This window comes from Priestia koreensis, from assembly GCF_001274935.1.
Lineage (GTDB): Bacteria > Bacillota > Bacilli > Bacillales > Bacillaceae_H > Bacillus_AG > Bacillus_AG koreensis.
In genome coordinates, this window is record NZ_LILC01000030.1 from 57,672 (window position 1) to 115,342 (window position 57,671).

General features: G+C 39.9%; 54 protein-coding genes and 1 riboswitch (2 of these 55 cut by a window edge). Of the genes, 13 read left to right on the top strand and 41 right to left on the bottom strand.

Annotation, left to right across the window (positions count from 1 at the left end; all coding sequences use genetic code 11):
- Positions 1-104: the 5' end (the start) of a low molecular weight protein-tyrosine-phosphatase gene (locus AMD01_RS19205; protein ID WP_053403066.1), read on the bottom strand. The gene continues 382 nt to the left of window position 1, outside the view; 104 of the gene's 486 nt are visible here — the first part of the coding sequence; the start codon lies at positions 102-104; its stop codon lies beyond the left edge, outside the window.
- A 227-nt stretch (positions 105-331) separates the two neighbouring features.
- On the opposite strand from AMD01_RS19205, the gene AMD01_RS19210 reads away from it, so the two are divergent.
- Positions 332-562 carry a DUF1128 domain-containing protein gene (locus AMD01_RS19210; protein ID WP_053403067.1) on the top strand — a complete coding sequence of 77 codons (231 nt, stop codon included), beginning with the start codon at positions 332-334 and terminating at the stop codon, positions 560-562.
- 749 nt (positions 563-1,311) lie between these two features.
- On the opposite strand, the gene AMD01_RS24975 is transcribed toward AMD01_RS19210, so the two are convergent.
- The gene (locus AMD01_RS24975) at positions 1,312-1,440 is read right to left on the bottom strand and encodes a hypothetical protein (protein WP_281176903.1); all 129 of its coding nucleotides are present in this window, start codon (positions 1,438-1,440) and stop codon (positions 1,312-1,314) included.
- Between the two features lie 97 nt (positions 1,441-1,537).
- Positions 1,538-1,639: riboswitch (purine riboswitch) on the top strand.
- A gap of 57 nt (positions 1,640-1,696) precedes the next feature.
- On the opposite strand from AMD01_RS24975, the gene ade reads away from it, so the two are divergent.
- Positions 1,697-3,442 (top strand): adenine deaminase, encoded by a 1,746-nt coding sequence (gene ade, locus AMD01_RS19215; protein WP_083446643.1) that lies wholly within the window; start codon positions 1,697-1,699, stop codon positions 3,440-3,442.
- Between the two features lie 52 nt (positions 3,443-3,494).
- Here the strand turns inward: ade and AMD01_RS24980 are convergent, their stop codons facing one another.
- The 7 genes from AMD01_RS24980 to hmpA form a co-directional block, all read right to left on the bottom strand.
- On the bottom strand, positions 3,495-3,620 hold the full coding sequence (locus AMD01_RS24980) for a hypothetical protein (protein WP_277933935.1): 126 nt from the start codon (positions 3,618-3,620) through the stop codon (positions 3,495-3,497).
- Between the two features lie 160 nt (positions 3,621-3,780).
- Positions 3,781-4,533 (bottom strand): CAP domain-containing protein, encoded by a 753-nt coding sequence (locus AMD01_RS19220; RefSeq protein ID WP_053403069.1) that lies wholly within the window; start codon positions 4,531-4,533, stop codon positions 3,781-3,783.
- A 508-nt stretch (positions 4,534-5,041) separates the two neighbouring features.
- Positions 5,042-5,557, bottom strand: a complete 516-nt coding sequence (locus tag AMD01_RS19225; protein ID WP_053403070.1) for a type 1 glutamine amidotransferase domain-containing protein — start codon at positions 5,555-5,557, stop codon at positions 5,042-5,044.
- Between the two features lie 99 nt (positions 5,558-5,656).
- Positions 5,657-6,658 (bottom strand): LLM class flavin-dependent oxidoreductase, encoded by a 1,002-nt coding sequence (locus tag AMD01_RS19230; protein ID WP_053403071.1) that lies wholly within the window; start codon positions 6,656-6,658, stop codon positions 5,657-5,659.
- A gap of 152 nt (positions 6,659-6,810) precedes the next feature.
- Positions 6,811-8,103, bottom strand: a complete 1,293-nt coding sequence (locus AMD01_RS19235; RefSeq protein WP_053403236.1) for a lysine N(6)-hydroxylase/L-ornithine N(5)-oxygenase family protein — start codon at positions 8,101-8,103, stop codon at positions 6,811-6,813.
- Between the two features lie 105 nt (positions 8,104-8,208).
- Positions 8,209-9,441, bottom strand: coding sequence for a molybdopterin-dependent oxidoreductase (locus AMD01_RS19240; RefSeq protein ID WP_053403072.1), 1,233 nt, complete (start codon positions 9,439-9,441; stop codon positions 8,209-8,211).
- A gap of 147 nt (positions 9,442-9,588) precedes the next feature.
- Complete coding sequence (hmpA, locus tag AMD01_RS19245) at positions 9,589-10,770, bottom strand: NO-inducible flavohemoprotein (protein WP_053403073.1); 1,182 nt, start codon at positions 10,768-10,770, stop codon at positions 9,589-9,591.
- 187 nt (positions 10,771-10,957) lie between these two features.
- On the opposite strand from hmpA, the gene AMD01_RS19250 reads away from it, so the two are divergent.
- On the top strand, positions 10,958-11,407 hold the full coding sequence (locus AMD01_RS19250; protein ID WP_053403074.1) for an RrF2 family transcriptional regulator: 450 nt from the start codon (positions 10,958-10,960) through the stop codon (positions 11,405-11,407).
- Positions 11,408-11,424: 17 nt separating this feature from the next.
- On the opposite strand, the gene AMD01_RS19255 is transcribed toward AMD01_RS19250, so the two are convergent.
- Positions 11,425-12,186 carry an SDR family oxidoreductase gene (locus tag AMD01_RS19255; RefSeq protein WP_053403075.1) on the bottom strand — a complete coding sequence of 254 codons (762 nt, stop codon included), beginning with the start codon at positions 12,184-12,186 and terminating at the stop codon, positions 11,425-11,427.
- 252 nt (positions 12,187-12,438) lie between these two features.
- Here AMD01_RS19255 and AMD01_RS19260 point away from each other — a divergent pair, with 252 nt between their 5' ends.
- Positions 12,439-12,993 carry a thioredoxin family protein gene (locus tag AMD01_RS19260; RefSeq protein WP_053403076.1) on the top strand — a complete coding sequence of 185 codons (555 nt, stop codon included), beginning with the start codon at positions 12,439-12,441 and terminating at the stop codon, positions 12,991-12,993.
- 34 nt (positions 12,994-13,027) lie between these two features.
- Here the strand turns inward: AMD01_RS19260 and rbsB are convergent, their stop codons facing one another.
- The 6 genes from rbsB to AMD01_RS19290 are packed head-to-tail and all read right to left on the bottom strand — an operon-like array spanning position 13,028 to position 18,676.
- Complete coding sequence (gene rbsB / locus AMD01_RS19265; RefSeq protein WP_053403077.1) at positions 13,028-13,945, bottom strand: ribose ABC transporter substrate-binding protein RbsB; 918 nt, start codon at positions 13,943-13,945, stop codon at positions 13,028-13,030.
- A gap of 13 nt (positions 13,946-13,958) precedes the next feature.
- Entirely contained in the window at positions 13,959-14,924 is a 966-nt protein-coding gene (gene rbsC / locus AMD01_RS19270) for a ribose ABC transporter permease RbsC (protein WP_157052795.1), read from the bottom strand.
- A gap of 1 nt (position 14,925) precedes the next feature.
- Complete coding sequence (locus AMD01_RS19275; RefSeq protein WP_053403078.1) at positions 14,926-16,407, bottom strand: sugar ABC transporter ATP-binding protein; 1,482 nt, start codon at positions 16,405-16,407, stop codon at positions 14,926-14,928.
- Between the two features lie 16 nt (positions 16,408-16,423).
- Positions 16,424-16,813: a D-ribose pyranase gene (gene rbsD, locus AMD01_RS19280; protein ID WP_053403079.1), complete on the bottom strand. Its 390-nt coding sequence runs from the start codon at positions 16,811-16,813 to the stop codon at positions 16,424-16,426.
- A 2-nt stretch (positions 16,814-16,815) separates the two neighbouring features.
- A complete protein-coding gene (gene rbsK, locus AMD01_RS19285) occupies positions 16,816-17,694 on the bottom strand; it encodes a ribokinase (protein ID WP_053403080.1) in 879 nt (292 codons plus the stop codon).
- A 1-nt stretch (position 17,695) separates the two neighbouring features.
- Entirely contained in the window at positions 17,696-18,676 is a 981-nt protein-coding gene (locus AMD01_RS19290; protein WP_053403081.1) for a LacI family DNA-binding transcriptional regulator, read from the bottom strand.
- A gap of 140 nt (positions 18,677-18,816) precedes the next feature.
- Between AMD01_RS19290 and AMD01_RS19295 the strand changes: the two genes are divergently transcribed.
- Positions 18,817-19,086 (top strand): hypothetical protein, encoded by a 270-nt coding sequence (locus AMD01_RS19295; protein ID WP_053403082.1) that lies wholly within the window; start codon positions 18,817-18,819, stop codon positions 19,084-19,086.
- A gap of 21 nt (positions 19,087-19,107) precedes the next feature.
- On the opposite strand, the gene AMD01_RS19300 is transcribed toward AMD01_RS19295, so the two are convergent.
- The 3 genes from AMD01_RS19300 to AMD01_RS19310 all read right to left on the bottom strand — a co-directional run bounded on the left by AMD01_RS19300 (position 19,108) and on the right by AMD01_RS19310 (position 21,852).
- Positions 19,108-19,812 carry a YqjF family protein gene (locus AMD01_RS19300; RefSeq protein WP_053403083.1) on the bottom strand — a complete coding sequence of 235 codons (705 nt, stop codon included), beginning with the start codon at positions 19,810-19,812 and terminating at the stop codon, positions 19,108-19,110.
- A 12-nt stretch (positions 19,813-19,824) separates the two neighbouring features.
- Complete coding sequence (locus AMD01_RS19305; protein WP_053403084.1) at positions 19,825-20,781, bottom strand: NAD(P)/FAD-dependent oxidoreductase; 957 nt, start codon at positions 20,779-20,781, stop codon at positions 19,825-19,827.
- A 183-nt stretch (positions 20,782-20,964) separates the two neighbouring features.
- Positions 20,965-21,852 (bottom strand): ankyrin repeat domain-containing protein, encoded by an 888-nt coding sequence (locus tag AMD01_RS19310; protein ID WP_169775992.1) that lies wholly within the window; start codon positions 21,850-21,852, stop codon positions 20,965-20,967.
- Between the two features lie 199 nt (positions 21,853-22,051).
- Here AMD01_RS19310 and AMD01_RS19315 point away from each other — a divergent pair, with 199 nt between their 5' ends.
- Positions 22,052-22,597 (top strand): hypothetical protein, encoded by a 546-nt coding sequence (locus AMD01_RS19315; protein WP_053403086.1) that lies wholly within the window; start codon positions 22,052-22,054, stop codon positions 22,595-22,597.
- 186 nt (positions 22,598-22,783) lie between these two features.
- The gene (locus tag AMD01_RS24285; protein ID WP_157052796.1) at positions 22,784-22,966 is read left to right on the top strand and encodes a hypothetical protein; all 183 of its coding nucleotides are present in this window, start codon (positions 22,784-22,786) and stop codon (positions 22,964-22,966) included.
- Between the two features lie 13 nt (positions 22,967-22,979).
- On the opposite strand, the gene AMD01_RS19320 is transcribed toward AMD01_RS24285, so the two are convergent.
- Positions 22,980-23,654 carry an NAD(P)H-dependent oxidoreductase gene (locus AMD01_RS19320; protein WP_053403087.1) on the bottom strand — a complete coding sequence of 225 codons (675 nt, stop codon included), beginning with the start codon at positions 23,652-23,654 and terminating at the stop codon, positions 22,980-22,982.
- Between the two features lie 147 nt (positions 23,655-23,801).
- On the opposite strand from AMD01_RS19320, the gene AMD01_RS19325 reads away from it, so the two are divergent.
- Positions 23,802-24,176: a winged helix-turn-helix transcriptional regulator gene (locus tag AMD01_RS19325; RefSeq protein ID WP_053403088.1), complete on the top strand. Its 375-nt coding sequence runs from the start codon at positions 23,802-23,804 to the stop codon at positions 24,174-24,176.
- 31 nt (positions 24,177-24,207) lie between these two features.
- On the opposite strand, the gene AMD01_RS19330 is transcribed toward AMD01_RS19325, so the two are convergent.
- The 4 genes from AMD01_RS19330 to AMD01_RS19345 all read right to left on the bottom strand — a co-directional run bounded on the left by AMD01_RS19330 (position 24,208) and on the right by AMD01_RS19345 (position 29,843).
- A complete protein-coding gene (locus AMD01_RS19330; protein WP_211263414.1) occupies positions 24,208-25,293 on the bottom strand; it encodes a nitric oxide synthase oxygenase in 1,086 nt (361 codons plus the stop codon).
- A 161-nt stretch (positions 25,294-25,454) separates the two neighbouring features.
- The gene (locus AMD01_RS19335; RefSeq protein WP_053403089.1) at positions 25,455-26,810 is read right to left on the bottom strand and encodes a sodium-dependent transporter; all 1,356 of its coding nucleotides are present in this window, start codon (positions 26,808-26,810) and stop codon (positions 25,455-25,457) included.
- A gap of 200 nt (positions 26,811-27,010) precedes the next feature.
- Entirely contained in the window at positions 27,011-27,943 is a 933-nt protein-coding gene (locus tag AMD01_RS19340) for a D-2-hydroxyacid dehydrogenase (RefSeq protein ID WP_053403090.1), read from the bottom strand.
- A gap of 76 nt (positions 27,944-28,019) precedes the next feature.
- Positions 28,020-29,843, bottom strand: a complete 1,824-nt coding sequence (locus AMD01_RS19345) for a cation:proton antiporter (RefSeq protein ID WP_053403091.1) — start codon at positions 29,841-29,843, stop codon at positions 28,020-28,022.
- Positions 29,844-30,149: 306 nt separating this feature from the next.
- Here AMD01_RS19345 and AMD01_RS19350 point away from each other — a divergent pair, with 306 nt between their 5' ends.
- Complete coding sequence (locus AMD01_RS19350) at positions 30,150-30,512, top strand: hypothetical protein (RefSeq protein ID WP_169775993.1); 363 nt, start codon at positions 30,150-30,152, stop codon at positions 30,510-30,512.
- A 95-nt stretch (positions 30,513-30,607) separates the two neighbouring features.
- Complete coding sequence (locus tag AMD01_RS24290; protein WP_157052798.1) at positions 30,608-30,808, top strand: hypothetical protein; 201 nt, start codon at positions 30,608-30,610, stop codon at positions 30,806-30,808.
- 25 nt (positions 30,809-30,833) lie between these two features.
- Here AMD01_RS24290 and megL read toward each other — a convergent pair whose 3' ends face one another.
- The 3 genes from megL to AMD01_RS19365 form a co-directional block, all read right to left on the bottom strand.
- Complete coding sequence (gene megL / locus AMD01_RS19355; protein ID WP_053403093.1) at positions 30,834-32,021, bottom strand: methionine gamma-lyase; 1,188 nt, start codon at positions 32,019-32,021, stop codon at positions 30,834-30,836.
- A 166-nt stretch (positions 32,022-32,187) separates the two neighbouring features.
- Complete coding sequence (locus AMD01_RS19360; protein WP_169775994.1) at positions 32,188-32,886, bottom strand: STAS domain-containing protein; 699 nt, start codon at positions 32,884-32,886, stop codon at positions 32,188-32,190.
- A 46-nt stretch (positions 32,887-32,932) separates the two neighbouring features.
- The gene (locus AMD01_RS19365) at positions 32,933-33,610 is read right to left on the bottom strand and encodes a cobalamin B12-binding domain-containing protein (protein ID WP_053403095.1); all 678 of its coding nucleotides are present in this window, start codon (positions 33,608-33,610) and stop codon (positions 32,933-32,935) included.
- A 293-nt stretch (positions 33,611-33,903) separates the two neighbouring features.
- On the opposite strand from AMD01_RS19365, the gene AMD01_RS19370 reads away from it, so the two are divergent.
- Positions 33,904-35,460 carry an ABC-F family ATP-binding cassette domain-containing protein gene (locus tag AMD01_RS19370; protein ID WP_053403096.1) on the top strand — a complete coding sequence of 519 codons (1,557 nt, stop codon included), beginning with the start codon at positions 33,904-33,906 and terminating at the stop codon, positions 35,458-35,460.
- A 154-nt stretch (positions 35,461-35,614) separates the two neighbouring features.
- On the opposite strand, the gene AMD01_RS19375 is transcribed toward AMD01_RS19370, so the two are convergent.
- The 3 genes from AMD01_RS19375 to AMD01_RS19385 all read right to left on the bottom strand — a co-directional run bounded on the left by AMD01_RS19375 (position 35,615) and on the right by AMD01_RS19385 (position 40,300).
- The gene (locus AMD01_RS19375; protein ID WP_083446633.1) at positions 35,615-36,952 is read right to left on the bottom strand and encodes an ATP-binding protein; all 1,338 of its coding nucleotides are present in this window, start codon (positions 36,950-36,952) and stop codon (positions 35,615-35,617) included.
- 188 nt (positions 36,953-37,140) lie between these two features.
- Complete coding sequence (locus AMD01_RS19380; protein ID WP_083446644.1) at positions 37,141-38,955, bottom strand: WG repeat-containing protein; 1,815 nt, start codon at positions 38,953-38,955, stop codon at positions 37,141-37,143.
- Positions 38,956-39,067: 112 nt separating this feature from the next.
- Entirely contained in the window at positions 39,068-40,300 is a 1,233-nt protein-coding gene (locus AMD01_RS19385; protein WP_083446634.1) for a DEAD/DEAH box helicase, read from the bottom strand.
- A 339-nt stretch (positions 40,301-40,639) separates the two neighbouring features.
- Between AMD01_RS19385 and AMD01_RS19390 the strand changes: the two genes are divergently transcribed.
- Together AMD01_RS19390 and AMD01_RS19395 are read left to right on the top strand one after the other, a co-directional pair.
- The gene (locus tag AMD01_RS19390) at positions 40,640-41,017 is read left to right on the top strand and encodes a hypothetical protein (protein ID WP_053403097.1); all 378 of its coding nucleotides are present in this window, start codon (positions 40,640-40,642) and stop codon (positions 41,015-41,017) included.
- Positions 41,018-41,205: 188 nt separating this feature from the next.
- Positions 41,206-41,757 (top strand): 3D domain-containing protein, encoded by a 552-nt coding sequence (locus tag AMD01_RS19395; RefSeq protein WP_053403098.1) that lies wholly within the window; start codon positions 41,206-41,208, stop codon positions 41,755-41,757.
- A 193-nt stretch (positions 41,758-41,950) separates the two neighbouring features.
- Here the strand turns inward: AMD01_RS19395 and AMD01_RS19400 are convergent, their stop codons facing one another.
- The 11 genes from AMD01_RS19400 to AMD01_RS19445 all read right to left on the bottom strand — a co-directional run.
- Positions 41,951-44,119, bottom strand: coding sequence for a 5'-nucleotidase C-terminal domain-containing protein (locus AMD01_RS19400; protein WP_053403099.1), 2,169 nt, complete (start codon positions 44,117-44,119; stop codon positions 41,951-41,953).
- A gap of 177 nt (positions 44,120-44,296) precedes the next feature.
- Positions 44,297-46,168 (bottom strand): ribosomal protection-like ABC-F family protein, encoded by a 1,872-nt coding sequence (abc-f, locus tag AMD01_RS19405; protein WP_053403100.1) that lies wholly within the window; start codon positions 46,166-46,168, stop codon positions 44,297-44,299.
- A 203-nt stretch (positions 46,169-46,371) separates the two neighbouring features.
- Positions 46,372-46,506, bottom strand: coding sequence for an RAxF-45 family protein (locus AMD01_RS24985; protein ID WP_281176906.1), 135 nt, complete (start codon positions 46,504-46,506; stop codon positions 46,372-46,374).
- Between the two features lie 133 nt (positions 46,507-46,639).
- Positions 46,640-47,629: a LacI family DNA-binding transcriptional regulator gene (locus AMD01_RS19410; protein WP_053403101.1), complete on the bottom strand. Its 990-nt coding sequence runs from the start codon at positions 47,627-47,629 to the stop codon at positions 46,640-46,642.
- Between the two features lie 110 nt (positions 47,630-47,739).
- Complete coding sequence (locus AMD01_RS19415) at positions 47,740-48,783, bottom strand: aldose epimerase family protein (protein ID WP_053403102.1); 1,044 nt, start codon at positions 48,781-48,783, stop codon at positions 47,740-47,742.
- A 61-nt stretch (positions 48,784-48,844) separates the two neighbouring features.
- Complete coding sequence (gene galT, locus AMD01_RS19420) at positions 48,845-50,344, bottom strand: UDP-glucose--hexose-1-phosphate uridylyltransferase (RefSeq protein WP_053403103.1); 1,500 nt, start codon at positions 50,342-50,344, stop codon at positions 48,845-48,847.
- A gap of 12 nt (positions 50,345-50,356) precedes the next feature.
- Complete coding sequence (gene galE, locus AMD01_RS19425; RefSeq protein ID WP_053403104.1) at positions 50,357-51,346, bottom strand: UDP-glucose 4-epimerase GalE; 990 nt, start codon at positions 51,344-51,346, stop codon at positions 50,357-50,359.
- Positions 51,346-52,530 (bottom strand): galactokinase, encoded by a 1,185-nt coding sequence (locus tag AMD01_RS19430; RefSeq protein WP_053403105.1) that lies wholly within the window; start codon positions 52,528-52,530, stop codon positions 51,346-51,348. The genes galE and AMD01_RS19430 overlap by 1 nt, the downstream gene beginning before the upstream one ends.
- The gene (locus AMD01_RS19435; protein ID WP_053403106.1) at positions 52,517-54,487 is read right to left on the bottom strand and encodes a beta-galactosidase; all 1,971 of its coding nucleotides are present in this window, start codon (positions 54,485-54,487) and stop codon (positions 52,517-52,519) included. The genes AMD01_RS19430 and AMD01_RS19435 overlap by 14 nt, the downstream gene beginning before the upstream one ends.
- A 15-nt stretch (positions 54,488-54,502) precedes the next feature.
- Positions 54,503-56,731 carry an alpha-galactosidase gene (locus tag AMD01_RS19440; RefSeq protein WP_053403241.1) on the bottom strand — a complete coding sequence of 743 codons (2,229 nt, stop codon included), beginning with the start codon at positions 56,729-56,731 and terminating at the stop codon, positions 54,503-54,505.
- Between the two features lie 240 nt (positions 56,732-56,971).
- Positions 56,972-57,671, bottom strand: the 3' portion of a protein-coding gene (locus tag AMD01_RS19445; RefSeq protein ID WP_053403242.1) for a carbohydrate ABC transporter permease. 83 nt of this gene lie beyond the right edge of the window; 700 of the gene's 783 nt are visible here — the last part of the coding sequence; its start codon lies off the right edge, out of view; its stop codon occupies positions 56,972-56,974.

The window sequence follows — 57,671 nt, forward strand, 5'->3', positions numbered from 1 at the left end:
ATTTTATCTTCGAGTCCTTTTTCACGAACTAGGTGACGAAATACGGCTTCAGCCATTGGGGATCTACAAATGTTGCCTAGGCAAACAAATAAGACTTTTACCATAAAGTTTCTCTCCTTTTTGGCGTTCTATAAATATAGAACGGGGGTTATTTACTTTTAACATGTAGCGATTTTTCAAAAACATCTTTACTGAAAACAGGTTTTCTTTATGAACAACATTATATACAATCATTTGAAAAAGGGAAAATAACAGGTGGTTAAAAGAAAGGTGATTAAAAAAATCGGACGTGTTACAATAAGAAAAACTGTTCCGTGGAAGGATGAAAAATTTGGACTTAACACAAAAATCGAGTGAAAATGTTGAATATATGGTAGAGGCAATCAAAGAAAAGCTTCGCATTCTAAATTTTGGTGCTGTTAAAGCTTCGCATTTTGATGAAGAAATGTATGAAGATCTTAAGTATCTTTACGATATGGTAATGCGTAAAACATCTTTCAGTCCAAGTGAAATGCAAGCAATTGCTGAAGAGTTAGGATCACTTCGTAAACAAACACAATGATAAAAGAACCGTTACTTCTGTTGTGATTAGCAGAGTAGCGGTTTTTATTTTGGCTTCTTTTCTAAAAGGATGATCTACATATGGTTGCTCTCACATCAAAAACTCTTACTCGTTCGGATCTCCGCTTCAGATTGCTTCGCTTTCCTCGGGGCGAGCGCTGAGCTTCCTCGTCGTTTCTCTCCTGCGGGATCTCAGCTGACTCACTAGTCCCGTAGGAGTCTCGCATCTTCCGTTCCTATCCTCTTGTGTGGAGATTAGGGACTTATTTATTGGGCTTTTCTTCTAAAGGACTTATACACATGTAGTTCACCTCAGATCAAAAATTATTACTCGTTCGGATTTCCGCTTCAGATTGCTTCGCTTTCCTCGGGGCGAGCGCTGAGCTTCCTCGTCGTTTCTCTCCTGCGGGATCTCAGCTGGCTCACTAGTCCCGTAGGAGTCTTCGCATCTTCCGCTCCTATCCTCTTGTGTGAAGAGTAGGGACTTATATACTTGCCTTACTTTCTAAAGGAATAATCCACATATGGTTCATCTCACATCAAAAAAGCTTACTCGTTCGGATCTCCGCTTCAGATTGCTTCGCTTTCCTCGGGGCGAGCGCTGAGCTTCCTCGTCGTTTCTCTCCTGCGGGATCTCAGCTGACTCGCTAGTCCCGTAGGAGTCTTCGCATCTTTCGCTCCTATCCTCTTGTGTGAAGAGTAGGGACTTATTTATTGGGCTTTTTTTCTAAAGGAATAATCAACGTATGGTTAGACAAGCTTCTCGTCGTGATTAACCAAGGTGCTGTAGTGTTCTTTTTCTCGGCTCATTTTTTTCTGTCCATTCGCTCCTTTTAGCTGATTAGGAATGAAGTTGGTGATCTGTTTGAATAGTAACACTCGACTTGGTATGAATAGCGCTTACTTTTTACATATACTAAATAAAAGCTGAACTACGTATTGACGAGTGAAAAAAAGGTGCGTACAATGGAGCGAAATACCTATCAAATATTTTTCTCGTATAATCTTGGAAATATGGTCCAAGAGTTTCTACCAAACTGCCGTAAATAGTTGGACTACGAGGAGAGAACTGGTATGTTTTCTTTCCATTTCTCCTCTTTTTAGTCCTCTCTTTTATGTAAAAATGAAGGGAGCAATTACAATGAATAAACACTTCTTACAACAACAGCTCGCAGCAGCTGATCACCGAATAAAAGCCGATCTCGTAATTAAAAATGCAAAAATTATTGATGTTTTTACTTTAAGCATCTTATCTGGTGACGTCGCGATACATGACGGAAAGTTCGTCGGTATTGGGGAATATCAGGGGATAAACGAAATTGATGCGAATGGCCGCTATGTAAGTCCTTCCTTTATCGACAGCCACGTTCATATTGAATCATCTATGCTTATTCCAAGTGAGTTTGCAAAAGTTGTGGTGCCACATGGTGTAACAACTGTCATTACGGATCCTCATGAAATTGCGAATGTTTCTGGAACAGCTGGCATTGAGTTTATGATTCAAAACTCCAAAGACCTTCCTTTAGAAGTATTAGTAGGCCTTCCATCTAGCGTTCCGTCCACGCCTTTTGAAAATGCTGGGGCCGTTCTTAACGCTGAACACTTAGAACCATTTTTAGCTGAAAAAAGTGTGATCGGTTTAGCAGAAGTAATGGATTATCCATCTGTGCAAAAAGGAGCAGACTCCATGCTTGATAAGCTATTAATGGCGAAAAAACATCATGCCATTATGGACGGGCACGGTGCCGGTCTTGATGCACACGGTGTAAACATTTACGCCACAGCCGGTATCAAAACAGACCATGAATGTGTCAATGCGCAGGAAGCGATGGATCGGTTGCAGCGCGGCATGTACGTTTCCATTCGCCAAGGTTCTGTAGCAAAAGACTTGCTTAATTTGCTTCCAGTCGTGAATGAACGCACAGCTCGTCGTTGTTTGTTTTGCACGGACGATAAGCATCTTGATGATTTACTAACTGAAGGATCAGTTGATTATAACGTTCGTTTAGCTATTGAACATGGCTTAGATCCGCTTCTTTCCATTCAGTTAGCTTCTTTAAATGTGGCAGAATGCTATCAATTACAAGGGCGTGGTGCGATAGCCCCTGGTTATGAGGCAGATTTTTTATTACTTGATGACCTAGAAACCATCTCTATTCATCAAGTATATAAGTCAGGAGAACTTGTAGCCGAAAAAGGTGTACTTACATCGTTAAACGATCAACCTGTATTAGAAAATCCAGTATTGACTGATACGGTACATGTGAAAAATCTTACATTAGATGATCTTCGCCTTCCTGTGAAAGGGAATCGAGCTCACATCATTGGAGTAATTCCAAATAGCCTCGTCACGAATCATTTAGTAGAAAACATTCAAACAAAAAACGGTTACTTTCAGCCATCTCTCGTGGATGATCAATTGAAAATGCTTGTAGTCGAGCGTCATCACGAAACAGGTAATATCGGAAAAGGAATTGTGAAAGGTTTTCGTTTAAAAGAGGGAGCAATCGCTACAACAATTGCTCATGATTCCCATAACATCGTTGCGGTAGGAACGAATGACGAAGATCTGCTATGTGCTATTCAAGCAATCGAGAAGATGAAAGGCGGCGTAGTCATTGTAAAAAATCAAGAAGTGTTAAGTGGATTACCCCTTCCAATTAGCGGTTTAATGTCGGACCTTCCATTCCAAGATGTTTTGGTCAACTTGAATAAGCTTCATGATGCACTTCATGAATTAGAAATCGCCGATCATTTCAATCCACTTCTGACACTATCTTTTCTAAGCTTACCGGTCATTCCACACCTCAAGCTCACTGATATGGGACTGTTTGATTTTAATCAATTCAAACATATTAAAATTGATGAAGATCTTGTGTAAACGTCTTTGCACACAAGAGGACCTAACGAATTGTTAGGTCCTCTTCTCTATCTTATACGGTTGTTTTTTGTTGAACTTTCTTCGCTTTCCGACGTCTCTTAGCATAAGAAAAAGCTTCTTTTGCTAAAATAGGCAGTACAGCTTTTGCAATTCGTTTTACCACTCGGGATCTACTCAAAGCTCTTCACACTCCTAAAATCATGTAGTTAACTATACTATACCCGTTTCTTTGTAGAAAAAAACGACTTGTTCCCTGGGGTTGCTTTATATAAACAGACGTACTGGTGGATGCGAAAAACCCCTCTGTTTCCAGAGGGGCTCTTGTTCGTTATCTCCTATTATTTAGAGATAAATTCTTGTGTCCAGTAGTTTCCATCTTGTACATATCCAACACCAATGTGAGTAAAGTTAGGATTCATAATGTTTTTACGATGACCTTCACTGTTCATCCAGCTGTTCATTACTTCATCTGGAGAAGTTTGACCTTGGGCGATGTTTTCACCTGCTGATGAATAATCTACACCAAATTTCTTCATCATATCAAATGGTGAACCGTATTTTGGTGATTGATGATCAAAGTAGTTGTTGTCTTTCATGTCCTGTGACTTCGCTTTTGCAACTTCACTTAGCTTTGAATCGATTTGTAAAGGTTTTAATCCAGCTTTTTCACGTTCTTGGTTCACTAGCTCTACAACCTTCTTCTCTGATTCACTTACAGATCCTTGTGCTTGATCAGTGTTGCTTTTTTGATCGCTTGCTTGTGATTGAGACTGATCAGATGAACCGCTTTGTGGTGCTTGTGCTTTTTCTTGTGGTTCTGCCTGTGCTTGGCCTTGAGCATTAGGCTGTGGCTCAGCTTGTGCTTGTCCCTGAGCTGTTTGTTCACCTTGTTGTGGTACTTGAATATTATATTTCTTTAAAAGCTCTTGTACGTTTGCATTTTGTGGTGCTTGTGCTTGAACGTTTTGAGCTTGATTGTCGTTTTGTTGAGGTACGTTACAGTTAGAAGCAGCACTTGCTGGTCCTTGTAGTGATAAAAATCCTAGTGACAGTACTCCCGCAGCTGTTGCAATACGAAATGTTTTCTTCATAGTAAAACATTACCTCCTTGAATTTTGTAAACCTATAGGATTAGTCGGATAAAAGATTGGAAATGGACACTCAAAATTGATTTATATAGTAAATGTGTCCTACACATTTCCAAATGTGTAAGGGCAATTGAGTTTCGTTTTCCGACTGCACCTCCATCCTTTCATATTTCTATCAACCTCACAACCTGTAATTCTTTCCAACACTTTTTCGGTCATGGTGTTCTGTAGAAACGAGAAAAGTTGAGGTGTGCGTTGGCTCCTTGCCAACTACAACCACATTGTTACATGAATCTGATATTATATCAACCTTAATACCATGGCAATTTTAGCTATAATTTAGCTTATTTTAGTTTCATATATTTACCACGTGCAGAACGCTTGATTTTATAGGGTTTTTGAGTCCTCTTTGATCATGCAATTTTTCTCGAAATAGAGTCTTCCATTTTTTTCTCCACTAAAAAACCTCTTGAACGATATCAAAATCGTCCAAGAGGTTTTCGAGCATGTATTATTTTAAAACATTTAGGGATTCACGAATGAATGCCGGAATGTCATCTGGTGTACGACTAGTTACTAGCTGGTTTCCACATACAACTACTTCTTTATCGTGGAAGTTCGCACCTGCGTTTGTTAGATCTACTTGAATGGATTTAAATCCTGTTACGTCGCGACCTTTTAATGCTTCTGCAGTAATTAATAACTGTGGACCGTGACAAATGGCCATAACCGGCTTTTTGTCGTCCATGAATGCCTTCGTGAACTTAACGAAGCGATCGTCCGCACGAAGAATGTCGGGAGAAAATCCTCCTGGTAACAATAAAGCGTCAAATTGAGAAGGGTCTACGCTGTCGATACTCTCATCAACCTTAACAGATGCTTCTCCTTGTTTTCCCTTTACTGATTTTCCTTTTTCCATTTCGATAACCGTTAGTTGATGTCCTGCTTCTTGTAAGCCTTTTGCTGGCTCTGTGTATTCAGAGTCCTCAAAGTGATCTGTAAGTAGTACGGCAATTTTTTTACTCATTTCAAAAAACACTCCTTATCTCTGATTTGAATGAATGATCTCATCTGTAAGTAAAGTACCCTTCCGTACGTATACTAAACCTTGGAATATGCAGCTGCATCAAAGCTGAAATTCTTTTGCCAGCAATTCATATGATTTAATTTTCGCATCCATGTCGTGCATTAATGACACCATCATAAACTCATCTGCACCATAAAGTTCCTGAAGTCTCGTTACTGTCTCTTTTACTTTTTGCGGTGTCCCGACAATAATACGCTGACGGTTTTCACGAATACGAGACCAATCGTAAGCAGAATAAGGATAGTTTTTCGCTGTTTCCACGCTTGGAATTCCTTCTGTTCTCATTCCTTTTTCGATTGATAAAATGGAAAGATCGATGCTACTAGCAAGTTCCTCTGCTTCTTCTTGTGTTTCAGCACACACGACAAAAATGGAGACAATCACATTCGGCTTCTCGTTAAAAGCGGATGGCTTGAAGTTATTACGATAAAAGCGAACCGCTGCCGGTCCATCGTACCCGTTAATGAAGTGCGCAAATGTAAATGACAAACCTTTCTCAGCCGCTAGCTGGGCGCTTGATCCACTTGAACCTAGCATCCATAGTTCTGGTGCATGTGAAAGAATTGGTGTTGCGCTCAACCCTTCATATGGATGATTTTCAGGTAATTGATCATGTAGGTAACTCAATAAATCATCAATTTGTTCCGGATAACGACGAATATCCTTTGGATTTCCATCCTGAAGCGCACGCGTTGCATTTGGCATACCTCCAGGGGCGCGCCCAATACCTAAATCGATTCGTCCAGGTGCTAACGCCTCTAATATTCGGAAATTCTCTGCTACCTTATAGGAACTATAATGGGGCAGCATTACGCCGCCTGAGCCCACTCTAATTTTTTCTGTGCTGGCTGCTAAATAAGAAATTAAGACTTCCGGCGATGAACCTGCAAGGCTTCTCGTATCATGATGCTCTGAAACCCAAAAGCGTGAGTAACCCATTTTCTCTGCTTCTTGGGCTAATCGAACGGTATTTTTCAACGCCATCTCTGGCGTACTTCCTGCTGATACTGGAGATTGGTCGAGTATACTTAATTTAGTCAATGCGTCTCTCTCCTTTGTTAAGTCATCTATATAATGAATAGCGTATTTTTTTCTTTGGTCTCATTATTATCCTGCTGTAAAAAATGAATGTCGAATAATTTGCTTCTCAAACAAAATAAAGAAGAGCAACATATCGTTACTCTTCCCTGTACTTACAAATCATATTGTTGAAATACCGTATTTGTTTGGAGCGGATATACCTCACGCTTGGCGATCGTATTCAGAATCATTTGATTACGCTGTACAGACAATCCTAAATTTGTAGCAGACGAACCGTGTGAATGCTCTAAATTCATCAGCGTAAAAAGATGATGCTTTCGGTTGTCTTCAAATTCGATATGATAATTACGCGCTACTTTGAAACGCTTATCATCTTCCCAAATAATTATTTCACGGTAACGTTCTAGCCATTTCGGCATATTAGGCTTATACCCCGTCGCTAAAATGACCTTATCTGTTTCATGATGAAATGTCTCTCCTAGCCCTTCTTGATGACAGGATAGCGTATACCCCTTTCCTTCTTTAGAGGGATGAATTTCATTGACTTCTACAGACGGTTGAATGCGCACGTACCGATCTTTTCCGTCTACCGAACGGTGATAAAGCGTATCATAAATTCGATTTAGTAATCCGCCTTCTGTTCCGTGTCGCAACCGATCGATCGTTGATAATGCTTCTGTTCTTTTCTCAAAAGGAAGACTATGGAAATACCTAACATAATCAGGCGAGAATGCTTCCCTTGCAAGCTTTGATTGCTCCATTTGGTAAAAATGTGGAGTGCGCGTAAACCATGTTAGCTTGTATCCATAGTAATCACGGTCTTGAAGAAGGTCGTAAAATACTTCTGCGGCACTCTGTCCTGATCCAATAACTGTTATGGATCGTGCGTCATGCTTAATGCTTTTTTCATTCGGTACATAACCGCTTGTATGAATGACATCCTTTTTAGGTGCCCCTTCAAACCCGGATGGAACAAGTGGTGTATTACCTGTTCCAATCACCACATGCTTCGCATAATACGCGTCTTTATCGCCTGTTCTTACGTCTTCTATCATAACTTCATAATGATCCTCATGATCGATTACATCAATGACTCGCTTTCCGAAACGGCATGACGATAGCTGGTTCGCTACCCATTTTGCATATTGATTGTATTCTCTTCTCGGAATATCCATTCGACTGAAAAAATAAAACTGATAAAGTCGATTGTGTTTATGTACATAATTTAAAAACGTATACGGACTCGTCGGGTCGGCAAACGTTACTAGATCAACAAGAAATGGATCCTGTAGGTCAGTGCCTTCTATTAACATTCCAGGATGCCACTCAAATTCAGTGTTTTGTTCAAAAAAGAGGGCTTTTATATCATCGACTGGTTCGGAGAGTGCTGCGAGTCCTAAGTTATACGGACCGATTCCAATCCCAATAACGTCGTACAGTTCCATACCTTTTTCACTTCCTTCGTCATACTTATCCTTAACTATACCCCGCTTCACCTTAAAACAACCTTCCTGCAAAAAAAGAGCTCCCTTTTAAAAAAGAGCGCTCGTTTATGATTTGACCCATGCATTTTTTGAATAGCCACGTTCTTCCCAATAACCAACGTGCTCCTCTTCAATCAGCTCAATTCGATTCAACCATTTCACTGATTTGTACGCATACATCCTCGGTGTAATTAATCGAACAGGACCACCGTTATCTTGAGAAATAAGCTTACCGTCAATAAGCGTGGCCACCATAATATCCTGAGCCATTGCTTGCTTCAAAGTCAACGTGTCTGTATACACTCCGTCTGCTGAATAAAACTTAACGTATTTTGCTTTCGATTTAACACCAGCCTCTTGCAAAATTTTTCTAAGCGGAATGCCTTCCCATGTGACGCTATAAACGCTCCAACCAGTAATACAATGAAAGTCGCTAACCTGCACGTCACGCTTTAATGATACAAATTGTTCCCAGTTGTATCGTTTTTTATTTTGAACCAGCCCATCAATCGTAAAGCTAAAATTTTGATTTGTAATGGTCGGTACCTCTGTTACCGTGTAATAACGAAACTCTCCTTTTTTTCCGCCTCCAATAGGTGGCGATGATTTTACGTTTGGAGTAGGTTTTGGAACAAGCTTATTTTTTGATGCCGTTTCTGCTACTTGACCACCCATTGATGGAAAAAACGGTTTGATCCACCGAAAAATAAATGGTGAAAAAATGAGTACAATGATCCCACCACTTGCTACACGTAAAAAGGATCGTCTCGTATAAATGGGGTTCTTCTCGTTGATCTCCATTGGTTCGGAGACAATCGTACTTTTACTTGCTGCTCTTTCAGCCTTTTTAAACCATCTGCTTCGTGTAATGCTATGATAGATCGTATACGGAACCCCAAACCAAGTCGCTGCGTCATGAATGAATAAAGCGACTGTGCTAACTTGAGGTGAAAACTGTCGATGATAGGTTAACAAGAGACCCGACCCAATCAATGCTGATAATACCGTAAGAATGAGGTATAAATTTATGCGCTGATTCTGCTTCTTTTTTAACCCCTTCAAATGTCTTGCCATTTTCGGTAGATAATATAAAAGAGGTAATATGCTCACAATCCCAATCCAAACGTGAATGTCTCTTACGTATACGCGAACAGACGGCAGTGCTGTGCGGAACGTTCCAGAAAACAATATAAAACCGGAAATACTTAAAATAAGAAAGAACAGTGCATTCGCATGATGCAAACGAACTAAACGCCTCCTAAACGGAAGCCCTCTTTTAAAAAAGACCCTCCAATCCATCCTGATCCCTCCTTAGCTCAAAATCATACGTGCCTTCACTTATTTGCGCAATTTTTAATAGTCGTTTCTCCTATTAAAACGTAAGAAAGTCGAAAAAGGATCAGTCCATAAAAAAACCGTTTGCTTTTGTAGCAAACGGCTTTTTTATTAAGCGAGCCCGACGGATGGACCAAAGACTTCGTAATGAATGTATTCTTTTGTGACTCCCATGTCCACTAAATAACCGTAGAGCACTTTCATAAATGCAACAGGTCCGCAAAGATAAATATGAGAGTTAGTTGACGTGAGCTTCTCCTGAAGCCAGTCTTTTGTAATATACCCTTTTAGTTGACACGCTCCTGACGCTTTTTCCTCATCTGTAGCCTGTTCGTAGCACGCCATGTAGCGGAGATTAAGCTGCTTCAGCTCGTTTGCTAAGAGCTGATGGGAACGATCTTTTACAGCTTGAATAAACGTAACATTTTCATTCTCTTCGACAGCTTTTTTTGCCATGCTTACTAAAGGCGTAACTCCCACGCCACCACTGATGAAAACGACCGGATTTTCTGTCGTTTCATACACAAACTCTCCTGCTGGTGCGCTTACTTCTAAAACCTCTCCTTCAGCAAAATGATGAAGAGTTGACGAAACCGTTCCGGACTCGCCTTCTTTATTTGTTTCTTGTTTCACCGTAATGCGGAAATACTCTTCATTTGGTGCATCACTTAAGGAGTACTGACGAATATGCAAATGCTCAAATTGTTTCACTCTCACGCTAATATATTGGCCAGGTAAGAAGCTTGGAAGTGATTCACGATCCACAGGTTTTAAATAGAAAGAGAGGACCCCATCACTTTCCTGAACTTTACGGTCAATGAAGAAATTCTTATATCCTTCCCAGCCACCTGCCTGTTTTTCCGCCGATTCGTACATTTCTTTTTCTGTATCAATAAAGACTTGCGCTAGTACCCCATATGTCTCTGCCCAAGCATTCATAATTTCTGGCGTTGCTGCTTCGCCTAAAACATCTTTAATTGCTTTTAGCAAATACTCTCCGACGATTGGATACTGCTCAGGCTTTACACCAATGCTTCGGTGCTTGTGGGCCACCTGCTTTACGACCGGTATAATTTTGTCCAATTGATCAATATTTGCCGCAGCAGCGTAGACAGCTTTTGCTAAAGCTGTTTGCTGACGCTCATTTTTTTGATTGCTGTGATTAAATACGTTTAATAATTCAGGATGATCTTGGAACATTAACGAATAGAATCTTGTCGTAATGTCTTTCCCTTTTTGTTCTAATACTGGAACGGTGCTTTTGATAATTTGAATGGTTTCATTACTTAACATGATCGTCACCCTTTTAAAGATGTATTTTAAATATATCTTTATGATATACTTCAAGAAGATGAAAAGATATATATTTAATACATCTTTAAAGAAATTGTCACATGTTTGATATCAGACAATCTTCCTTACATTTTCTTGTGAACATGCTATGATACATATATCTATCTTAAAAGAAGGGGTTTGTCGAATGAGGCTTACTCAATACACTGATTACTCGCTTCGTGTTCTCTTGTATCTAGGATTGCAGGAGGACAAAAAGCTTTCTAATATTAAAGATATCGCAGATGCATATGCTATTTCCAAAAATCACTTGATGAAGGTTACACACGAGCTAGGCAAGGCTGATCTGATTGAAACCGTCCGCGGTAGAAACGGGGGCATTCGCCTTGCGAAATCCCCAAAAGAGATCAATGTTGGTGATGTAGTGCTTAAAATGGAGGAGGACTTTCATCTTGTGGAGTGTTTCAACTGTGCCACCAATTCTTGTGTCATTACACCTACCTGTGATCTACGACACGTATTACAAGAGGCGTATCTTGCTTTTTTGGGCGTATTAAAAAAATATACGTTGGACGATTTGCTGCAACGGGAGCATCCTATGCGCTCATTGTTGCACCTAGACGAAAAAAAGGAGTAGCTCTATGCTACTCCTTTTCATACAAAACTCTTTTTCCCGCCGGTTACCGGAATGACAGCACCTGTAATAAAGTCGGATTTTTCGTCGCATAGAAAACGAACCACTCTCGAAATATCCTCTCCACTACCTACACGTCCGATTGGCGTATCATCTGCATCATTTGTCTGCGTTGTCTGCTCAATCGTTGCTTCCTTCCAAGGATGAACGATATCTCCGGGGCACACCATATTCACCGTAATGCCATGCTTAGCTTCTTCTAATGATAGTGTTTTCGTTAAACTGACGAGACCTACTTTAGACGCAGCGTAAGCGGATCGATGAACCCAAGCTGGTGCCGAGTCCGCATCACTAAATCCAAAATTGATGATTCGTCCCCACTTATTCTCTCTCATCAACGGAACTAGCAGCTTCACTAAATAAAACACAGAGCTCATATTTCCGTTAAGCATGCTGTCCCATTCTTCTAGGCTATAATCGACCAAGTCCTTGTAATCAAATACAAAAGGTCCGGCATTGTTCACCAATATATCAATCTTTCCATGTATTTGAAGCGCCTCATTTACAATGCGCTCAACATCCTCAAATTTAGAGATATCCCCCTGAAGACACGTTGCCTTAACATGATACGTCTCTTCTACTTCCCTTTTTAAGCTGAGGGCTTTTTCTTTACTTTGGCGATAATTGACAATGACATCATACCCTTCCTTTGCAAGGTCAATAATCATTCTTTTTCCTAACCCGGTTGCACTACCGGTCACCAAAGCTACACGGTTACTCATACTACTCCTCCCTTACTAATCGTCTTCTATGTATGAACGTTTTACACACTTGCATTCCCTTTTTAAGCTTTCCCTACACATTCCTCATTTACTTTTTGATTCCCTTTAATATTAGCGAAAAATCAGGAAAAAATATATTTTTAATCGTTCATAGAGAAGAAAATTTTTTTAGGTTTGTCCCGAAATCTCTTGTTGGACTCTCTGATCTCATTTGTTTATAGTAAAAGAGAAATATAAAAAGGGGGAAATAAAATGTCAACTTTACAACCTTGGTTTGAAAAAGGATTGACCGATTTTACCTATCTACATAACATGACCGTTCATCAAGAAAACTTATTAAAGGTGTATAACTCAGTGTCAGTAAGCGACGAAGAAAAAACTACCCTTCGTACACTTCAACATAAAAAAATAAAAGCTATTGTCCTAACTGCTGACTGGTGTGGAGACGCAATGGTAAACGTACCGATTTTCTTACGCCTTGCACAAGAAGCACTAATTGAAACACGCTTTTTAATTCGTGATGAAAACCTTGAATTAATGGATCAATACTTAACAAACGGTACAGCGCGTTCCATTCCGATTTTTATCTTTATCGATGAAGACGGAAACGAAATCGGGAAATGGGGCCCTCGCTCACCAAAGGCTCAGGAGGTAGCTGACTCGTTAAAAGCAAATCTTCCTGAAAAGGACTCGCCTGAATTTGAAGCAGCGTTCAAAGAGTTTGCGACGAAGATTTCTGCGACTTTTACAACTGATAAAGCTTTATGGGAAGATATTAAGAAAGATATGCTAAAAGCCCTTCTATAAGTTAAAAGAGGCACCGTGTAGGCGCCTCTTTTTCTTATTCCTTCGTAACTAGTTTTAACGGTACTGGAATTTTCTTTTCTACTTTCTTTCCTTGTACAACGTCTTTTGCTGCTTTCACTGCAAGCTGACCAATCAATTCCGGCTGTTGAGCAACGGTTGCTGCTAATTTACCTTCTTTAACCGCTTTGATCGCATCGTCATTTCCATCAAATCCGACCACAATTACATCCTTACCAGAACTATTGATTGCTTGAATTGCTCCTAGTGCCATTTCATCATTGTGAGCAAACACAGCTTTAATATCTGGCTTACCTTGAATGATATTTTCCATGACGTTTAGCCCTTTTGTACGATCAAAGTCCGCAGACTGCTTTGCCGTTACGTCTAGTTTGTTGTCCGCTACATTGTGGAATCCTTTCCCACGTTCACGAGTAGCAGAAGCTCCAGGTACCCCCTCTAATTCCGCTACCTGCGCTTTTTCACCTACCATCTTCACAATATAATCAGCAGCCATTTGACCACCTTTCACATTATCAGATGCTACGAGTGCCGCAACTTCTCCTTTTTCAGCTGAGCGGTCTAATGTCACAACCGGTACGCCAACGTTGTTTGCTGACTGAACCGCTGTTGAAATCGCCGCAGAGTCAGTTGGGTTAATTAAAAGTGCATCTACTCCTTGCTGTAGTAAATCTTCTACGTCATTAATTTGTTTTGCTGTATCATTTTGTGCATCAACCGTGATGACTTTGATTCCTTTTTTCTTCGCTTCCTTGATTACACCATCTTTTAACGATACAAAGAACGGATTGTTTAATGTTGAAACAGATAATCCGATTTTCATGTCTTTTACATCGGTCTTTTTAGAAGGCTTTGCCCATTGTGGTGGCTCCATGGAGCATGCTCCTAAAAGGAGAAGTGACAAGGACAGTACCAAGACTAGAATTTTTTTCATCTTCTGTCTCCTCCTACGCTGCTTTTTTACGGTCAATAACAACCGCAATCAAAATAACAATACCTTTGACAACCATTTGATAGAACGATGAAACACCTAACAAGTTCAGTCCATTATTTAACGTTCCAATGATTAAAGCACCAATTAGCGTTCCAACAATTCGACCGCGTCCACCTGATAAGCTTGTCCCTCCAAGAACAACCGCTGCGATTGCATCCAACTCATACGATGTACCAGCAGTTGGCTGTGCAGAATTTAGTCGTGATGTTAAAATTCCACCTGCAAGCGCTGAAAGCAATCCTGCTAATGAATAAATCATCACTTTTACTTTTGGTACTTTAATTCCTGAAATAAGTGCTGCTTTTTCATTTCCACCGATGGCATATGTTTTACGTCCAAACGGCGTTTTGTGTAAAATCACCCATAGGATCACAAAAGCGATAATCATTGTGATAGCTGGTACAGGAATTCCTAAGAAATAACCTCGTCCGAATAACTGGAATAAGCGGTTCTCACCAAGACCTGTGATTGGATTTCCGTTCGTGTATACAAGCGTTAATCCGCGGAAAATAGTCATTGTCGCAAGCGTTGCGATAAATGGTGCCATTTTCCCTTTTGTAATTAGTAATCCGTTCACCATTCCCATGACTGCACCTAACACACAGCCTACTAAAAGAGCGAGAATTGGATCTAATCCAGATACGATCATACCTGCCGTTAATGCGCTAGAAAGAGCCAGTATCGAACCAACTGATAAATCGATTCCGCCTGTTAAAATAACAAACGTCATTCCATACGCGATCAGTGCGTTGATGGCTACTTGGCGAAGCAAGTTTAAAATATTAAGTGGTGCGAGAAAGCTCGGATTTAATACAGAAACGATTACAATTAGAATAAAAAGGCCAAGAAGCGGTCCGAGTTTCTGCATAATGTTTTCAACATGATTTTTTTTACCTATGGTTTCAGTCATCGCCGTCATGTTATTGTCCCCCCGTTGCATACGTCATAATTTTTTCTTGGTTGGCTTCCGCTCGAGATAGCTCACCGGTTAATTTCCCTTCGTGAATGACCAAGATACGATCACTCATTCCTAATACTTCCGGTAACTCGGATGAAACCATAATAATGGCAACCCCACGCTCCGTCAGTTCGTTCATTAATTGATAAATTTCGCGCTTCGCTCCCACGTCTACGCCGCGTGTTGGCTCATCCAAAATAAGCACTTTAGGTCCAATTCCAACCCATTTTGCGATTACAATCTTTTGCTGATTTCCTCCAGACAGATTTCCTGCGCTCGTTTCAGCCGACTGTGTTTTGATCAGTAAGCGCTTAATCAATAACTCAACGAAATCATTTTCACTTTTTTGATCGATGATTCCTTTCGGTGCAAAACTAAACAAATTTGGAAGAACCATATTTTCACGAATTGAAAAATCAAGTATTAATCCCTCATCTTTTCGGTTCTCTGTGATAAATCCAATCCCAAGTTTTACAGCCTGATGAGGGTGCTTAATCGTCGCCTTTTGACCATTAATAAAAATTTCTCCTCCGTCTAACGAATCTAGACCGAAGATCGTTCTCATAATCTCTGTTCGTCCTGCTCCCATTAAACCAGAAACGCCGACAATTTCTCCTGAGCGAACAGAAAAGCTAATATTGTTAAAGGTTTCTTTTTTCGTTAATCCCTTTACCTCTAGCACTACTTCACTTGGGGTTGACGTCCGTTCTGGGAAACGATCAGTTAATTCACGACCGACCATTTTCTTTACGACATCATCAAAACTTGTTTCTGGAATGTGTTTTGTATCAATTGTTTTACCATCCCTCATAACCGTTATTCGGTCACAAATCGTAAAGATTTCCTCCATACGATGAGAAATGTAGACAATTGATACGTCTTCTTTTTTCAATGAGCGAATTACTTCGAACAACTTTTCGATTTCACGCTCTGTTAATGCGGCCGTAGGCTCATCCATAATGATGACCTTTGCATTAGTCATAAGCGCCTTCGCAATTTCAATCATTTGCTGTTGCCCTACTGAGCATTCTCCCGCTTCTTTTTCAAGGGGAATGGAAACTGCTAATCGTTCGAACTGCTTCCTTGCTAACGCTTTCATTTCCTTTGTTTTTAAAAAGCCGAATGAGGACTTTAACTCTTTCCCGATGAAGAGGTTTTCAAGAACCGTCATGTCTGGCCATACGTTTAGCTCCTGATGAATGAATGCTACGCCATTCTCCTCTGCTTCTTTTGGATTTTGGAAGTAGCGCTCTTGTCCATCAATTACAATCGTACCTTGATCATGCTTATGAAGTCCGGTCAGGATATTCATAAGCGTTGATTTACCTGCACCGTTCTCGCCCATCAACGCATGAACTTCTCCTGTTTTTAATTCAAAGTCTACGCCTTCAAGGACTTTATTTTTCCCAAATGCCTTATAGATGTTATCCATCTTGATATGCATAATCTGTTCACCCCTTTTAGAAGATTACTCCTGCCTGTAAAATACAGTTTGCATATGGCGTAACTTCTCCTGTGCGAATAACCGCTTTTGCGTTTTTCGTTAGTTCTTTAAACTCTTCATGTGACACGTACTCAATATTCTGAAAGCCCTTGGCCATGTATTTACACGTTGATTTGTTATTCTTCTTAATTTCCTCAGCGACAATTGCTTTTTCTACGACCATATCCTCTACAAGTGCATCTACAACATCCGTGAACCTCGGAACACCGAGCGTAAGTGCCAAATCAATTTTTTGGACGCCGTCTGGAATGGGCAGACCTGCATCTGCCACGACAATCCAGTCCGTGTGTCCAAAATCAGCCAGTACTTTTGAGATATGACTATTTAAAATCCCCTGTTTCTTCATACTCAAAGACTCCCTTCTACGTCACCGCGCATTGGCATTCCGCCCTGTGCACCAAATTTTGTTACCGATAATGACGCTGCTCGATTAGCAAAACGAAGGCTTTCTTCAAATGATTTCTTCTCCGCTAGCGCTACCGCAAAAGCAGCGTTAAATGTATCGCCTGCACCTGTCGTATCGACGGCTTCTACTTCATAGGAAGGAACAAGAACTTCCTTTTCCCCATTAAAATAGCGGACCCCGCTTTTTCCTTCCGTAATGAAGACCTTATTCGGATATTGACGAAGCGCTTCTGCCGGGCTTACACCGTTAAACAAGACATCAGCTTCGTGCTCATTAGGCGTAATATATGTTGCCTGGTCAATAACCTTTTGGTTAAGCTTTCGTGCTGGTGCTGGATTAAGAAGAAGTGGGATGTGATGATCATGGCAATACTGACTCACATATTCAACCGTTTCTTCTGGAATTTCTTGTTGAATCAAGACGATATCTGCTTCTTTTAATACGTGTGCGGCTTCTTCAACATAAGAAGGCGTGATATGATCATTGGCACCTTTTACAACCACGATGCTGTTATCACCTTCTGCTAAAATGATATGAGCCGTTCCGCTTTTTTCATCGGTAACCGGTTTCACATTATTTACAAGAACACGATTCTCCGTAAAGTTATTTAAAATGATTTCTCCGTAGTGATCGTCTCCTACACAGCCAATCATGTGTACCTCTGCACCAAGTCTTGCGGCTGCAACTGCTTGATTTGCTCCTTTTCCGCCTGGAACGGTTTCAAAACGATCCCCAAGCACTGTTTCACCAGCACCTGGTCGTTTTTCAGACGTAACGACTAAATCCATTGATGAACTTCCTACTACTGCAATTTTCGCCATGTTAATCAACCTTTCTCGTTGTTTCTCGTTCTATAAAGGTAACGGGTAGCTGAATATTCCGTTCATCTACCTGCTCTTTTTTAATTAGTTTAATAAGTAAATTTGCTGCTTCTTTTCCCATATCATAAGCCGGCTGTCTAATCGTTGAGAGCGGCGGGAACAGCAGCTTACTTTGAGGAATATCATCAAATCCGATAATTTGCAGATCATCAGGAATTTTCTTTCCTCTTCGAAGCGCCTCGTGCAATACGGCTGTAGCTACAATATCGTTACTCGCTATCACGCCATCTGTTTCAGGATAAAGGTGAAACAATTCGTTTGCCCATTTCTGAGCATCTGCAAAGGCAAAGGAATTCGTTTGCACGACTTGAACATCCACATTCTCGCTTTGAAGAACCTGCATGGCACCTTGAAAGCGGTCCTGAGCTGGTCGAAGCGATGGTGGTCCTTGAATGATCGCGATCTTTCTACTTCCTCGTGCAATCATTTCTGTTGCAGCTAAGCAACCCCCTTGGACACCGTCCGCATACACCGAGAGATGTTTGTCCGACACCCGATCAAGAAATACGACAGGAATATGTAAGTCACCATAGTTTTTTTGAATCGGATTGTTCGTTGCTGAGATAATGCCTACAATATTATTTTTTGAAAATGTATGAATGTAATCTAACTCTTTTTGTTCGTTCTCATCGCTGTTTCCTAGAATGACGCGAAAGCCCTGCTGATGAACTTCATCTTCAACTCCCCTTGCCAATTCCGGAAAGAAAGGATTTGTAATATCCGGCAATAACAGACCAATGAGGCGAGATTCACGTTTATAGAGAGAGCGTGCAACTTCATTTGGACTATAATTTAGTTCCTTAATAGCTTTTGCAACGCGTTTTCTCGTATCTTGATGGACATACCCTGTATCATTTAACACGCGTGAAACTGTTGCAACTGATACACCGGCAGCTTTTGCTACATCTCTTATTGTTGCCAATTTTCTCCCCTCCTGTTATGTAACCGTTTACACAATAAAGAATAGCACCATTCTATTAATCTGGCAACTATCTTTGCTCATTATTTTTATATGGTAAAATAAACCACGTAATATTCGAATCAAAAAAGGAGGAAAAAATCATGAGGATTAGTACGAAGTTAGGCATTTTTTTTACTAGCATTGCTGCTTTTTTATACGCCACTAAGCACATAACTGCCGCCATAATGGTCATCAACGTGAACACAGCCGCAACCAACTACTACGATGGTGCCTACGAGTCAATTGGAATCGGTATTACGATATGGACTGTTCTTTCCTTCATCCTAGCATGTGGATTTTTCATTCACAGTCTATGGACTTTATCACAGAAAAATAGCACGAAAAATTCGCCAACTAATTTATCTTCCTAACGAAAAGCGGTGAGAACTCTCTCACCGCCCAACATAACGAAACGGATAAATATATGTCTGAACCTTATCGGCATAGTGAAGCGTCCATTCATCAGAGTTAGCGGGTCGTCCGTAAGGAGTTGAAAGTGTATCTTGATAAATTTCACACTCTGCCTTTTGAAGGGGCCAGTGATCGTGAAAAATATCTCCGCGATACACTTTTCCTTTTTTGACAATGTACAAGCAGTAGCGCTCCGTCAAAAAATAAGCGAGTTCTCCCCTTTGACTTGCTTGAGGAGGGCCTATTGGCTTGTAGCGAATGGTTAATGCCGCATGCCGCACGTTACGATGGGTTCGCGTAGAAGATAAGGAAATCTCCTCTCCGTGCACATGACCTTTCATCGTGGCACGGTAGTAAGGCAAGTTAAAAATGTTTCGTGCCACAGATACTGCTAGAGGGTGATTGGCGTCCAAGCTGAAGAAATAAACGCCAGGCTTCCCTTTGTAGGTTACGTACGTGCGGACGTTTAATTCCCACAGCCTCGATGCATGTGGAACAGAAGGTAGACCTCGAAAGCGAATATGATCCATTTCAAATGGAACAATCGCAATCCATGCTTTTCCGTCGAAAGTGTCCACCTCTAGTTGAGAAGGCAGGAATGGTTTGATAAATTCCGGTGTAACAGCCCAATGTAGAAATAAAAGCTTATTCCACGTCTGCTTCATAATCCATCCCTTTTTCTCCATATGATCACCTCATTACGCTTTATTTAGTACCGCATTACCAACCGCTATTCCAGATAAGAAAGCAGATTCTACTCTCGTTCTTCCTGCTGAATCGTCTTCACGTAAAAATGCATCTCCTGCAACATAAAGAGAGTCTTGATTTATAAATGGACTATTAAGCGTTGTCTTCGCTTCCGCATAGCGCCACCTTTTTAATTGTTTCACCTCAATGTCGTCTTTATGAATATAAGTCGATGCTTTTTCCAAAATAAGCTGTAGAACCGTATCATCGTTCTCTTCATAATGCTTCTTAGACCAGGTTCCTTCCATGTAGATGCTAACGGTAGGAAGAGAAGAAATTCCTTTCGCTTGATGATCAACCATTCGCTCCATCCCGTCCGGCAAATATTCATCAAGATGGCCTGAATCTGATAGGTTAATCGGTTCATGAAGCTTCAATATAGCAACGAAGCACGGGTTAAATGTAATATCCTGAAGCTTTGGAACCAGATCATTTCCTTCTCTGCTTTCTTTCAAGATGTCTATGATTTGCGGAGCGGGTGGCGTAAAAATGACATTCTTTGCTTGAGCAATTTCTCCTTGTTCCCCATATAAAAGCCAACCATCCGTCTCTTTTGAGATTTTAACGATACGGGTATTGAGCTTCATTTCCACATCTTTTGCTAGATATTTAATAAGACCGTTCATACCGTTTGTCCCGCAGTATCGCTTATATGGATTGCCAAACCACTCTTTGACCTGTCCGTTCACTACCCACTGATCAACGTAGCGCTGAAAGTCCTCTGTACGAACCGTAAAAAATTGAGCACCATGATCAACTTTCCCTTGTTCAATTCTTCTAGTCGCCATTCGTCCCCCAACACTTTTCCCCTTATCAATGAGCAAGACATCTTTTCCTGCTTTTTGTAACACGGACGCAGCCATGACACCAGCCATTCCAGCACCTACAATCGCTACATCTACCTTCATGCAACAGCCCCCCCTATTTTCGTTCATTTTGTTGATATTATTATAACGATTCTATCTATTGATTGTCGTGTTCTAGTGGGTTACTCTTTCACCTCTACAAAAAAAGTCCCTTCATTTCGAAACGGACGACCATTAAACGTTATCTGGTATTTAAATCTTCAGAAAGAGCGAAAACAATTGCTCTTATAACGCCCCCAGTGTCTGCCCCTCTAACAGTTCGATTGCTTCCTCAAACTGATAATCTCTTGCAATATCAAGTGCAGACTTTCCTTGCGAATTTTGGAGAGAAATATCTGCTCCTTTTTCAATAAGCATTTTCATGTAGTCAACTAAATAAGCATTCCCATATGATAGGTGCTGATTGAACATGCAAGCGAACATCAAAACCGTATAACCATGCTGATCTTGAATGTTAGGGCTCGCTCCCGATTGTAACAACATAATTCCAAACTCAAAAAACAAATTTTCAGGGTCTAATTCAACGCTAAGAAGGGAAAGCATGAGAGGTGTTTTTCCATAGTTGTTTTGTCCGTTCACGTCCAATCCACGGTACAGCAGATATCGTAAAAGCTTCTCGTCGTGTGCAATAGAGGAAACGTGGTGCAATAAAGAAGAACCGAGCTCATCCCAAAAATAAACGTCGTTTAGCTCGTGAATTAAAAACAGCGAAACGTCTGAATTACCTGCCTCAATTGACGCGGTAAGTGGATAGAAATTGCTCTTTGAAAAATCAGCACCTGCATCAAGTAACGCTTTAACAATGTACAGATCACTTTGCGAAACCGTATCGTAAAGAACGTCGCTAAGTTCGCTATCTTTATAAGGAATATCTTCTAGTAGCTTAATCAAATAGTCAAAATGACGATAGCGTGCTGCATCATGCAAAAATACGATTTGCTTTTCTCTTCTACATAAGAGGTGATAATTTTTGCTGAACAAATCCTTTAGAATAGGCTGACACCCATACTCCAACGCAATACACAACGGATCTTTCCTCGAGTCATAAGAAACTGCATCTTGAAGGTTCTCTTGCAAAAAATTAATAATTGATTGTATATGTTCACATTTCATTTCTTCTCTTATATTCATTTTTTCCCTCTCCATACATAAACAAAAATAATCGTCTATCACAGAAGTAACGTTCATCAGAAGTTAAATACAGCCATTATTTTACAATATATCATATTTGCCTTATCACTTCTAGGATAATATACCTATCTAAATTATGGTAAAATATAGAAAATAAGCACAAGGAGAACAATAAATAAGTATGAAAAAATGGATAGTTGCATTATTCGTTGGTATTCTGTTAATCGGTTGCAGTAATGAGGAAGAATCCGTATCAAAACCTCCACCACCACCGTTAGAAGAGAAAAAGGACCAACCCGTTCCACAGGAAATTTATTCTCTTCCTGATTTCGGAACAACGGCTCTTCCCGTGCAAAAAGTACTTAAAAAAGATGGCACTTCCTTTAGTCATTTTCCTTCTATGTATGTAGCTCTCTGCTGGAACAATTGTGAAAGTAATCCTTCTGTTATGAAAAACTATCCCTCTCCACTTGACAAAGACAATTATGGTGATACGTTACAAGTAGATTGGCGTGCACTAGAACCTCAGCCTACCGAAGTTTATTTGTTAAAAAGTAAAAGTTCAGACCGCGAAACCATTGTTTCCCGAGAGAAACAAGATGTTTCTGGCGTCTTTCAACTAGTGATTACAGATGATACGATTGAAAACAACTATGCGCTAGAATTTTCATGGAAAGATCATGACCAATTAATAGGACGTAGCCAATTCAACTTTGGCATTCAATAAAAAAGGCACCTGACGATCGAGGCCACTGAAAAACTTCGGATTTTTTAAATGATCAGTAGAACGTAAGACAAAAAAGCTGGATCCCTTCCTTTCTTCGGAAGGGATCCAGCTTTTTCTTCATTCTTCTTCCTTTGTTTTTCTTTATTTTAAAGCAAAAAAAGGCCAAGTTCCTTTCAAAATGGAAACTTGGCCGTTCTACCTGATGCAGTCGCTCTAGGTTGTTTGGAACGGAAGGTGCGAGACTCCTGCGGGATGAGCGTGACAGGTGAGACCCCGCAGAGGAGCGAGGAGGCTCACCACACACCCCGCGGAAAGCGAAGCAACCTGGAGTGGAAATCAATCGACTCCGTTATGAACGCAACCCTTTAAGGACTTTTTTATGTTATTTAATCCATTTTACAACGTCATTCATATCCTGACGTACTTTCGGACGTGGATCGCGAACGCGGTAACCAAATGCAGCCATTACTGCTACTTCAAAGTTTCCACCTTCTAAAACCCCTGCTTGTTCTAGAATGTCATGTACTTTTTCTTGATCGAATCCTTCAATTGGACAAGAATCGATTCCGATTTGAGCTGCTGCTGTCATCATGTTTCCTAGTGCGATGTACACTTGTTTTGAAGCCCAGTCAAACATCGCACGGTCATTTCCAAGTAGTTTGAAATCAGACTCTAAAAATGTTTTGTAGAAGCTGCTTGTTGCTTTATATGCTTCTTCTGGAAGTTGTTTTATGTCCTTTTTCATATGCTCAATATAGTCTGAATTGTAGACCATGTCCTCTGCTGTGCGCGCAAGCATCACAACGTAGTGACTTGCTGTTGGAAGCTGTTTTTGTGCTCCCCATGAAACAGGTTTTAATTGCTCGCGAAGTTCTGGATTTTGAATGACTACAAAACGCCAAGGTTCAAATCCAAATGAACTTGGAGATAGTCTGCCCGTTTCCAAAATGAATTCAAAATCTTCATCCGAAATTTTCTTTTCTGGATCAAATTCTTTTGCGGCATGTCTAAATTGATAGGCCTCTAAAATTTCTTGTTTTTTTGCTTCTTTACTCATGATAATCGCTCCTTCTATGCTGTGTTTATAAATGAATGATTGTTTTTTCAACCTTATACGTTATATTATAAAAGTAATCACAAAAAATAAAAGTACGCACATTTTTGTGGTATAGTATCATTTTTTATACTAAAGGAGGACGGCAGCATGGAGACAAGAATCGATATTTCTAATTGGGATTCTCACGGCTACTCATGTCCTGTTGAAGCAACGCTTGATATTATCGGTGGCAAATGGAAAAGCGTTATTCTTTATCATTTAACGTACCAAGAGCTACGATTTAACGAATTAAAACGCCTCGTTCCAGGAGTAACTCAACGTATGTTGACGCTCCAACTACGCGAACTTGAAAAAGACGGCATTATCCATCGCGAAGTATATAAGCAGGTTCCCCCAAAAGTGGAATACTCGCTCACTGATTTTGGACGAACACTCACTCCGATTATTCAACTTATGTTGAAATGGGGAGTAGAAAATACAGATAAAATCGTTCAGCACCGCGAACAGGCGGAAGCCGAATAGAAAAAAAGAAAGCAGTCGATGCTTTCTTTTTTTAATAAGGCTTATCTTGATAATAATAATTTGGATTAAGAATTCGATTGTTATACGACTTATGAAAAATATGCGTTGTCGCTGGTGAAACAGGTGGAATTAGCCACGTCCAATCCCCTGTCACATCACGCCCTTCATTGTCTTCATTTTGTTCAAACCGCTTAAACTGCTGAGCAGCTGTATGATGATCGACAATGCTTACACCATGCTGCTTGAAGGATTGTAGTACTGCCACGTTTAATTCAACAAGCGCCTTATCCTGCCAAAGCGCAGATGCTTTACTCGTGTTAAGACCCATTAGGGACGCAACCTTAGGAAGAAGATTGTAGCGATTTTCATCTGCTAAATTACGCGCTCCAATTTCCGTTCCCATGTACCACCCGTTAAACGGTGCAGCTGGATACACAATTCCGCCAATTTCAAGCTTCATGTCCGAAATCATTGGGACTCCGTACCATTTCAGATTTAAATCTGAAAATCCTGGGATCTCTTCATGTGTAATCGGTACTTCTATTATTTTCTCCGACGGTACATTAAACCATTTCGTTTCACCGTCTACTTCAATTACGAGTGGCAACACATCAAAATGCGTTTTATTTCCTTCCCAGCCTAGCTCTTCGCACACCTTTGTAAAGGGAATAGATGCTTCGTCGCCAATAATTCCGTGCTCACTCTCATAGCCAGCGTACCGAATAAGCTGATGATTCCAGATGCGTACAGGATGCTTGCCCGCTTTTTCTGGCTGAAAGATCGTAATGGTTGGTCTGATTCGGCCTTCATTGGAAGCATAATCAATATGGCGATACAATGCTTCTTTCACGCCTTCAATGCTGTTCTGCTTTCGTTCATCAAACACATGAAGCGTATTCCAAAACAGACGACCAATACAGCGATTGCTGTTGCGCCATGCCATTTTCGCACCGTGCTCTATTTCTTCAAGCGTATGTTCGTATGTTCCCGTTTGTTCAATTTCCTTCTTTATTTCACCAATGCGCTCTTTTGCATCACTAGATGGTTTTTCAAGCTCTTGATAGCACTCCTCAATAAATGTAGTGGCTTCTCTAATTAATTCGTCTTTTGTATACAACTTGACCTCCTGCATATCCATATCGTTCCTTCTATACATTAAGTATTGTTAACGATCTACATTTTCTATTCCTTCCTATTATGACAAAAATGGGAGTCATTTTAAAAATAAAACGAACTTGCGAATGCTGGTAAAATTCACAAGTTCGTTTTTATACGTATTTATTTGAAGCGATTAAAAACGCCTAAGGAGTCGAGCAACACAAGAATGATCGCAATAGGTGTAACAAATCGTAGGAGGAAAAACCAAACGTTGAAAAATCCCTGCTTGATGTTTGATCCCTCTTGTAATTCAGCCATCAACGTGCTTCGTTTCACTTTTATCGAGATAAATAATGAGATGAGAAGTGCCCCGATTGGCATGAGTACGTTACTTGTAATAAAATCAACGAGATCAAAAATAGTTTTATCAAACATCTTAAAATCAGCCAGTACACCGTACGATAGGCATGACGGGATTCCAACGATGAAAATGGCGATTCCAATCAACCACGTCATTTTCGCCCGTTTTTGGTCCTGATCTTTAATCACCGTTGCCACGATAATTTCAATCATTGAAAAAGCGGACGTTAGCGCTGCAAATAACAATAGAAGCAAAAAGGCGATAAAGACCACAGAGCCAAACGGTACGTTTTCAAATACCGCTGGAAGCACGACAAAAATTAACGGCGGTCCTGCTGTTGGCTGGATGTTAAACGTAAAGGCTCCCGGGAAAATCGCAAGCCCTGCTAAAAGCGTAATAAACGTATTGAGTAGCGTAATTGAAAGCGCTGATTTCGGGATGTTTTGTGTTTTCGGCAAGTATGAGCTATATGTAACCATCACCGAAACCCCTAGTGTAAGCGTAAAGAACGCCTGACCAAGCGCATATAAAATGGTTTGTGACGTTAGCTTCGAGAAATCTGGAACGAATAAGAAACGAACGCCTTCCCCTGCACCAGGAAGCATTAATGAACGTACAACTAGTAAAATAAATAAAATAAACAAAATAGGCATCATAATTTTGCTGACTTTTTCAATCCCCTGCTGAATGCCTTTTGCTACAACAAGAATCGTTAATAAGATGAAGGCAAATTGTGCAATAATCGTTTGAGCAGGATTAGCAATAATATCAGAAAAAAGAGTCCCATATTCCGCTTGCGAAAACCCTGATAAGTTTCCTGATAAGGCTTGAATTAAATATAAAAGAATCCATCCGCCTACTACACTGTAAAACGAAAGAACAAGAAAACTAACTAGCACTCCAATTCGTCCCGTTACATGCCACCACGTATGAGGAGCAAGCTTCTTATATGTTCGAATAGCATCACTTTGAGCATGACGACCAATCGTGAATTCGCCTACTAAAAGGGGATAACCTAGTAAAAATGTAAAAATTAAAAAGAGCAGTAAGAACGCACCGCCGCCTCCTGTACCTGCTACGTATGGGAACTTCCATATCGCACCAAGACCGATCGCAGACCCTGCAGTGGCTAGGATGAAGCCTAGCTTAGACGCCCATTGATCTTGTTTTTCCAATACCTCACGTCCTTTCACTTCTAACACAAGAAAAAAGAAGCTGTTTCATTCACAGCTTCTCATCTCATCGACACACATAGTTTAACACTTTAAAGCACTTTTTAAAACTATCTGTTCACTTCGTCCATGCTACTAGCAAGAAAATGCTAAAACGCGAAGATTCACCAAAGCAACACGATATTACACAAACGGTTAGCGAATCAGTATCCTTTTTCAAGATCTACCTGATTGTGTAGGATCTGATTGGCGTTTATTTTCTCTAATGTATCTAAAAAGCAAGCAATTCCTTCTTCAGCGGATGTGACTGCGGAAATATGCGGAGTAATCGTCACACGTTCATCTTTCCAAAGCGGAGACTCCGGTGATAACGGTTCCTCTTCAAACACATCTAGTACAGCCTTTCGTAAAAATGGCTGTTCTAACGCCCAAAGCAAGCTCTCTTCTACTACAGTAGCGCCCCGGCCAACGTTAATAAATCCTGCACCAGAAAGACTCTGGAATAATTGGTGATTAAAAAGCTGGTAGGTCTGCTCTGTAAGCGGAAGCGTGCTAATCACCCAATCTGTCTCTTGTAAAAAGTCACTCCGCTCTGATATTTTGTAGACGTGTTTAAAATGAGCTTTCTTTTGACCGCTTAATGATACCCCTATCACCTCTGTTCCAAGCTGTGAAAACACGCGAGCAACTTCCTGGCCGATCTCTCCCGTACCATAGATCACCACGCGTTGACTTGAAAGGGTTTTAGGTGTAACAGGGGTCCATTCGGAAGCCTCCTGCTGTTTCTGAAATAAATGGTGATGCTGTAAATCCTGTAAAATATAGCTCAAGCAATACTCACTAATCTTTTGACCAAACGAGCAAATCGTTCTCGTCAATACTACGTCATTTTTCCATTCTTTTAGGTCGATAAAACGATCAACGCCGGCTCCTAGTGAGTGAACCCAGCGGAGATTTCCCCATTGAAATTGAGGGATTGGATAAAAATTCACGTAGGCATCTGCCCAAAGAAAATCAGCTGACGTTACCTCTTGTTCCTCTAAAAAGCGAAACGTCTGTGGTAAATCACGGTTCTCTATCTCCTGCTTTATTTGGCTTTTCAATCTTCCCGTCACTAGTATGTGTTGAATATGCATCGCTCCACGTTCCTTTCACACCGTTGTTCCTTCATCATACACCGATGCAAAAGAAAAAGCTGGCTTTTACCAGCTTTTAGTTCGTTGTTTTCTTTTCTTCATAATGATTAAACGCAGGTCCAAGGCTCACTAATGTATCACCGTCGCTTACATCAATATCTGTTCCTTCAGCGAAAAAATGAAGCTCTTTGGACTTCGTAAAGACGAATAAATAGAGCGTATCTTCATTCCGTTCTTCCTTAAATTGCTCAAATGAATATTTTTCGGTAATACTCGTTTGGCGAATAACGTAACCTTCTTCGATTTTATCGTTTAAATGTTCCCACGTGATTCCTTCTTTAAATAATAATCTACCGCCGACAGTGTGGACAATTTCATCTAATCCTTCCTCTTTTTGCTTATTTAAGCTCAGCTGGAAGACGTTATTTCGACCGTATTCTGGAATGAAGGTTGTACATACTAACGCGTTATATGCGTCGATTTCCGTCATCGTCAGCATGTAGTCATATGGTGTCATATCAATTTCATATTCGGTATGACTTGATAAAATTTCCCCTCTGAATACAGGCACCTCATATTTTCGTGCGGATAACAGTCGATACCACGAAGCATCGGTTAGAAGGACAGGCACTTTTAACTCCTTTAATACCTTGGCTAGCTCTGTCGTGAATGCATTTCCTCCAACAAGCAGAACCCCTGGCGTTTCACTGAGTGCGAGGTCTAGCTTCTTCGCGATCCAGCCAATAGAAAAACCATGTACGCATACCGTAGCAAATACGAGCGCAAACGTTAAGGATGTCAAAATAGATGCGTCTTTAAATCCCGCATCTGTTAACACGCCAGCAAAATAACCAGAAACGGTTAAGGCCACAATCCCACGCGGGGCAATCCATCCCACTAAAATCTTTTCCTTTGTACTTAAATCGCTTTTTATCGTCGAAAGAAAGATTGAAAGTGGTCGTACGACGAATAGCATTAATAAGACGAATACGATAATGCGCCAGTCTAATATTTTCTCAAGCGTATCCACGCTAAGTGACGCTGTGAGCATAATAAAAATACCGGAAATAAGGAGTACTGAAATATTTTCTTTAAAATGACGCATGTCGTTAATCGATGCGATATGCATATTTGCAAGCGTAACGCCGATAGCCGTCACGGCAAGTAAGCCTGTTTCGTGCCCTATTTCATCGCTTAGTACAAATGTGGCTAACACGGCAGCGAATACGATCGGCGCTTTTAGAAATTCAGGAACGTATCCCTTCTCAAACATCCAGCCGATTCCTCGTCCTACCAACCAGCCAATTAATACGGCTAGCAAAGAGGCTAAAATAAACCAAACTAAATCCATCGAACTACCGGTTTTTTCAGTTAGAATTTTGATAAATTCATATGCGAATACCGCCAAAACCGCGCCAAATGGATCGACAATAATCCCTTCCCACTTCAATATTTTTGCAGGTTTCGGTTTTAGTTTAGCCTGCCTCAATAGTGGAATGATTACAGTAGGACCCGTTACGATGAAGAGGCCGCCAATAACGAACGACACTGCCCAAGACAAGTCTGCAACCAAATGTGCGGCAATAGCCCCAAAGAGCCATGCTAGCACGGCTCCAATGGAGATAATTCGGAGAATTGGTCCACCTATTCCTCGAATTTCGCGAACATCCAGGTTCAAGCTTCCTTCAAATAAGATAATTGCAACTGCCATTGAAATAATCGGCTTAAACAGCGTATCGAAATCCTCTTTCGGGTCAATAAGCCCAAAAGCTGGCCCAGCCAGTAACCCAGCAACAGACATGATGACAATTGCTGGAAGATTAAAGCGCCATGCGAGCCACTGCGAACCGATGCCTAGTGCACCTATTAACATAAGATGAAACAGCAGTGAATCAAGCATTTTGTTCCCCTTTCCTCCATTGAACAACCTAGAGACATTGTTTTATGTAAAAACTTTTTAATTCAGTAATGCGTGAATGTACTTTACTAATTTAACCTTGTCTCTTCACCTTCAAACCTTATGTATTGGAAGAAAACGGTACCATCAAAAAAAGCTGAGAAATTACTCTCAGCTTTTTTGCATCATGTCCTTATAACTTAATACGCCTTCAAACGCTTGTTGTATTTTTTCCAGTCATCGTTTTATTTAATTCTGTCTCCGTTTATGCACTATTGGTTTGCAGATAAAATGGTGATTGAAACAAGCATGAATGAATCGATCTTAAAGGCGATTTACTTTACCATTCAATTTCTATTTATCGGCTTTTTACTTGTAAACAGCACCAAACGCTCAAGCAATATGCTCGTGCATAGCGAGGAACTAACTCAGCATGTAACAGAGGTTCTAGCAGCCACAACGGAATCGTCCAGCACGTTAAGTAAAAATGTCTATGAGTTGAATCATAATATTCAAGATTCACAGCTCGGAATTAATCAAATCAATGCGGCTGTACAGAACCTTCGAGAGCAAAGCGGCTTCTTTTTATCGCTAATTGAACAGACGGAACTACAAAAGACCAAGTCATTACGTCCTTTAAGCAAACGGATCACATTGTTAATCACAGTGTAGATACCATTCATGAATCTGTTTCATCGTATGACCAACTTATCACGCTACAAAAACAAATGAACGACAAGCTCCAATCGCTCACATCGAACATGAATGTGCTTGATCAAAAAGGCGAAATGGTGAACGATGCTATGTCTACTCTTCGGAATACTCATAAAGATAATGATATTAACGTAGAAGAAATTGCAGCATCCGTTGAAGAGATTACCGCCTCTTTCCAAGAAATTAGCGCATATGTAGAGGAAGTAAACGAACGCGCTCACTCTTTAAATAACATCGCAAAAGAAGCCCGCTAAGTAAAATAGCGGGCTTCTTCTTTCTTTATAAAATTGTATCCAATGCCTGAGATAAATCGTCCCAAATATCCTCCCACGCTTCTAATCCGACCGAAAGACGAATAAGCTGATCTGTAATTCCCATTTCTACTCGCTCTTGTGCTGGAATGACAGAATGCGTCATCGTGGCAGGGTGCTGAATTAACGTTTCAGCATCGCCTAAGCTTACGGCAATTTTGATAAGATCCAAAGCATTTAGCACACGCTGTGCATCCTTCTTGCTTCCCTTGATTTCAAATGAAATAAGACCTCCACCTTTTTTCATTTGCTTCGCCATGATCGGATAATCTGGATGCTGAACGTTTCCTGGATAATACACGCGCTCTACAGATGGATGCATATTAAGCTTTTGAAAAAGACGCTCTGCATTTTCGCAATGACGGTCCATACGTACAGGCAGCGTTTTGAGTCCTCGAAGCAATAACCACGCATCAAAAGGTGCAAGTACTCCCCCAATATCCTTTTGTGTTGTCACTGCCATGTTCTCAATAAAATCTTTCTTTCCAACCACGACACCGGCAATCACATCGCCGTGTCCGCAAATATATTTGGTGGCGCTATGAAGAACGATATCACAGCCTAATACAAGTGGCTGCTGAAGATAAGGTGAAGAAAATGTGTTGTCGACTACGACCTGTAATCCATATTCATTTGCAACTTTTACAACAAGCGATAAATCCACTAGTTTCATCGTAGGGTTAATCGGTGTCTCTACGTAAATACAAACCGTTTCAGGCCTAATGAGAGCTCGAAGCTGCTCCTCCGTTTCCATTGCACAAAAATCATGTGTAATGTTGTACTTTTCCTCCATCAGCTGTAAAAGTCCAAACGTACACCCATAAATACCCTGAGAACAAATAATATGATCATTTGCTTTTGTTAATGAAATCAGTGTTGCTGACACGGCCGCCATTCCTGAACTGAACGCAAGCGCTGCTTCTCCCGCCTCCATAATTGCCATTTTCTCTTCCAATGATCGAACCGTTGGGTTGCCTAATCGCGAGTAGACGTAGCCCTCTTCTTCTCCTTTAAAACGCATCTCACCCTGCTCCGCATTGCGAAACGTAAAAGTAGACGTTTGGAAAATTGGCATTGAAAGACTTCCTAAGTGATGATCTGCATTATATCCGCTATGAATGACCTCTGTTTCTATTTTTCTCGTCCCATGTTTCATAATATCCCCTCTTGTCTCTAAAAATGATCTCTCTACCTCCTTATCATATGTAAAAACTCCACATAATGAAAGCGTTTTCTTTTTCAGTGTTTCTCAATCAGATTACTGAGATTCTTATGAAAAAACACAAAAAAAGAGACGCACCGTCTCTTTTTTTGTTTCTATATCAACACACTGGAAAAAACTTTTCAATAGCTTCTTTTAAGTTACTAATATAGTCTGCCGGTATCTCAATTCCCGCATTATACTTATGAAGCGCAACCGCATGTACAGGATTCACGCCTGTTAAATAACAGTCTGTCCCCATTAGTTTGAAGTCACCAATGAGACGAGATAAGTGAGAAATTCCCTCTGCCTCTACTTTTCCAATTGCTTGAAAATCAATAATGATCTTCTCAATCGAGCTATTGTAGAGTGAATTCACCAGCCTACTTCGGTTATATGAAATTAATTCTTCGTTCAGTGTTCCAAACAATGGAATTAATGCCACTTCTTTTGAAAGGTTAATAAGTGGACCAGAAAGCTGAACGATCTTTTTTAATGAATTCTCGACTTCTTCTTTTTTAAGAAACAATTCAAGATCCGTTTCAGCTAATCGCTTTCTGTGCTGCTGTACTTGTTCAGTAAGAAGCTTAATATGCTCATCTTGCTCGATACACGTAATGTACCCTTCATTATCAACCCATTTAATTGCCACTTTAAAAAGAGCAAATGGAGAACGATGAGTTTTCATTACTAACTCTGTTTCAACTCTGTCATTTGAAAAAAGCTTTTCCTGCGCTTTTTTCTTACTTTCACGATCGACTAGATTTAAAAAGTTTGGAGTTGTCGTAAATATATCTCGTGTGCAATCTGATATCTCCAATATTTCTAGGAAGCGATTTACCCTAAAATACGGAAAAGGTAAATGCCTAGTGTTTGACAATCGACTTCGCTCCCTCTTCATAACTCGCTAACCAATCAGATAAATGACCAAGAGTACTAATTAACTTCGTATCCTTTGAGCAGCAATGTTCATAGTTATGAGGATACTGGGCAATCATTCTCCCCCCTATCATCACCTGTGGTTGATGAGTCTGTGCCTCCATCTTTTCAACGTATTCAGAAAGACGAGGAGCATAGTGCGCCATACTAAATGAGAGACCAATTACTTCTGGCTCCCATTTCTCAGAAGCTAGCATCGCATACTCTAACGGCAAATTTGCGCCTAGAAATTTCGTGTTCCATCCATAATCTTCAAAGATGATGGAGATCATTTTTAGTCCGAGGTAATGCTGTTCATCTTCTATACACAAAAATAAAGCTCTCGGCTGTTCATCATATACATGATCTTTTTTTTCTTTTTTCAGCATGTGCTGATAACGTGATAAAACGTAGTCACATGTCATCGTCGCTAAATGTTCGTCAGCAACCGTAATGGCATCCGTTTCCCAAAGGTCACCAATCCGAACCATTGCTGGTGAAATGAGCTCTTGAAACAGCATTAAGCAGCCATTTAACTGTTCATGCTCATCGAGCACTAGTTCCCATGCCTGCTCTTCATTGCCTTTTAACAAAAGCTCGGTAAGGTATTCAGACCGTTTATTCAAAAAATCACCTCTACTGGTTTTTATATACTTCGTAAAGCGTATTTGATTGATTATTTCTACAAAATCCTATATGATTCCTCTTTCTTTTCACCGCGTAGCGACAATAGACAAGAACTAATCGTAAAAGATCATTTTATTCACCTTAACACAAACTTCCACAACACGATACAATTGTTCTCTTTTATATCAGAGACAATTTAGCTATAATTTTAAAGAGATAAAATGTTTTTATCGTTTAAACAAGACATTTCAATCTATTCACATAAAGTATGCAGTAAAGAAAGGTGTAGAGCATGAGTATTTTAACAGTAAAAAACTTAAGTCACGGTTTCGGTGACCGCGCAATTTTTAATGATGTTTCCTTTCGATTATTAAAAGGTGAGCACATTGGATTAATTGGTGCCAACGGTGAAGGAAAATCAACGTTTATGAACATTATCACGGGCAAGCTTGAGCCTGATGATGGAAAAGTAGAATGGTCGAAAAAAGTACGCGTTGGTTATTTAGATCAGCACGCAGTGTTAGAGCGCGGCTTAAGTATTCGCGACGTATTACGTACCGCTTTTCAATATTTGTTTGATCTTGAAGAAGAAATGAACGGCATCTATGGAAAGATGGCGGACGTATCTCCAGAAGAACTAGAGGGCCTGTTAGAAGAAGTAGGAACACTTCAAGACATGCTTACGAATAACGATTTCTACACAATTGATGCTAAGATTGAAGAAATTGCTCGCGGTTTAGGACTAGATGATATCGGCTTAGAACGCGACGTACATGATTTAAGCGGTGGACAACGTACGAAGGTACTACTAGCTAAGCTGCTCCTTGAAAAACCCGATATTTTATTACTAGATGAGCCGACCAACTATCTTGATGAACAGCATATTGAATGGCTAAAACGCTATCTACAGGAATATGAGAATGCCTTTGTACTAATTTCCCATGATATTCCTTTCTTAAACAGCGTTATTAATCTCATTTATCATATGGAAAATCAAGAGCTTAACCGCTACGTTGGGGATTATGATGACTTCATGAAGGTATATGAGGTGAAAAAACAACAGTTAGAATCAGCTTATAAGAAGCAGCAACAGGAAATCTCAAACTTAAAAGATTTCGTTGCCCGCAACAAAGCTCGTGTGTCAACGAGAAACATGGCCATGTCGAGACAGAAGAAGCTTGATAAAATGGATGTCATTGAACTAGCACAGGAAAGACCAAAACCAGAATTTAATTTTAAAGAAGCTCGCACCGCAAGCAAGCTCATCTTCCAAACAAAAGACTTAGTGATCGGCTATAATGAACCGTTATCAAGACCGTTAAACTTAAAGATGGAGCGCGGACAAAAAATTGCTTTAGTAGGAGCGAACGGAATTGGGAAAACGACTCTTCTAAAAAGTATTTTAGGCGAAATTACGCCCGTATCAGGAACAGTGGAACGCGGTGACTATCAAGAGATTGGCTATTTTGAGCAAGAGGTAAAAACAGCTAATCACAACACGTGTATTGAAGAAGTATGGAGTGAATTCCCTTCCTTTACACAGTACGAAGTACGCGCCGCACTTGCAAAATGTGGATTAACGACAAAGCACATTGAAAGCAAAGTTGAAGTTCTTAGCGGTGGAGAAAAGGCCAAAGTTCGTTTGTGTAAGCTCATGAATACAGAAACAAATATTCTTGTATTTGACGAGCCTACCAATCATTTGGATGTAGATGCAAAAGAAGAGTTAAAACGTGCACTTAAAGCCTATAAAGGGACTGTTTTACTCATCTCCCATGAACCTGAATTTTACCATGACATCGTAACTGAAACATGGAACTGTGAATCCTGGACAACAAAAGTCTTTTAAAGAAAGAAAAACCCCTCGAATGAGGGGTTTTTTTGTCGAAACTATTATTATTCTGAAATTATGTTCGATTCTATGTTACGAACGAATTTTTGTCCAAATTAAGCCAATTCTTGTGGATAACCCATTAATCCGTTGATAAGTAGGAAAATAACCGTCACTTATCCACAGTTATATACGATTGTTTGGGATGGTTAGGCTGATCTGGGTACATTAATTGTAATTTCCCCTCATTTACGAGCTTGCTGAGATAGTTGTTTCGCAACCCATCTGGAATTCGTTCCAACAACATTGATAAATCTTTTAAACGAAGAGGTTTTTTTTCGCACAGCTGCAGGATAATCTCTTCCATTTGCTTTGGTGGAAGTCGTCTTCTTTCACGAGCAACTTTTGCGAGTAAAATCAATTCCTCCGACTCACTAGCTTCTGTCTGAATTTCTTCACGATTGGATTTTTTTTCAGTCGTATCGCCTATTTTATTATAGGACTTATCGGTTCTATTATAGTAGTTAACCTCTTTATTAAAGGAGTTTTCCAGACTATTATATGACTTATTTACTTTATTATACGAGTTAACCTCTTTATTATATGAGTTATGTTTTTTAATATAGGAGTTATGTTTTTCGTTATTTCCCGATACATCAACTCCTATATTAGTCGTTTTTTGTTCTTTTGTAGGTTGTTCTTTTATTGGGTGTCTTTCTGAAGAAGACACTAAATGAATCGATAAAATAGTTTGCTCTGATTCAGGATGCTGATGTAGAGTCGGTGACATTTCGTTAAATGATTGGGTTGCATTAGCAATTGATTTTAATCCAGAACCGGCTCTTTTACAAAGATCAAGTAGGACAAACATTTTAAATAACGTTGGATTTCGTAAATGACTCATATTGGTGGTAAAAGCTTGTTCCTCAGAAATAAGTAGGAGCCCTGGATTGGTCATTTGAATGTACTCGGTTTCTCGTTCAATTACAATGCCGCTTTGCCCTGTGTAGTCTGCATGTACAATTGCATTCATAAGCGCTTCATGAAGCAACGAATGAGGGAGCGATTGTGACGCCGCAGAGAAAGATTCATCTAAATAAGTCATTGTCTTATAATAAAAGTCATACACGTTACCAGACCATGTACCATCTTGTGATGTAAAGCGCTTTTCCCACTCGCCTTTTACTATATTGGACAATGTTTGTCGGTATTCTAAAAAGTATTGTGGTAAAACTTCTGTAATGATGCGCTCTTCACTAAACATTAGCAAACCAGCAACTGTTAACCCTTCTACGTTCGTGTTTCGATGCTTTCCCCATGCACCAATCTTGTATAAAAATTCTTTCGTATCTAGGTTGTTCCAAGGATGCTGGGGCTTGGATGCTGCAAATTTTTCTCGATAATCTTTAATGGACTCGAAGTTAATCTCATTTAACCCATAGTTTTCAAGAATATGATTATCTTGAAGCTCTACAGAGGCTGAAATGAACGAGTTTGTATCATTTTTCACTCTAAATCCCCTCTTACCTTCATTAGTTCATGCTTCCTATTTTAACATCTTTATAGAATGTTCTCCTGCTAAACCATGAAAAGACGTAAATTTATAGCAAAAACTGTGGATAACCTGTTCCTACGTTCCATATGAGGGAGAAAATCCTTTCTTACACACAAAAAAATCCACTGTTTCCACAGTGAATCTTATTGGAACGATCGCCAGAACTCGCCTTTTTTGTTAATAATCTCATTAATCTGTGGGTAAGGGATTGTAAAAGTTGGAAAACCTGCTGCATACGGAGCAATCTCATAAGGAGTAAAGTATATATGGAGCGCATATTCAGACACATAAAAAGGTTGATTGTTGCTAATTCCTTGGAAGCTGTCCGGGAAAACATATGAGTATTGTGGATTTTGTTTAATTTGCTTCGTAATGAGATCGTTAATGGCCTTTTGATAATCACTCCCAGGGATAAATAGCTCATCTAATTTATAAAATTTACCATTTATTAGATTGATATGTGGATAAGTCTTTGTAGGCATCCCGTGGGCCGCTCCAAAATAATATTGATACCCATTCAATTCAATGACAAGAAGGTTCTTTTTAAACATCGAGATGCTGTAATTTCCTGTATAGCTATAGTCTAGTTGCTTAATAGGATCAATGGTTACTACTTTAGATAACGTTTTCAACTGGTTATTCACATTTTCTTGAATCGTTTTGACCTTCATCCCTTCTACCTGTGGATAATATACTAAATAATCTTTATTTGGGCGGTATTTCTTTTGGCGAAGCTGAAAACGGTTATTTAATGCCACCGTATCATTCTCTTCCCAGACGACCTGCCCTGATCGTGTTAAGTATGAGACTTGATTATCCACATCCGCTTTTATTAACGAACGATCAACGGTTAACATACCTGTTCCCTTTAAAACCGGCAGTCCTTGAACAATTTTACCCTGCTCATCAATAAAAAAGGTTGTATCATTATTAGTAGCAGAGGCAAGACCTTTTTCAAACGTGGATACTTGATTGTACACAAAGTCGGTCAGAAACCTCCCGTTATTCGTTGCAATTGCATAATGTGATCCAATGAAAGGTTCTTCTTCTTTAATTGCTTTTCCAACAGCGATCCTTCCACTCCCAATCTGCAACAAATCATTATAGATCGGCTTAATAATTACTTTTCCACTCTTATCAATTAGACCATATTGGTTTCCATAGTCAGGAGCATTGTTAATAACGGCTCTTCCTTCTTGAAAAGGTTGACTATTTGTAAACTGAGGCTCTATTACGACGGTTCCTTCTTCATTAATGTAGCCATACTTTCCGTTCTCTGTTGCCTGAAAGCGAAGTAAACCTTCTCCTAAATTCCCTACAAAGGGATAATTATACATATGAAGACGCTCACCCTTTGTATTAATCAGCGCAAACTCATTCTCTTTTATTTGAACAGAAGCTTTTTTATCCACAAAATCGTAGGCATTTTTATATTGCAGAGGAATAACTTCTTTTCCATCAAGATTTAAGTATCCATATAAAGTTGTTCCTTTCTCGTCTGAAACAGAACATAATGCGCGTCCTTCTTGAAAAGGATTAATGAAGCTGTACGCCTTTTTAGTTAGAACTACCCCAAACTCATCAATGACTTTAAAACCTTCTTGATCCACCACGACGGCTCGCTGATCCTGATAAGGAAGGATCGTATCGTACGTCGGGCGAATCCGGTACTGGCCGTTTCGTGTAATGGTCCCATACTTATCTTTCACCCGCACGATCGCCAAATCATTAGGTTGAAAATCACGCGCCTCATCATAAATAGGCGACAGCATCATAATACCCTTTGCATCAATGTAGCCCCATTTTCTGCCCTCTATTGTCTGAATAGAAGCGGGATACAAAGCGGCCTGCCGATTAATCGGATCGTATACGCGCTCTTCTTGGTTTGTATAATAAGGAGTGGATACAAGCTGTGTCTGAGCCTCTGTATACCACTCTCGTTGGTGCTGCGTCCACATAAGATTTTCTCCTCCTTTAACGTATCTATTTAATGATATGGGCACTTCAAAAAAATGTGCATCTCCCCATACAAAAGAACCCGTCATCAGTAAGATAAACGGGTTTCTTTGCTTATTTTTTTGCTTTTTTCGCATATTTCTTTGGGTTTGAAGATTTATTCTTCGATTTTGGATATTTTTTATCCGTTTTATGTTGTTCTACAGGGCGATTCTCTGCTTCTACAATGTTACCACCAATCACTTCGCGTTTATGAACCTTAATGCCTTGCTCCTTCGCAAATTGCTTTAAGACACGCTCTTCGCGTGGTGTCACAATGGAAATAACCGTACCGCTTGCGCCTGCTCGTCCTGTTCGTCCAGAGCGATGCACGTATTGATTAACGTCTAACGGAAAATCAACATGAATGACGTGTGATAATCCTTTAATATCTAATCCACGCGCTGCTACATCAGTCGCAAGAAGCAGTGGATATTTACCTTCACGGAATTTACGAATTGCTGCTACACGCTCTTCCTTCTTCACTTCACTGTGTAGAGCCCCTACATCGATCCCACGGTAAGCAAGCTTTTCTGTTAAGACAGAAAGACTTCCAATATCTTTGACAAACCCAAGTGCTGTTAGCTTGCCGGTATTCATAATACGACGAAGTACTTCCATTTTATCACGGTGCTCTGCTACAACGTAAAGATGCTCCACTTTCGCTTTTGCCTCTTCACTTTGTTTTACCTTTAGTACTTCCGGATCATTCATCATGCTCCGTGCAAGCTTTTCAGTATGATCAGGTAACGTTGCCGAAAATAATACGACCTGTCTCTCTGCAAGCGCTGATTTGACAATCATCTCGACCGTACCCTGGTGCTCTGGCACTAACAGATTGTCTCCCTCATCTAACACAATCGTTTTTACCTCATGCATTTTGATCTTTTTCAGCTTGATCAACTCTTGGATACGTCCTGGCGTTCCTACAACGATTTGCGGGCGTTTTTTAAGCTTTTCTAGCTGACGCTTTACATTCACTCCACCAATAAAGGAAGCAACGCCTATTGAGCTTCCCTCTGCCCACGTTTGGACTTCACTTAGTATTTGCATAACAAGCTCACGTGAAGGAGCTAAAATAACCGCCTGAATATGAGTATTTGTAGAATCAATATTTTGAAGAAGGGGCATTACGTATGCTAACGTCTTCCCCGTACCCGTTGGAGATTCTGCAATTACATCCTTTTTATCTACTAGTAAAGGCACTGCCTTTTCCTGAATTGATGTTGGATTTTCAAACCCTGACTTTTGCCATACCTTTTGTAAAAAAGGCTTCATTTCTTTAAAAAATGACCATTGAACTGTCATAGTGTTCTCCTTTTTAACTAATTTACTCCGCTCTCTTTTTGTAAGAAAACAATAGTTTTATGATAGAGCATATAGTAGGCGTAATCTACCCATTTTTAAAATAAACTTAAAAGATTTTTTTAGTATTTCCGTTTCTTTACCTTTTATAAGCATCACTAGGCGATCCTTCTAATTTCTTCTATTATCTTTGGCTCACACTTTTACGATTAAATTTCTAGCATTTTGTTCATAATGTGTAATACATTTCATAGATTTTAATAAGAGATTTTTTCACAGATTCTACATCATCTCGAATCCGTCACCTTATAAAAGAAGATTAGAAAGAAGGAAGGTATTAAGATGATTGCATTTTTACCATGTGGTTGCACAACTAACCCCTTAATTGATGTTTCGTTAACAAAGCTATTAGCATTTTTGGATAAAGATTATGTTGTACTAGTGGATCATTTTCCACAGCAGCAGAAACCTTCTCTCTCAATGCTTTATAAAGAAGGAAACGGAACATATGCACATTTAATGCTTGAGGAAAATGGAGAAGTTCACGACGTAGAGTTGCTTACTAGAAGAGAAGTAGATCTATTATTAATCAAATTATTATTAGAAAAGAGACTTCAAGGATTCTCTTATGTTACAGGATCTGTAATATTTAAAGATAAAGTCATTTCGCTTCATTGTCAAACCGAAAAATGTAACAATGTCTTCTTTGTAGACTGGTAAAATGCAAAAAATCGGTGCCATTAGGTACCGATTTTTGGGTTATTTTGCTCATAATATAGTTCCCCTTTGTTACAAAAACAAACTTTTCTACTATTTTTGTAATATAAAAGGCACCTTTTTGAAATATGTTTGTCATATTTAACTGGTAATATATACATCAGTTAGATAAAAAAAGGGGAATTAAACCAATGAAAAAACTTTTATTATCGCTAAGTGCTACTATCATCCTATCACTTGGGATTTCAAGTGCAGCACTTGCAGATACGTACAAGGTAAAGTCTGGAGATACTTTATGGGGTGTTTCAAAAAAATATCATGTAACAGTCAACCAGCTAAAACAATGGAATAAGCTTTCCTCTGATTCTTTGAGAGTGAACCAAGTTTTAACGGTATCACCTACAACTACTACTAAACCTACTACTAAATCTAAAACAGTTGCTCCTGCAGTAAAAAAGGAGATCTCGGTAACAGCTACCGCATATACAGCAAGTTGTAAAGGTTGCAGCGGCATTACAGCAACAGGAGTCAATTTAAAAAAGAATCCAAATGCTAAAGTAATTTCCGTTGATCCAAAAGTTATTCCATTAGGAACAAAAGTGTACGTGCCTGGTTATGGCTATGCAATCGCAGCAGATAAAGGTCATGCCATGAAGGGCGGAAAAATCGATGTATTCTTTTCAAGTAAAACGAAGGCCTACCAATGGGGAGTTCGTAAAGTAAAGATTCAAATATTGAAATAGTATACATACGAAGACCCTCGCTACAAGAGTAGCGAGGGTCTTTTTCGTTATAAGAAAGCCGAACCTACCTTCCTACCCCATTATTTACACAAAAAAATAGCACCGAACCTATTGTTCGGTGCTTCAACATTTATTTGTATTGGGGGAATACGTTACTAGCATTGCCCCAACCTCTATCTTTTATACATGTCATTTATTTTTTTAATAGCATGTACAATACTTTTGCTGATTCTGCACGTTTTGCTGTGTTAAACGGCTTGAATTGGTCACCGAATCCGTCTACATAGCCAAGCTCATATGCAACTTCAATCGCGTCTTTCATTTCTGGTTTAAGCGTTGATGTATCTTTGAACACGTCTTTTGTAGGTGCCGGTACGCTACCGTTTTTCACTTTGTATGCTCTCATTAGCATCGTCATCATTTCAGCGCGTGTAATTGGCGCATACGGTGCAAACGTCTTAGCTGTACGACCTACTACAATTCCTGATGATACGGCTGCTGCTACTTCTTTTTGAACTTGCTCAGATAGCTTAGCTGTATCTTTGAAATCGGTTGTTTTATCTGTTTTGATGTTCAATGCACGCACAAGTAATGAAGCGAACTGTGAGCGAGAAAGTTCTTTGTCTGGCGAGAACATCGTATCAGACGTTCCTTTGATAATGTTCTTGAAGTATAGATCATTAATATAGTCATGAGCCCAGTGATTGTCCGCTACATCTTTAAATGGAAGAGAAAGCGTTACTTCTGAAATACGACCTTCTGCTTTGTATGAAATAGGTTGCTTCAGTGATTTTACATATTCAACCGTTGCTTCTAAATCAGATGGCCCTACTTCCATGTTTTCGCCTAGCTCTGCAATACGATATGTTGGGTTACCGTACATATAGTTATTCACAACGACAGAATACGTTTTCTTTTTATCAATTTTTGATCCGTCTGGTAAAAAGATGTCTACGACTTTGTTTGTTTGACTGCTCCACGTATACTTAAATCCACCTACGCTCACATCAAGACCCTTAACAGGATCGATTTGTGCATTTAAGATATCCTCTAAATCCTGACCCGTTACGTCTACTTTTGCTAGCGTATTACCAAATGGCTGAACAGAGAATAGCTCACCCCATGTAATTGGACCCGCGTTCACACTCGCACGAATTCCTCCGCCGTTCATTAAAGCGAAATCAGCTTTCATGTTTTCCTTCATGCCATCGGCAATTAAATTACCTAGCGAGTTATCCCCAACAGGACCTTTTTGCGCGTACTTCCCTGATAGTTCAACAGCTGACTCTCCGACAACCTGTTCTTTAACCGGCTTTACTTTTTCCTCGTACTTATCCACAATCGCTTGGACTTTTGGATCTGGCGTGTATTTACTTTGAATAACCGTCACCACATCTGCACTTTTCTTCACGATGTCATGAGTCGTAGGATCAATTTCTAGATCTACATCTGAGAAAGCTGTTCCGTAAGAATACGCTTGTACAATTAGCTTGTTATCAACGACTTTATTTACGCCTACATGGTTGTGAGCCGCAAAAATCACGTCAACCTCATCGTCTACTTTTTCAGCTATTTTAGAAGCATCAAATGACGCATTATCTGTAGTATTAGTTGTTGGGTTGTGAGCCAATACAACGATTGACTTAATGCCTTTTTCTTTTAACTCTTTCGTATATTTGTTGATTGCTTCTGCTTCATCAGTAAAAGCAAGATTTTCATTCCCTTTTTGAACGATCATATAAGGAGTTTCTTGAGTCACTACGCCAATAAAACCAATTTTCTCTCCGCCTACTTCTTTGATCGTATACGGATCTAACATTAGCTTACCAGTATCTTTGTACACTACGTTTGCTGCTACTACTGGGAATCCTGTTCCTGTGTAGTCAACGCCTGGAATGCTTTTTCCATCAGGATGATTTCCACCGTTCACCATACGAAGCATTTCCGTTACGCCTTCGTCAAACTCGTGGTTTCCAAGTGTTCCAACAGAGAATCCCATTTCTTTTAAAATCTCAATTGTCGGCTCATCTTGGAAATAAGAAGAAACGAGTGGGCTTCCTCCTACCATATCTCCAGCTTCGACAAGTAGCGTGTTCGGATTTTCTGCTTGATGCTGTTTAATCGCAGCTGCCGTGTAAGCAATTCCACCGATTGGTGTTTCCTTCACGCCATCTTTATCTAAGTCAAGCTTATCAGAGTAATCCATTTGACCATGGAAGTCGTTTAAGCCAAGTAACTGTACCTTAATATTTTGCGTTTCTGCTTTTGCAAAGTCATTGCTAAATGGCGCAGCAAATGCACCTAGTGATAAAGCTGATGCTAATGATAGACTAACTATTGGTTTGAAGACGTTTTTTCTCATTCGTAAGATAGACCCCTTTTCATAATTATCATTTTTTCTAAAAATTTTAAATTATGTTACCCAATGAGAATAATATCACATTTTTGCAAATTTTTTGTGTTTATTTTGTAACTTTTTTAATAAAAAAGGGATAAAAAAGGACATTTTAGCATAAAATAATCTCTTTATTCGTCCTTTTCATTCTAATAGGTTATACAATTCTTCTCTTTTTTCTTCTAGTAGCTGCTGTTTTTCATAAAGACTTTGTAAACTAGATAGCTCTTTTTCCACTAATAGCTGCTGCTGAATAACTTGTAGCGATGCTTCAACCTCTTCAATTTCTTCCTCTACTTTACGCTCTTGAACGATAGGTAGAATTTTCTTCACCTGAGGAATTTTTATTTCTTCTTTTTCGTTTGGCACATGCTTCTCTTCACTTTTACGCTTTTCCTCTAATTTCTGTTTTGCCCACGTATAATTTCCTGCAAACCGGTAGAGCGTGTTGTCTTCTACCCAATAAGTCGTCTCTGAAAGTTTATTTAAAAAGTAGCGATCGTGCGATACAGCGAGAATTGTTCCTTCATAATGTTCTAGCGCATCCTCTAATACTTCTCGTGATTCAATGTCTAAATGGTTCGTCGGCTCATCGAGAATTAAAAGGTTCACGTCTTGATACATAAGCTGTGCTAATCGGAGCCTCATTTTTTCACCGCCGCTCAAATCCTTTACCTTTTGAAAGACGGCATATCCATAAAATAAGAAAGTCGCTAAAATATGACGTGCTTCTCCTTCGGTTACAGACACAATATCACGAAACGCTTCAATGACCGTTTGTGAATCATATGTGGGCTCGATATGCTGTGATAAATATCCGATCTTCACATTACTTCCTCGTTCAATTCGGCCTTTATCAGCCTCATGCTCGTCTAAAATTAATTTGAGTAGCGTGGATTTTCCTGTCCCATTTTTCCCCACTATAATCGCTCGTTCTTGAAATTGAAGGTGCAGATTAACATCTTGTAGCAACACTGTTTGATTAAAACCTTTCTCCACATTCTCCATTCGGATCACGTCTTTTCCACTTCGTGCTCCTTGCTCGAACTGCAGCTTCATTCGTTTCCGTTCAAGCACAGGTCTTTTCAACTGTTCAATCCGATCTAACGCTTTTTGCATGCTTCTTGCTCTTCTATGAAGTCCGGCATTTGGTGGGTTTGCCTGATTTGCCCACTCTTTTAAACGCTTAATTGTTTCCTTCATCTTTTTGATCTTTTTCTGCTGTTCTTGATACGCTTGAAATTCTAGTAGTAGCTTCTCCTCTTTTTCTTTTAAAAACCCAGAGTAGTTATGGTGTGAAACGAACAACTCGCCTTGATCGAGCTCAAAAATTTTCGTGGCCACCTCATCAAGAAAATACCGATCATGAGAAATCACGACAACTGTTCCATCATAGTCGCGTAAAAATTGCTCGAGCCATTCAACCGCATCAATATCCAAATGATTGGTCGGTTCATCTAATAAAAGCAAATCTGGCTGCTGAAGGAGAATGTACGCAAGACCTATCTTTGTTTTTTCGCCACCGCTTAGTGCGCCAAAGGCTTGATCCACAAGCGCTTGAATTTGAAGCCCGTTCACTACCTTTTGAATAGTCGATTCAATTTCATATCCGCCTGAAAGCACGTATTGATCTTGAATTTTACCGTACTCATTCAAAAGCCTTTGCATTGCTTCTTCTGACTGTGAACCTTTCATTTCCTCTTCTAGCGTCTTCATTGCCTCTCCTAGCTTCATTAACTCATGAAAAGCGTTGTGCAAGACATCATTTACTAGTAGGTGATCATCAAATCGCGAAATTTGTGCTAAATGACCAATTTTCAACCCCTTTTTGAGGTGGCGCTGTCCTTTATCCGCTTGTTCAATCCCTGCTAAAATATGAAAAATCGTTGTCTTTCCACTCCCATTTTGCCCAACTAGGCCAATGCGATCTGAGGCATGTATTTCAAAGGATAACTCCTCAAACACAACGGCTCCACCGAACGATTTTGTTATACGATCAAATGCACTAATAATCATGTTTTACCATTCCTTTCGATCTCAATATGTGAACACTCTTTTCCACTATTGATGAATCTGTTGATATTATTTATTTGTAAATAGCAAAAAAAGCCGCAGATAGAAAATATCTATCCGCGGCTTTCCATACAACCTCAACAAAAAAAGAGAGCGAAAAAGCTCTCTCTTTGTAAGACCATAAAAATAGTGGATAAAGAGATTTCTTATCGTTTTATTTCCAATATGGAGTTTCTAAAAAAGGGCAGACTGATCCCGTTACGAACTCCAGCATGAAAAATTGCGCGACAAATGTACATAAATTCTAACCATTGTTCACGCAGTACAGTAAAACGATTCATCTCTTTTCCACCTCCTTCGACTATAATTATACAAATTGTACCATACTATATTTTTATTATCCAGATAATTCAATGTTTTCACCAAACAAAAAAGAACTCTATCACGCAATAAAGTTCTTCTGTGTATGTATATCTAAAAGCTACTATCACGAACCATAAGCTGAGAGGCTACAAATACCTTTTTAGCAATTTTTCGTTCATTAATTCGCTCCATTAAAAGGTCAATGGCCGTTTCACCCATTAATTCTGTATGAATTTTTACTGTACTCAAAGCAGGGAAGACATATTTAGATACGCTAATATCGTTCACACCAATAACATTAACGCGATCTGGGACCGATATACGCGCTTCATGGAGCGCTTTTAAACAACCAATAGCCATTGGATCATTTCCGGCAAAAAAAGCAGTCGGCAGGTCGTCACCGTGCTCTTCAATCGCTTGTTTCATAAGTCGATATCCATCATCTACAGTAAACGAACCAACATAGAAGGAAGATGAATCAAACATTTCAAGTTGCTTTAAATATTGTTCAAATACTTCCGATCTCATATCATCGATTTTGGCAGAGTGATCTTTAAATTCCTCTCTTCCACCAATAAAACCAATACGTTTATGGCCATTATCAATGAAATAGTCAATTACTTGTCTAGTTGCTTTCGTAAAATCTACCACAACACTATCAAAACGATCATCATCAGGATTTGAATCCACAAATACGATATGTTCGCTTACTTCTTCAAGTTGCTTTACTTGTGAACTACTAAACTTTCCAATGGCAATAATACCTTGAATGTTTTCTTGTTCAATGCCCTGCAAATCTAGCTGTGAATACTTAACAACCTGAAGGTTATGACACTGACAGCGATCCTCTGCTCCTAGACGAATAGACATATAATACAAGTCATCTAGTTCTTCTTTTTCAGTATGCCAATTGATAATTGCTACCTTCTGTGCCGCTACTCGTTTTGATTGTAGTTTTTTATAGGACAGTGCCTCAGCCACTTGAAATATCTTCTTTTTTGTCTCATCGCTCACTGATAACGTCGTATCATAGTTCAATACGCGAGAAACAGTAGAAATCGAAACTCCCACTTTCGTCGCAATATCTTTAATTGTAGCCATACTTTCCCTCTCCCCTTATTTATCAGCGAAATTCATTACATGAAGTAAAAACCAGCTGCTCTCTTCCAAATGCACTCGTGTTCATGCATATTCTTCACTGATATGACGGGTCATATCAGTGAAGTGAATTTATAAGTTGTTTTTGCCTGATACAATTCATGTTCCTTTACGACAATAGACGGAAAATCTGAATGGTGAATTGCGTCTGGCAGACCTTGTGTTTCTAAACACACGCCAAGGTATGGTCGGGCCTTTACTCCTTGAATTTCAAAGTTTCCTTTTAATTGATTACTTGTATATAATACTACACCCACTTGGTCTGTGGAGACCGTAATTCGTCTTCCGCTCTCTTCATCAGATAAAATAATCGGCTGGTGCTGATCTTTTAGGAAGAATGGATGATCATATCCATTCCCTACTAGTACCGTCTGGGGATGATCAGAGAGAGCACCATCTTTTAGCTTACGGCTTTTTCTAAAATCAAATGGAGTGCCTTCTACCTGTAAGAACTGACCTGTCGGCAGCGATTCTTCATTTAATTCGAGGAAAGAGTCACTGGGGATTTGGACGGTATGATCTAAAACATCGCGAGATACATCGCCGCTCAGGTTAAAGTACGTGTGGTTCGTTACATTTAAAATCGTATCCTTATCAGACGTTCCCTCGTAAGAAAGAGAAAGTTCATTTTCGGTTAGCGTATACGTCACGCTCATGCGAACGTTTCCTGGGTAGCCATCTTCGCCGTCAGATGCGTAATGAAGAAAACGGACGGATACTTCATCTTCACCTTCTGTAAGCTCTGCGCGCCAAATGACATGACTGAATCCTGTAATTCCACCATGGATGTGGTTCTCACCATCATTTTTTGCTAGATGATAGGGTTTACCGTTTAGTTCAAATTCCCCTGCTTTAATACGCCCTGCTACCGGTCCTACAATCGCACCAAAGTAAGGAGAATGCTCCACATAATCATCGATATGATCGAATCCTAATACAATGTTTTCTCCTTTGCCTTCTCGATTTGGCATAATCAGTTTTTGAATAACGCAGCCATAGTCTAGGCACGTCACAGAAACTCCCTTATTATTCGTTAACGTGTAAGCATGCACTTCGTTTCCATCTAATGTTCCAAAAAGAGTTTGATCAATTTTCATGGCTTCCACTTCCTTTTTTATTCATTGGGTCAGCTAATGCAACATTAGCTGACCCTTTCTCTTACTGATTTAGACTGTTAATGAAGCGTTTAAACCCATCTTGACCTTTTTCATCTCTTTTAAAGACACCAGCATCTTGCAACACGCGTAAAAACTTCATTCCAAGTTCTTTTCGGACAATTTCGCCTACCGTCCTTTTGCTCAGCGTTGACGCGTATGTTTCACGCAATTGATCGGCCCATTCTTTGTGGTATGCAGCTAATTCGTTCGATTCATTGAGAAGATATCTTTCTACTTCTAAAAGCTCCTCTTTTAATCGAGCGGGTAATACCGCTAACCCCATCACTTCGATCAGGCCGATATTTTCTTTTTTAATATGCTGCACATCTTGATGAGGATGAAAAATGCCAAGCGGATGTTCCGCGTTTGTACGGTTATTGCGTAAAACGAGATCCACTTCGTACACACCATCGCGCTGTCTAGCAATTGGTGTAATTGTATTGTGTCTCGTTTGCCCCGTATGAGAATGAATATTTACGTCTTCATCCTGATATTTTATCCAGCTGTCTAAAATAAATGTAGAAGCCTCTACGAGAGATTCCTTCTCTTTTCCTTTTAAACGAATCACGGACATTGGCCATTTCACGATCGCTCCCGTAACATCGGCGTAACCGTTTAAGGTGAAGGAGAATTCCTCTGGTGCTTTTGCCATAGCAAATTCATAGTTACCACCTTGATAATGATCATGAGTGAGAATAGAACCACCTACGATCGGTAAGTCCGCGTTCGATCCTACAAAATAGTGTGGTACTTTTTCAACAAAGGTAAGTAACCGACGAAATGCCGATTCATCGATTTTCATATCTCGATGCTCACCAGATAAAAGAATGCAGTGCTCATTGTAGTAAACATACGGTGAGTACTGTAAGAACCATTGTTCATCCGTAAGCTCCATACGAATCATACGGTGATTTGAGCGTGCTGGATGACCAATTCTTCCCTCGTATCCTTCATTTTCTACACATAACAAACACTTCGGATAGCCAACAGATGGGTTACTCTTCGCCTTTTCTTTTTCTAACGCAATCTGCTTCGGATCTTTTTCAGGCTTTGAGAGGTTGATTGTAATATCCAGCTCCCCAAACTCTGTCTCCACCTGATAGCTAATATTCTTCTCAATACGCTTTGTTTGAATATAATTGCTATCTTGGCTTAGTTGATAAAAATAGTCCGTCGCTAGTGAAGGTGATTGTGCATATTTCTGATAAAAGGTTTGGTTTACCTCAGAAGGCTTTGAAATGAAAATATTCATCACATTACTTCCGAATATTTCTTTCTCATCTAATAAATCATCGATAATTCCTTTATCTAGAGCGTACTGCGTTAGTTCTTCTAACAGATCTGGAATGGATTTTTCTTCTGTTACAGGTTCTTCTACAAAATCTTGGAGATGAAGGGCTGCAGCCACTTGATTTCTAGCATATATCTCATCTTCTCTCTGAATTAATTGCTTTTTAATAGCAGCGTTCACTAGCTGTGTAATAGATGTATATATACTCATGTGATTTCCTCCTTAATCTTCGTAGCCATTTGGATGATTTTCATGCCAATTCCATGCTGTTTGAATGATATTACGGATGTCTGTACGCTTCGGCTCCCATCCTAGTACCTCTTTTGCTTTCGCAGAGGACGCAATAAGTTTACTCGGATCGCCTGCTCTTCTTTCACCGATTTTTGCGGGAATATCATGTGCCGTTACTTCTCGAGATGTTTCCACAATTTCTTTAACTGAGAAGCCTTGACTACTTCCTAAATTAAAGACGTTGCTTTCGCCGCCCTTTTGTAAGTATTGAAGTGCTAAAATATGTGCATCAATTAGGTCCGCCACGTGGATATAATCACGGATACACGTGCCATCTGGCGTATCGTAATCTTCTCCGAAAATCGTAATATGCTCGCGTTGACCAAGCGCTACTTGTAAAACGACAGGAATTAAATGCGTTTCCGGTGAATGATCTTCACCGATTTCTCCCGTTTCTCTTGCTCCCGCTACGTTAAAATAACGAAGTGACACAAACTTTGTACCGTATGCTTCGTCACACCATCTCATCATTTTTTCCATTGTAAGCTTCGTTTCACCGTACGTATTTGTTGGAACAGTCGGCATTTTCTCCGTAATTGGCACGACTTCTGGCTCACCATATGTAGCAGCTGTAGACGAGAAGACGATATTTCTTACAGAAAATTCATTCATAATTTCCAATAAGACTTGTGTTCCGTATACGTTGTTATCGAAATATTTTAACGGCTCAGTCATTGATTCACCAACCAATGAATTAGCTGCAAAATGAATAACGCCGTCAATCGTTTCTTTTGTAAACACGCTTCTTAGAAATTCACGGTCGCGAATATCTCCTTCATAAAAAGAAGCTTTTGGATGAATTGCTTTTTTATGACCCGTCTGAAGGTTATCGACTACAACAACGTCATAGCCTCCATCAATTAATTGATACACGGCATGTGACCCGATATATCCTGCTCCACCTAATACTAAAATACTCATTACATCGCCACCTCTGTTTTCTTCACTTCTCTTGCTCCGTCACCGACACTTGCTACATAAAACGTTGCATCATAACCAATAGCTGTGCGGTACTGATGTCCAACTTCTTCGATGAATTGATCTACTTCGGCATTTTCTACAATAGCAATGGCACATCCGCCAAAGCCTGCTCCTGTCATACGAGCCCCTAAAACCCCTGGCTGCTCCCATGCTACTGAAACAAGTGTATCAAGCTCAATACCCGTTACCTCGTAATCATCTCGTAGTGAAATATGTGATTCATTCATTAGTTTACCAAACTTATCTAGGTTACCGTTTCTAAGTGCTTCACTCGCTTTTAGCGTACGCTGATTTTCATATACAGCATGGCGTGCTCTTCTTTGTAAAACGTCACTCGTAATCACATGCTTGTGCGCTTCAAATGCTGCTTCGGTTAATTCACCGAGCGTTGATACGCTAATATCTGACTGAAGTTGTGCAAGCGCTTGTTCACACTCATTCCGACGCTCATTATACTTCGAGTCCGCTAGCTCACGACGCTTGTTTGTATTCATAATAATAATTTTATGATCTTTTAAATGAATAGGCGCATATTCAAACTTTAACGTATTGCAATCTAATAAAATCGCATGATTCGCCTTTCCCATTCCGATTGCGAACTGGTCCATAATCCCACTGTTTACACCGATAAATTCATTTTCAACGCGTTTTCCCGTTTTCACAAGCTCAAGACGATTAATGGTCAGATTAAAAATCCCTTCCAACACAACGCCTGTCGCTAGTTCAATAGAAGCGGAAGACGAAAGCCCAGCTCCATTTGGAATATTGCCGTAGAAAAGAATATCCATTCCAGTAGAAATGTTGTAGCCTTGCTCTTTTAAGTAACGAATCATCCCCTTCGGATAATTCGCCCAGTCGTGCTCTTTTCGATAGTCAAGGTGGTCAATTGAAAACTCCATGATTCCTTTATCAGGGAAATTTAATGAATATAATCGAATAAGGGCATCGTTACGTTCTTTTGCAATAGCTGCCGTTCCAAACGTAATGGCACATGGAAATACGTTCCCACCGTTGTAGTCCGTATGTTCTCCAATTAAGTTAATGCGTCCTGGTGAAAAAAATACGCGGTAATCAGCTCGCTGAAAAATTTGTTTAAATTGAATGACTAACTCATGATAATTCATCAATAGTTCCCTCCTCTGACATTTCGAAAAAGCGGCATTCGTACGGTTGAAGTACCTTATTTTTGAACGTAACTTCATGACCATTATGATTGATGACAATGATGTAGTTTGTTGTTCCGTCAGTTCTTCTCACTGCCTCAACGCCTGGCTCTGTTTGGATGTTTTGAAGGCCTTGATCTTGAGCAATATCTTTCGCAAGATCTACTAACGCATCTAATTCTAGACCGCCTCCTACGTAGTACGCTTTTCCTTCACCAAATTGATTTTCTGTTACACACGCATATTCTTTATAAAAATGATCCGTATAATGATAAAGCGTTTGAGCTGTTGTTGGTCGAACAATATCTCTCCATACTTTACAAGTACTTTCTTCTCCATCTGTCGTTACGACTGTAACCTGCTGGCCGTCATGTAGAGATTCTGATTCTTCTACTTGAATTCCTAATAGAGGTGATAGTTTACCTGGAATCGTTTCCCCTAGAATAAGGTTGTTTTGTTTGTTTTTTACGCCAGCTCGATAAGACATGATGACGGTACCGCCCGCTTTTGTAAATTCCTCTAAGCGTCTTACTAGCTCTTCATCGATCACTTTCATTACTGGTAAAATGACCACTTTATATGTTGAGAAATCGTGATCGTATCTTAGTACATCGATTGCAATGTTTTGACGGTAAAACGGTTCGTACATACGAACAAGCTCGTTCATAAATTGAAACTGTGAACTCTCTCGCTGAATGCGCCATGCCCATATGTTATCGAAATCATATAAAACCGCTACGTCAGCTTGAATAGGCGCATCAAACAGATCTTCATATTGACTAATGTGATTAAAAAAGCTTTTTACCTCATGAAACTTTCTTGTCTTTTGATTGTTTGCATCTAAAATTCCTAGACAGTACTGCTCCGCTCCGCGATTCATTCCTCTCCAGCGGAAATAAAGCATGTTGTTACATCCGTGAGCAAATGCATGATACGACCATGCCTTCGCTTGGTTAGGACGCGGAAGGTAGCCGATAATATCATGCCCCTGTGCACCCATCAGCTGCTCTACGATCCAGAAATTTTGTTTATTTAAGCCGCGAACAAAATCCAATGTGGCTGATAGCTCCGCGGGTGTAACAGGCTCTTTTAAACCACCCCATACCGGATAGTTATCATAGGATACATAATCGAGCGAGCGAGAAAACTCATTATGATCAAACCATTTATCAAAAAATCCGCCCGGAAGGTTTGTGGTAACAGTTTGATGCTCTCCTTTGAGTTCTCGAACTAGCTCAACGTGCTTTTTCGCAAATTCACTAAGCGACTGTGAACGGAAGCGCGCCCAGTCCAACATCATAGACGGATTATGAACGGTAATGGTCTTTTTCGGAACGGGAATCTCTGAGAAATCATTGTACGTTTGTCCCCAGAAGATCGTTCCCCATACATTGTTTAGCTCATCGACCGTTTCGTATTTTTCTTCTAAAAAGGAGTGAAAGGCTTTCTGACATTGTGAGCAATAGCACATATCGCTTCCCTCATGTCCTAATTCATTATCAATTTGCCAAGCCACAATCGCTTTTTCATGTTGATAATGCGTCACTAATTTCTGAACGATGTTCAAGGAGTATTCTTGATAGACCTCAGAATTATAGCAATACTGTCTGCGGCCACCAAAAGATATTTTTTGACCGTTCTCATCTTCTATTAAAATACTCGGATGCTTTTGAACAAGCCAGGCCGGAAAAGTAGCCGTTGGTGTTCCAAACATTACTTCAATGCCGTACTCTTTAATTTTTTCGATTGCGCGATCAAAGAATGAGAAGTCAATCTTTCCTTCTTCCTTCTCCATCAGATGCCAGGCAAATTCGCCAATGCGTACAAGGTTAACGCCCATTTCTTTCATTCTTGATAAATCACTATCCATCATCTCGATATCCCAGTGTTCTGGGTAATAATCTACGCCTCTATACATGTTGATCCCCCAACTTTACTGTTTTTGTCTCAAATAAAAGATTTGTGCTTGATAATCTCCACCACGTTCAGCTCGATTTCCATTTACCCCGTTAAATTCTACTGGCAACGGCAACCCTATTGCTGTCAATTCATCTCCGTAGAAGGTTTGATCATACCCATCCACCACGTACTCTGCATTTAATTTTAACCCTTGAATACGCAAGGTTTGATTTGTCTTGACCGTTGGTGTTGCTAGTACTTTGTAATAACCAACGAGTACTTCAGTTTGATCCTGACTTACCACTGCCCATGACGTTTCATTTCCTTGGAATGGACTTTTTAAGCGGTAAAAGGAACCATCTCGAATCAGTTTTCGTTGTTCTTTATAGAAAGAGATTTGTTGCTTCACTGCCTCTTTTTCTTCTTCTGATAGCTCTAATGGGTTCAACTCGTACCCAAACGTTCCGAAATATGCAGTAGCCGCTCTTGTTTCAATTGGTGTTTCTCGTAAAGTTTGATGATTCGGTACGGCTGATACGTGAGAACCGATACTATAAATTGGATACGCAAATGACGTTCCGTATTGAATTTTAAGACGCTCAACTGCATCTGTATCATCGCTCGCCCATGCTTGCGGGGCATAATGCAGCAGCGCTGGATCGAATCGCCCTCCACCACCTGCGCATGATTCAAACAATACGTTTGGAAAGGCTTGAGTCAGCTTATCATAAAGTCGATACACACCTAAAATGTAACGATGGAAAAACTCCCCTTGCTGGTCTTCATTTAACTGAGTCGAATACGCTTCTGTAATATAGCGATTCATATCCCACTTAATATAAGAAATTCCTGTTTTTTGAATAATTCCCGCCATCTTCTCATATAAGTACTCCACGATTTCAGGGCGTGAAAAATCAAGAACAAACTGATTTCGTCCAAATGTCATCTCGCGATCAGGAGTTTGAATAGCCCATTCCGGATGCTCCTGAAAAAGCTCACTTCGTAAACTAATCATTTCAGGTTCAAACCACAATCCAAACTGTAACCCGGCTTCATGAACTCTTTGTGACACGCGCTCTAACCCGTTTGGTAGCTTCGCTTTATCTTCCCACCAGTCACCAAGTGATGATGTGTCATTGTCGCGCTTTCCAAACCAGCCATCATCTAGTACAAATAGCTCGATCCCTAGCTTTTGTGATTCTGTCGCGATGTTCACAAGCTTTTCTTCATCAAAATCAAAGTACGTTGCTTCCCAGTTATTAATTAAGATTGGACGCTCCACTTCTCGCCATTGTTTTTTTATAAGATGCGTTCGGTAGACGTTATGAAACGCTTGGCTCATCCCGTTCAATCCTTCAGCTGAATACGTCATAACGACTTCAGGCGATTGGAGCGTTTCTTTACCATTTAGCTTCCATTCAAATCGAAATGGATGAATGCCCATCGTTACACGCGAAACATCGTAATGATCTACTTCCACCTGTGCTAGGAAGTTACTGCTGTATACGAAGTTAAAACCGTATGCCTCACCTGTTTCTTCTGTCGTGAACGGGCGTTTTAATGCTAGAAAGGGGTTGTGATGATGTGAACTAGCGCCTCTAATACTTGAAACTGCTTGAATACCTGTTTCAAGAGGACGTTCTTTAACGTGACGTTCTCTAGACCATGCTCCTGAGAGATGAATCATCGAAAAATCTTTGCCTTCAAAATCAACCGAGGCACTCATTAATCGCTCTACGTAAAATGCTTCTTCACTGTGGTTAATCAGTTGAACGCTTCTTGTGATTACAGGATAGTTCTTAAAAATCGTATAATTTAAGACAAGTTCAGCATCTAGAAGTGAATCCTTTAACACAATTTGTAATGTCTCAGCCTCGTCCTTCTCTGCATAAGTAGCAGGAAGGCCTTCTAATGCTGGTTTTCCTTCAACAAGTCGATAGGAGTGATACTGAAAGTTCGTCACATGGCTTCCATTTAACCTTCGAATACTAACAGCCGGCTCACGGAAATCAGATGTCCCATACGATGGATACTCCTGCTTACTAGTTTCTAGGCTAAACGCTGGATCTTGTTCATACGGATGACAGCTCGCACTTGTTGGATTGTCGTACCGCTGCAAGTGAGAAAAATCTTCCCGATGATGCAGACGCTTTCCATAATGAAGGTGGCCTAATTGACCGTTTTTCATCACGTGAAAAATGTAACTAATCTTCTCATTTGTTAAATGAAACTGCTTTGTTTCTTCATTTACATGTATTAGCACAAAACCACTCCTCATTTAAAACCTCTTTAAAAGTGAGCACTAAGGGGGTGTTGACACTTTTAACTAACACGAGATTTTGTTATTTTCACCATTTCCTAGATCTTTCTAACAACGCATCATGTTCACACTCATCATGCGCTCTAGGGAAATATCTAATAGGTAGGAAGCCATTCAAACTGGTGAATGGCTTTTCCTACGTAATCATTACTAAGCTTCTAATCCCTCTCATCGCCTCCAAACCTACTTCAATGCACTGCCGAGCATACCAGAAATGAAATGCTTTTGAAGAGCAAGGAACACAATAATAATTGGAATCGTTGCAATGGTTACACCTGTCATTACTTGACCATAGTCAATAATGGATAATCCGAATAGGCTTGATAGCGCTACTGGGAATGTGTACATATCGCTTGATGTTGTTGAAACGAGTGGCCACATGAAGTTGTTCCACTGAGTCATAAATAAGAAAATTGCCGTTGCCGCTAAAGCTGGCTTCATGGATGGCAACACAATTCGGAAAAAGATTCGGAATTCACCCGCTCCGTCCAAACGCGCAGATTCTAGCAATTCCGTTGGGAAAGCTAAGAAGTTTTGACGCATTAAGAAGATAGCAAATGGATAACAAAGTTGCGGTACGATCAACGCAAAATACGTATTTAATAGATTGAAATTCGACATCATTTTAAATAGTGGAATAAGCGTTGCTTGATACGGAATCATCATGGAAAGCAAGAAAATCGTAAAAATAAGATTTCTTCCTCGGAACTCAAATTTCGCTAATGCGTAAGCCGCAGATGTACAAATAATGAGCGCAAACACGACGTACAAGACCGAAATAAACAATGAGTTAAAAAGAACCTTTCCAATTCCGATTGAATCATTTAAATTGGTTAAGTTTGTTAGCAACTCTTTGCCTGGTAACAGCGTTGGCGGGTTGCTA

Excerpts from the sequence above, each read along its gene's own strand:
- AMD01_RS19220 (WP_053403069.1), bottom strand. The coding sequence starts at position 4,533 with ATGAAGAAAACATTTCGTATTGCAACAGCTGCGGGAGTACTGTCACTA.
- AMD01_RS19225 (WP_053403070.1), bottom strand. The coding sequence starts at position 5,557 with ATGAGTAAAAAAATTGCCGTACTACTTACAGATCACTTTGAGGACTCT.
- AMD01_RS19235 (WP_053403236.1), bottom strand. The coding sequence starts at position 8,103 with ATGGAACTGTACGACGTTATTGGGATTGGAATCGGTCCGTATAACTTA.
- AMD01_RS19240 (WP_053403072.1), bottom strand. The coding sequence starts at position 9,441 with ATGGATTGGAGGGTCTTTTTTAAAAGAGGGCTTCCGTTTAGGAGGCGT.
- hmpA (WP_053403073.1), bottom strand. The coding sequence starts at position 10,770 with ATGTTAAGTAATGAAACCATTCAAATTATCAAAAGCACCGTTCCAGTA.
- AMD01_RS19250 (WP_053403074.1), top strand. The coding sequence starts at position 10,958 with ATGAGGCTTACTCAATACACTGATTACTCGCTTCGTGTTCTCTTGTAT.
- AMD01_RS19255 (WP_053403075.1), bottom strand. The coding sequence starts at position 12,186 with ATGAGTAACCGTGTAGCTTTGGTGACCGGTAGTGCAACCGGGTTAGGA.
- AMD01_RS19260 (WP_053403076.1), top strand. The coding sequence starts at position 12,439 with ATGTCAACTTTACAACCTTGGTTTGAAAAAGGATTGACCGATTTTACC.
- rbsB (WP_053403077.1), bottom strand. The coding sequence starts at position 13,945 with ATGAAAAAAATTCTAGTCTTGGTACTGTCCTTGTCACTTCTCCTTTTA.
- rbsC (WP_157052795.1), bottom strand. The coding sequence starts at position 14,924 with ATGACGGCGATGACTGAAACCATAGGTAAAAAAAATCATGTTGAAAAC.
- AMD01_RS19275 (WP_053403078.1), bottom strand. The coding sequence starts at position 16,407 with ATGCATATCAAGATGGATAACATCTATAAGGCATTTGGGAAAAATAAA.
- rbsD (WP_053403079.1), bottom strand. The coding sequence starts at position 16,813 with ATGAAGAAACAGGGGATTTTAAATAGTCATATCTCAAAAGTACTGGCT.
- rbsK (WP_053403080.1), bottom strand. The coding sequence starts at position 17,694 with ATGGCGAAAATTGCAGTAGTAGGAAGTTCATCAATGGATTTAGTCGTT.
- AMD01_RS19295 (WP_053403082.1), top strand. The coding sequence starts at position 18,817 with ATGAGGATTAGTACGAAGTTAGGCATTTTTTTTACTAGCATTGCTGCT.
- AMD01_RS19300 (WP_053403083.1), bottom strand. The coding sequence starts at position 19,812 with ATGGAGAAAAAGGGATGGATTATGAAGCAGACGTGGAATAAGCTTTTA.
- AMD01_RS19305 (WP_053403084.1), bottom strand. The coding sequence starts at position 20,781 with ATGAAGGTAGATGTAGCGATTGTAGGTGCTGGAATGGCTGGTGTCATG.
- AMD01_RS19310 (WP_169775992.1), bottom strand. The coding sequence starts at position 21,852 with ATGAAATGTGAACATATACAATCAATTATTAATTTTTTGCAAGAGAAC.
- AMD01_RS19315 (WP_053403086.1), top strand. The coding sequence starts at position 22,052 with ATGAAAAAATGGATAGTTGCATTATTCGTTGGTATTCTGTTAATCGGT.
- AMD01_RS19320 (WP_053403087.1), bottom strand. The coding sequence starts at position 23,654 with ATGAGTAAAGAAGCAAAAAAACAAGAAATTTTAGAGGCCTATCAATTT.
- AMD01_RS19325 (WP_053403088.1), top strand. The coding sequence starts at position 23,802 with ATGGAGACAAGAATCGATATTTCTAATTGGGATTCTCACGGCTACTCA.
- AMD01_RS19340 (WP_053403090.1), bottom strand. The coding sequence starts at position 27,943 with ATGCATATTCAACACATACTAGTGACGGGAAGATTGAAAAGCCAAATA.
- AMD01_RS19345 (WP_053403091.1), bottom strand. The coding sequence starts at position 29,843 with ATGCTTGATTCACTGCTGTTTCATCTTATGTTAATAGGTGCACTAGGC.
- AMD01_RS19350 (WP_169775993.1), top strand. The coding sequence starts at position 30,150 with ATGAATGAATCGATCTTAAAGGCGATTTACTTTACCATTCAATTTCTA.
- megL (WP_053403093.1), bottom strand. The coding sequence starts at position 32,021 with ATGAAACATGGGACGAGAAAAATAGAAACAGAGGTCATTCATAGCGGA.
- AMD01_RS19370 (WP_053403096.1), top strand. The coding sequence starts at position 33,904 with ATGAGTATTTTAACAGTAAAAAACTTAAGTCACGGTTTCGGTGACCGC.
- AMD01_RS19380 (WP_083446644.1), bottom strand. The coding sequence starts at position 38,955 with ATGTGGACGCAGCACCAACGAGAGTGGTATACAGAGGCTCAGACACAG.
- AMD01_RS19385 (WP_083446634.1), bottom strand. The coding sequence starts at position 40,300 with ATGACAGTTCAATGGTCATTTTTTAAAGAAATGAAGCCTTTTTTACAA.
- AMD01_RS19390 (WP_053403097.1), top strand. The coding sequence starts at position 40,640 with ATGATTGCATTTTTACCATGTGGTTGCACAACTAACCCCTTAATTGAT.
- AMD01_RS19395 (WP_053403098.1), top strand. The coding sequence starts at position 41,206 with ATGAAAAAACTTTTATTATCGCTAAGTGCTACTATCATCCTATCACTT.
- AMD01_RS19400 (WP_053403099.1), bottom strand. The coding sequence starts at position 44,119 with ATGAGAAAAAACGTCTTCAAACCAATAGTTAGTCTATCATTAGCATCA.
- abc-f (WP_053403100.1), bottom strand. The coding sequence starts at position 46,168 with ATGATTATTAGTGCATTTGATCGTATAACAAAATCGTTCGGTGGAGCC.
- AMD01_RS24985 (WP_281176906.1), bottom strand. The coding sequence starts at position 46,506 with ATGAATCGTTTTACTGTACTGCGTGAACAATGGTTAGAATTTATGTAC.
- AMD01_RS19410 (WP_053403101.1), bottom strand. The coding sequence starts at position 47,629 with ATGGCTACAATTAAAGATATTGCGACGAAAGTGGGAGTTTCGATTTCT.
- AMD01_RS19415 (WP_053403102.1), bottom strand. The coding sequence starts at position 48,783 with ATGAAAATTGATCAAACTCTTTTTGGAACATTAGATGGAAACGAAGTG.
- galT (WP_053403103.1), bottom strand. The coding sequence starts at position 50,344 with ATGAGTATATATACATCTATTACACAGCTAGTGAACGCTGCTATTAAA.
- galE (WP_053403104.1), bottom strand. The coding sequence starts at position 51,346 with ATGAGTATTTTAGTATTAGGTGGAGCAGGATATATCGGGTCACATGCC.
- AMD01_RS19430 (WP_053403105.1), bottom strand. The coding sequence starts at position 52,530 with ATGAATTATCATGAGTTAGTCATTCAATTTAAACAAATTTTTCAGCGA.
- AMD01_RS19435 (WP_053403106.1), bottom strand. The coding sequence starts at position 54,487 with ATGTATAGAGGCGTAGATTATTACCCAGAACACTGGGATATCGAGATG.